Genomic DNA, 57069 nt, shown 5'->3' on the forward strand with positions numbered 1-57069 from the left:
GTCCGTCGACGTCGGCAGCGTCCAGGCTACCGACCGGTGTGCCGGTTCCATGCCCATAATTCCTGGGGCACGCCGCCGCCTCCCGTGCTGCGTACCGACTGTACGGTATTGCTGTCTGCGGAACATCAATCGAGGTCAGGGAGGTTCGTTGTACACCAGGTGGGTCGGTGCGCTGCTGTCGGCGCTGGGACTGGTCTTCGTGCTGGGCGGCTGCGGTACGCAGGCGGGCGGCACGGATCGGATCGGGGTGAAGGCGATGGTGATCACCATGTTCGATCCCGAGGCCGAGCCGTGGGTGAAGCAGCGGCAGTGGTCGCACGAGATCCCGGTGCCCGGGGTGCGAAGGCCGGTGCGGTGCAACGACTCCGGTCTGTGCATGATGGTGACGGATATGGGCAAGACCAATGCGGCGCTGTCCACCTCGGCCGTATTGGCCTCGCCGCGATTGGATTTCGACAACGCGTACTTCATCACCGCCGGTATCGCGGGCACACCCCCGGAGGCGGGCACCCTCGGCTTCGCGGCCTGGGCGCGCTGGGTGGTCGACGTCGATCTCGGACATCACGTACTGCCGCAGGACGATCCGGGCGTGCCCGACGGCTATCTAGGCATGCCGAAGGCGGGTACCGAGGTCTACGAGCTGGACCAGCGCCTGGTCGACGCGGTCTATCGCAACACCAAGGACGTCACACTGGCCGACAGCCCCGCCGCCGCCCAGGCGCGCGCCGCCTTCCCGGGGCAGGAGGGGCAGAAACCGGTTGTCACCCAATGCGATACGGCCACCGGTGACAATTTCTGGTCCGGCGCGGCGTCGTCGGCGCAGGCCGCCGCGATCGTGCGCACGCAGACCGACGGCCGGGCCCGCTACTGCACCTCCCAGATGGAGGACAATGCCACCGCGGCCGCCCTGGCCCGCGCGGGCAAGCTGAACCGCTACGTAAGTCTGCGCACCGCAAGCAATTTCGATCGCCCCCGTCCGGGGCAGTCGGTGACCGAACTGCTGACCGCCATCGATACGGGCGCGGAGAATCCGGGCTTCCCGCTGGCCGTCGACAACGCCTACCGGGTCGCCTCAGCGGCGGCGGACTATCTGATGGCCCATCCGAATCTCGACTGAACTACTCGATGACCGGCAGCGGAAGCGTATCGCCCGCTGCCGGTCTCGGCAGATCGGAGCGGTGCAGCCGCAGCGTGGGCACCTCGTCGGTGGGAATGGGCAGGGTGGGCAGCGGATCCTCGTGGATCGGGCGCACCTTCACCGGCAGCCGGTAGAACGCGCGGGCGTTGTCCTCCAGGACCTTGTACATATCGGTGCCGACCACATCGGCGATGAGTTCGATATCGGAGTCCTGGAAGGGCCGCCCCGCGCGGGTGCCGGGCAGATCGGAGCCGAACATCAGCGCGTCCGGATTGACCGTGTGAATGCGCCGCAGCGCCGCGGGCACATCCATCGCCACCCGGCCGAAGCCGGACGCTTTCACCCGCGCGCCCCGATCGACCAGGTCGAGCAGATACGGCAGACAGTCGTCGGACATGCCCATGTGATCGATCGACAGCGTCGGCAGTTTCGAGATCACCGGCTCCAGCGAGCCCAGCATGGAACCGTCGATGTAGAGCTCCACATGCCAGCCCACCAGGTCGTAGGCCCGCAGCGCCTGCATGGTCAGCGCCACGATATCCCCGGCGGCCCGCTTGAGGTTGAATCGCAGCGCCCGCACGCCCGCCCGGTCCAGTTCGAGGATCTGTGCGTCGGTGGCGTCCGGATGCAGGTCGACCACCCCCACCCAGCCCGGCCCGAGCTGGGCCAGGGCCGCGGTCAGGAAGCTGGCATCGGTGCCCTGGAACGACCCACTGACCACCGCGCCACCGTCGACGTCGAAGCGTGCCATCCGCTTTCGGTAATCGGCGACGGTGAACGGTGCGGGCAGGTAGCCGTCGTTCTCGATCAGCGGGAAGCGCGGATCGATGATGTGGACATGGGCATCGAACACGTGATCAGCATGCCTCGGAATGGATGGGCGATCACACCTTGTGCGGTTCGCTGGCGCGCAGCATGTCCTCGCGCTCGACGACCTTCACCCGCTCGCGGCCCTGCGGCTCGCCCAGGGAGCGCTCGTGCGCGTCCAGGCGGTACCACCCGGCCCAGGTGGTGAACGGAATGCCCTTGTCCTCCAGCCACTTGGTGACCGACTCCGGATCCGGGTCCGCGGCCGGGGCGAAGTTCGGGGCGTCGTCGAGCAGGCAGGCGATGGTCTCGTTGGCGTCGCCCTTGGTGTGGCCGATCAGGCCGACCGGACCGCGCTTGATCCAGCCGGTGACGTAGGTGGCGGGCAGGTAGCGCGCCGCGCCGTCGGCGTCCTCGTCGACCAGCACGCGACCGGCCTCGTTCGGTACGGTGCCCGCCTGCTCGTCGAAGGGGAGCTGCGGAATGTTCTGCGACAGGTAGCCCACGGCCCGGTACACCGACTGCACCTCCCAGTCGGTGAACTTGCCGGTCGGCTTGCAGTTGCCGGTGCCGTCGAGCTGGGTGCGCTCGGTGCGCAGGCCGACGACCTTGCCGTTCTCATCGCCGATCACCTCGGCGGGGGCCTCGAAGAAGTGCAGGAACAGCTTGTGCGGGCGGTCGCCCACATCGCGGATCGCCCACTGCTCGAGGGTGTTGCAGACCATGTCGACCTGCTTGGAATGCCGCCGGGCCGCCTCGGAGCCCTCGTCGTAGTCGATGTCGGAGGGATCGACGATGACCTCGATCGTGGGCGAGTGGTCCAGCTCGCGCAGCTCCAGGGGGGTGAACTTGGCCTGTGCCGGGCCGCGGCGACCGAACACGTGCACCTCGAGCGCCTTGTTCTGCTTCAGGCCCTCGTAGACGTTCGGCGGAATCTCGGTGGGCAGCAGTTCGTCACCGGTCTTGGCCAGCACGCGCGCCACATCCAGCGCCACATTGCCAACGCCGAGCACCGCGACCTTCTCCGCGTCCAGCGGCCAGTTGCGCGGTACGTCCGGATGGCCGTCGTACCAGGACACGAAGTCCGCCGCGCCGTAGGAGCCGTCCAGATCGATACCGGGGATGCGCAGCTCGCGGTCGGCGTTGGCGCCGGTGGAGAAGATCACGGCGTCGTAGAAGCGGCGCAGCTCCTCGAGGGTGATGTCCGAACCGTAGTCGATATTGCCGAGCAGGCGGACCTGCGGCTTGTCGAGCACCTTGTGCAGCGCGGTGATGATGCCCTTGATGCGCGGGTGATCGGGCGCGACGCCGTAGCGGATCAGGCCGAAGGGGGCGGGCATCCGCTCGTACAGGTCGATGCTGACCTCGGCGTCGGACTTCATCAACGCGTCGGCGGCGTAGATTCCGGCCGGTCCGGCGCCCACGATCGCGATGCGCAATGGGCGGGTCGCTGCACTGGTTTCGGTCATTCTTACGCGCACCCTCTGGTCGAGAACTCTGTCGTCATGTCTTAGCCGTCTTTCTTAGCTTAGGCTAAGTTGACGTGCGAGCCGGGATCTGGCCCGGATTGTCGTCATCCCGCGATGCTGCCTTGTTGCTCCGATGGGATGCGGTCCGCCCGGCCGAGGCCGGAGTTCCTGAAATTCTATCGGTGGCAGCTACGGCCGATATTCCCGGTCCGGGCCGGGAAATTCGAGTGTGATTCGAAACGCTATCGATGACCAGCGATGATATCCGCATGAGCGATGCGGACGAACCGACCCCGATCGACCAGCGCGAGCCCACGCGGTCCCTGGTGCCGTTCATCGCGGCCGCGGTGGTGGCGTTGCTGTTGGTCGGCGGCGTGGTGCTGCTGGGCGTGCTGCGCCCGGCTGAGAACAATGTCACAGACTCCGATCGGGTGGCGGTGGCCGTGCGCAATTTCGCCACCGCCCAGGCGGATTCGGACGCCAAGCGGCGGGCGACCACCGCCTGTCCCGAATTCGACGCGGTCCGGTCCCCGCTCGGGCCCGACGCCCTCGGCAAGCAGGTCGAGATCGAGAACATCCGCGATACCACCGTGGACGGCGGTCGCGCCCGGGCCACGGTGACCAGCAAGATCGACGGACGCGAGCGGACCGCGACCTGGAATCTCACCAAGTCGGACGAGCGATGGCTGGTCTGCAATTGACACGCGGGCCGTTGACCAGGCACTCTCATCCCAGGTCATGAGTACCAGCGCCAAGCCCCGGCTCGCTGGTCGGCAACCCTCCTCCGCGGTGGGGTGCTCCGGGTGACGACCTGGCCACGCGCCGAAGACGGCGCGGCAAGTGCGGATTCGCGAGGAGGTTCATCGAATGGACGACAACAACTGCTGCTGCTGTGAGGCACGGTCATGAGCTACGCGGGCGACATCACCCCCCAGCAGGCCTGGGAACTGTTGCGGGACAACCCGGATGCGGTGCTGATCGACGTGCGCACCGAGGCCGAATGGCGGTTCGTCGGGGTGCCCGACACCGAGGAGCTCGGTCGGCCCACCGCCTTCATCGAGTGGGTCGACAGCAGCGGGCAGCCGAATGCGAACTTCGACGAGCAGCTGGAGCAGATCCTGGCGCACCGACCCACCGGCAGTGACGCGCCGGTGATCTTCCTGTGCCGCTCCGGCCAGCGCTCGATCGGGGCGGCCAAGGCCGCCACGGCGGCCGGGTACAGCCCGTCCTACAACGTGCTCGAGGGCTTCGAGGGCCCGCTGGACGCGAACGGACATCGCGGCGGCGCGGGCTGGCGCGCCCACGGCCTACCGTGGCGGCAGTCGTGATCACCGGCGGCGCGTTCGACAAGCCCCTGCCCGAGGGCGTGGGCCCGGCCACCATCGGCGTGCGCGGCGGGCTGCGGCGCTCCGGATTCGAGGAGACCGCCGAGGCGCTGTATCTGTCCTCCGGCTTCGTCTACGAGAGCGCCGAGGCGGCCGAGGCCGCGTTCACCGGCGATATCGAGCACTTCGTGTACTCGCGCTACGGCAATCCGACGGTCGCCATGTTCGAGGAGCGGATGCGGCTGATCGAGGGCGCCGAGGCGTGTTTCGCGACCGCCAGCGGTATGGCGGCGGTCTTCGTCGCGCTCGGCGCGCTGCTGGGCAAGGGCGATCGGCTGGTGGCGGCGCGCAGCCTGTTCGGCTCCTGCTTCGTGGTGTGCAACGAGATCCTGCCGCGCTGGGGCGTGGAGACCGTCTTCGTCGACGGCGAGGACCTCGACCAGTGGGAGCGGGCGCTGTCGCGGCCGACCACGGCCGTATTCTTCGAGACCCCGTCCAATCCGATGCAGACCCTGGTCGACGTGCGTCGGGTGTCCGAACTCGCGCACGCCGCGGGCGCGAAGGTGGTGCTGGACAACGTCTTCGCCACCCCGCTGCTGCAGCGCAGCCTGGATCTCGGCGCGGATGTGGTGGTGTATTCGGGCACCAAGCACATCGACGGCCAGGGGCGGGTGCTCGGCGGTGCGATCCTGGGGCCGCACGACTACATCGACGGCCCGGTGAAAACCCTGATGCGCCATACCGGTCCGGCGCTGAGCCCGTTCAATGCGTGGACCCTGCTCAAGGGGTTGGAGACCATGCCGCTGCGGGTGCGCCATTCGGTGCGGGCCGCGCTCGAGATCGCCGAATTCCTGGAGCGGCATCCGTCGGTCGCGTGGGTGAAATACCCGTTCCTGTCGTCACATCCGCAGCACACGCTGGCCCGCGAGCAGATGTCGGGCGGGGGCACGGTGGTCACCTTCGAACTCGCGGCCGGGGGCGGGTCCGAGGGCGACAGCACAGCGGCCAAGAAGCGGGCCTTCGAGGTGCTCAACCGGCTGCGCATCATCGATATCTCCAACAACCTCGGCGACGCCAAGACCCTGATCACCCATCCGGCCACCACCACACACCGGGCCATGGGGCCGGAAGGCCGTGCGGCCGTGGGGATCACCGACGGCGTCGTGCGCGTCTCGGTCGGCCTGGAGGATGTCGAAGATCTGCTCGGAGATCTGGATCAGGCCCTGAGCTGATCCCGGCGAAAAGCGTGCCGGGATAGCAAATTATTGACAGCATCCTGTCAAATATGACAGGATGCTGTCATGATGAAAACCGTGCACATGGCCGTCTACGACACCTTCTCCGACTGGGAGGTCGGCCATGCGACCGCGCATATCAACCGGCCGCTGTGGCAGCGCGAGCCCGGGACCTGGCAGGTGCGGACGGTCGGCCCGAGCGCCGCGCCGGTCACCTCGGCCGGGGGCATGCGGGTCGTGCCCGATGTGGCGCTCGATCGGCTCTCACCCGCCGACAGCGCGATGCTGATCCTGCCGGGCGCGGATACCTGGGGCGGCGCGGAGACGGCCGCCTTCGCCCGCAAGGCGCGGGAATTCCTCGCCGCGGGGGTGCCGGTGGCCGCGATCTGCGGCGCCACCTTCGGCCTGGCGCTCGCGGGCCTGCTCGACGATCGGCCGCATACCAGCAACGATCCGGAGTTCCTTGCCGCGAGCGGATATTCGGGCCGCGCGCACTACCGCACCGAACCCACCGTCACCGATGGCGACCTGATCACGGCCACCGGCACCCGGCCGGTGGAATTCGCGCAGGCGATCTTCGCGCGGCTGGGCCTGTACGAGCCGCACATCCTCGACGCCTGGCACGCGCTCTACGGCGGCAACGATCCGCAGGGCTTCTACACCCTCGCCGCCTACGAGCAGCAGCGCGCGGAGGTCGCGGCACGGTGACCCACTCGGAGCAGGAGCTGTTCAGCGCGGCCGCGATCACCTCCTTCCGGCTCAACGGCCAATTCCTCGGCATCGCGGAGGAATTGGCCCGCCCGGCCGGGCTCACTGCGGCCTGGTGGCAGGTGCTCGGTGCGGTACTGCCCGAGCCGCTGCCGGTGGCCGGGATCGCCCGCGCCATGGGCATCACCCGGCAGAGCGTGCAGCGCATCGCGGATCTGCTGGTGGACAAGGGTTTGGCGGAATACCGGCCGAATCCCGCGCATCGCCGCGCCAAACTGGTCGCGATCACCGCCGACGGCCGGGCGGCCGTCGCGCGGATCACGCCCCAGCACGCGGCGCTGTCGAAACGCCTGGCGGCCGAACTGGGTACGGCCGAATTCGCGCGCGTCGTCGACGCGCTGACCACCCTGTCCGCGGCGCTGGACCGGCTGGAATCCGAATAGCTCAGGCCGCGAACGGATTCGAGGTGCGGCCCACCAGATCGGCCACCGAATCGATCACCAGCGTCGGCCGGTACGGATACTTCTCCACCGACGCGCGCGTGGAGATGCCCGAGGTGACCAGGATGGTCCGCATCCCGGCCTCGAGCCCGGAGATGACGTCGGTATCCATCCGGTCGCCGATCATGACCGTGGACTGCGAATGCGCGCCGATGCGTCGCAGCGCCGAACGCATCATCAGCGGATTCGGCTTGCCCACGTAGTAGGGGTCCTTACCGGTGGCCCGGGTGATCAGGGCCGCCACCGAACCGGTCGCGGGCAGCAGGCCCTCGCGCGAGGGCCCGGTCGGGTCCGGATTGGTCGCGATGAAATTGGCGCCGCGGTCGACCAGGCGGATCGCGGTGGTGATCGCCTCGAACGAATAGGTGCGCGTCTCGCCCAGGACCACATAGTCCGGATCGCTGTCGGTGAGCACGTACCCGATCTCGTGCAGGGCCGTGGTGAGCCCGGACTCGCCGACCACATACGCCGTGCCGCCCGGCTTCTGATCGTTGAGGAAGGTCGCCGTCGCCAGCGCGGAGGTCCAGATCGACTCCGGCGGAATGTCCAGGCCGGTGTGGCGCAGCCGGGCCTGCAGATCGCGCGGGGTGCGGATGGAGTTGTTGGTGAGCACCAGGAACGGGATGTCATTGGACTGGAGTTCGGCCAAGAACTTGTCCGCACCGGGCACCAGATGGTCCTCGTGCACCAGCACCCCGTCCATATCGGTTAAGTAGGACAGGATCGGTTCCTCGTCGGCAGTCACACAGCCAATTGTGGGCTATCGGGCGGACGAGGGTGGACTTCTCGGGTATATGCGACGATTCCCACAGCGGCCTAGGGTCGAAGGCGGTCGCGAGTCCCTTCGGCCGGATCCGGTGAAATAGTTGGTTGCCGCCCGGCGCTGCATTCGGTCGAACGGGAAACGCGGATCCCATCAGCGACAGTGAACAGGAGTGGCGCAAGTGAGTGAACTCAAGCTCGGGTACAAGGCGTCGGCGGAGCAGTTCGGACCTCGCGAACTCGTCGAGCTCGGGGTCCTGGTCGAGGAGCACGGGCTCGACAGCGCCTCGGTCAGCGACCACTTCCAGCCCTGGCGGCACAAGGGCGGGCACGCCCCGTTCTCGCTGGCCTGGATGACCGCGGTCGGCGAGCGCACCAAGCGCATCCAGCTGGGCACCTCGGTGCTGACCCCGACCTTCCGCTACAACCCGGCCGTGATCGCCCAGGCCTTCGCGACCATGGGCCTGCTCTATCCGGGCCGGATCATGCTCGGCGTGGGCACCGGTGAGGCGCTCAACGAGATCGCGACCGGGTACCAGGGCGAATGGCCCGAGTTCAAGGAGCGCTTCGCCCGGCTGCGCGAGGCCGTGGATCTGATCCGCCAGCTGTGGACCGGTGACCGGGTCGACTTCCACGGGCAGTACTACAACACCGTCGGTGCCTCCATCTACGACGTTCCCAAGGGCGGCGTTCCGATCTACGTCGCCGCGGGCGGTCCGCTGGTGGCCAAGTACGCGGGCCGGGCGGGTGACGGTTTCATCTGCACCTCGGGCAAGGGGATGGAGCTCTACACCGACAAGCTCATGCCCGCGGTGCGGGAGGGCGCCGACAAGGCCGGGCGCTCGGTGGACGATATCGATCGGATGATCGAGATCAAGATCTCCTACGACACCGATCCCGAACTGGCGCTGGAGAATACGCGCTTCTGGGCGCCGCTGTCGCTGACCCCGGAGCAGAAGCACTCCATCACCGATCCGATCGAGATGGAGGCCGCCGCCGACGCCCTGCCGATCGAGCAGATCGCCAAGCGCTGGATCGTCGCCAGCGATCCGGACGAGGCCGTCGCCCAGATCAAGCCGTATGTGGACGCCGGGCTCAACCACCTGGTCTTCCACGCCCCGGGCCATGATCAGCGCCGGTTCCTGGACCTGTTCCAGCGCGATCTCGCGCCGCGGCTGCGGGCGCTCTAGTTCGAGCCGTCGAGCTCCGACACCGACCGCACGTCACGGGTGGCGCAGCCGGACGGTGCCGGGGCCCCGGCGTCCAGGCGCTGGGCGAGCCAGCCGATCGCGGCGGGTCGGCCCGCATCGCCGATCGAGGTGTGGTCGGCCGTGAGATCGCGGACGTAGTCCACCGAAGTTCCCGCGGCGCAGTATTTCTCGGCCAGGGCGTCGGTCGAGCCGACCGAGATGATCTCGTCGTGCACGTCCTGATAGAGGAATATCGGCGCGGTCGGCGCGTGGCCGCCCAGTGAGACCCGCCGCAGCACATCCGATACCGGTGGTAGCGCGAGGAATTGGTCGAGAGGCAGATCCAGATAGCGCTGCCAATCGGTGAACATGAACCGGAAGTTGTTGGCGATCACGCATTGTGCGCGCACGGTGTCGAGTGCGGCCAGGCCCTCCGGCGACATGTGCGCGCGCACCGCGTCGCCGAATTCCGGATAGGCGGTGGCCAGCGACGCGAACAGATCGCCGCCCAGCCCGGCCGAGACCGTGCCGTTGCTCTTGCGAATCGAATCGCTGGGCGCGGGGACCGGGGTGCCGATCGACGCCCCGGCCAGATTCAGCTCCGGGGCGTAGCGCGGCTGCACCTCGGCCGCCCAGCCGGTGGCCAGGCCGCCGCCGGAGTTGCCGTACAGCCCGACCCGGGTGTGCGCGTTCAGGCCCAGCGGGCCGAAGTGTTCCGCGGCGCGAATGCCGTCGAGAATCAGGTAGCCGGGCTCGTCGGCGACGGCGAAATGCCCGCGGCGGCCCTCGAAATCGGCGATCGAGACCGCCCAGCCGCGCTGTAGCAGTTCCGCGATATCGGGGCGCTGCATGGTGGCCGCATTGATCGGCAGATCGGGGAGTTCGAGCTGATACGAGGTCACGCAGTCGGGTGCGGAGCTGTTCTCGTAGGCCTGGAACGCCGCCAGCGGGCGATCCTCCCGGGCGCCCGCGGGCAGCAGCACGGTGGTCACGGTGGCGTCCGGGCGGCCGTCGAGGTCGGTGGTCCGATAGAGCAATTGCCAGGCGGTCGCCGCAACGGAGATGCCCAGCTGCACGGGCCGCGAGCGCAAAACCGTGCCCGGGGTGGTGTCCGCGAAATCGGCGGGCGGATCGTAGAACGGATCCGAGCGCGGGGGCGGTGGCAGCAGGTCGGCGTGTGCGGGCGCGGCCACGCCGAGGCCGGTCAGGGCCGCGACGACCGCCGCGGCGACGGCACCGAGGCGGCGGGTGCGCCGGCGTGCGACTGTGGACAAGACCGCTCTCCCATTCGGCAGATAATTCCGAATGGAAACTCTAATGGACGACGCCGCGGGCCTTGCTCAGGTGTTGCCGACGCAACACCCGCGGGCCGTCGCTGTGCTCAGGCGCGGGTCAGCGCGAAGATCCGCAGATCCCGGCCGGTGCGATCGCGATAGGCGGCATACGCCGCGGTGGTCTCCACGAACCGGGCGAAGATCTCCTCCTTGTGCGCCGGATCCTCGACCAGCCGGGCGCGCACCGGGATTCGCTCGCCCGCGATGGCCACCTCGCCCTCCGGGTGGGCCAGGAGATTCGCCGTCCAGGCCGGGTGGTGGGCCTGTCCGAAATTGCTGCCGATCACATACAGCACGTCGCCGTCGTGCACGAACAGCAGCGGCGAGGTGCGCGGGCGACCGGATTTGCGGCCGATGGTGGTGAGCAGGACGACCGGGGCGCCGATCGGGCCGAGCACGGTGTATCGGCCCGCGGTGCGCTCGAGCACCTTCCGATCCAGCGGGGTGAGTTTGCGGACGACGAACGAGCCGGGCTTGGTCGCCGCGAAGCGGCTGGCCAGGCGCGAGAACAGGCTCGTGCGTGAACCCCATTGGCGATACGGGAACGGTGCTGTCATAGCGAGCATCCTAGAAATTCACAGGGCGGACTTCACTTTCGCGGTGAACGCGTGGGGCCGCGGTGCTTCTGGTTCGTAACTGGTATCGCCGCTACGGCGCGGCGGTGAGCGGGCCGATGCTCCGATGACGCAGAACCATGTCCGAAACGCTCGACACGGCGGAAGGCGGGCGTCGGATGTGATTTCCGGAAAGTTGCCGTCCGGACGGTCGGCGCGAGCCGTGACCGTCATTAAGCTCGTGCGCATGGCCGAACCCGCACCGTCCACCGTCTACATCGCCTCCCTCGAGGGGGATACCGGCAAGTCGACGGTCGCGCTGGGCATGCTGCATCTGCTGTCGGCGACCACACCCCGGGTGGGGGTGTTCCGGCCGATCACCCGCTCGGGCAGCGGCAGCGACTACATCCTGGAGTTGCTGCTCGAGCACTGCACCGCCGATATCGACTACGACCAGGCCGTCGGGGTCACCTACGAGCAGGTGCACGCCGATCCGGACGCGGCGATCAGCGATATCGTGATGCGCTTCCACGACGTGGCCAAGGTCTGCGACGCCGTGGTCATCGTGGGCAGCGACTACACCGATGTGGCCAGCCCCAGCGAGCTGCGCTTCAACGCCCGCATCGCGGTGAACCTGGGCGCCCCGGTGCTGCTGGTGCTGCGTGGCGCGGGGCGCTCACCGGTCGAGATCGTGCAGGTCGCCGAGCTGTGTGAGAGCGAGCTGGCGGCCGAACACGCCAAGGCCATGGCGATCGTCGTCAACCGCTGCGATCCGGACGCCCTCGACGACGTGGCCAAGGCGATGCAGCGGATCGGCGCGCCGTCCTGGACGCTGCCCGAGGTGCCGCTGCTGACCGCGCCCACGATGCACGAGCTCTGCGAGGCCATGCACGGCGAGCTGTATTCCGGCGATCCGGAGCTCATGCAGCGCGAGGCGCTGTCGGTGATGGTCGGCGGCATGACCGCCGAGCACATCCTGGAGCGGCTCACCGACGGCGTGGCCGTCATCGTCCCCGCCGACCGCTCCGATGCGCTGCTCGCACTGGTGAACGCCCATGAGGCCGAGGGCTTTCCGTCGCTGTCGGGCATCATCATGAATGGCGGCCTGCGGCCCGATCCGGCGATCGCGCGCCTGATCGAGGGTCTCAAGCCGAAACTGCCCATCCTGACCACCGACCTGGGCACCTTCGACACCGCCAATGCCGCCGCCCGCACCCGGGGCCGGGTGTCGCTGTCGAGTATTCGCAAGGTCGACACCGCGCTGGCGCTGATGGAGCAGCGGGTCGACGGGCGCAAGCTGTTGGAGCTCATCGAGGTTCCGGTGCAGTCGGTGGTGACGCCGCAGATGTTCGAATACCGGCTGGTGGAGCGGGCGCGGGCGAACCGGCGGCGGATCGTGCTGCCGGAGGGCGACGACGACCGCATCCTGCGCGCGGCCGGGCGGGTGCTGCAGCGCAAGATCGCCGATCTGACCATCCTCGGCGACGAGGCGACGGTACGCGGGCGCGCCGCGGAGCTCGGCCTGGACATCGATGCCGCGCAGGTGCTCGATCCGCGCACCTCCGAACTGCGCGGGATGTTCGCCGAGACCTATGCCCAGCTGCGCAGGCACAAGGGTATGACGGTGGAGCGGGCGCGCGAATTCATGGCCGACATCTCGTATTTCGGCACCATGATGGTCTACGAGGGCATTGCCGACGGCATGGTGTCCGGCGCGGCGCACACCACCGCCCACACCATCCGCCCGGCGCTCGAGATCATCAAGACCGAGCCCGGCGTCTCGACGGTGTCCAGCGTCTTCCTCATGTGCCTGGCCGACCGGGTGCTGGCCTACGGTGACTGTGCGGTGGTGCCGGATCCGACGGCCGAACAGCTGGCCGATATCGCGATCTCCTCCGCGCGCACGGCCGCGCAGTTCGGCATCGAGCCGCGGGTGGCGATGCTGTCGTATTCCACCGGCGAGTCCGGCAGCGGCGCCGATGTCGACAAGGTCCGCGCGGCAACCAAATTCGTGCACGAACGCGCCCCCGAGCTGCTGGTCGAGGGCCCGATCCAGTACGACGCGGCGATCGAGCCCTCGGTGGCCAGCGCCAAACTGCCGAATTCGCAGGTGGCCGGGCGCGCGACGGTTTTCGTGTTCCCGGACCTCAATACGGGCAACAACACCTACAAGGCGGTCCAGCGCAGCGCGGGCGCGGTGGCCATCGGGCCGGTGCTGCAGGGTCTGCGCAAGCCCGTCAACGACCTGTCCCGCGGGGCGCTGGTCGCCGACATCGTCAATACCGTGGCCATCACCGCGATTCAGGCGCAGGGGGAGTGAGCAATGCGGGTCCTGGTCATCAACTCCGGCTCGTCGTCCATCAAATATCAACTGCTGGACCCGGTTTCGGGCGCGGTGGCGGCCTCGGGGCAGGTGTCGCGGATCGGTGAGCCGGTCGCCGACGGCACGGCCACGGTCGAACATCGCGGCGACGGCCACACCCTCGAACACCACGGCGCGATCGCCGATCACGCCGAGGGCCTGCGGGTGGTCTTCGACCTGTTCGCCCGCGACGGTCACGATCTGGCGGGCGAGGGTCTGGCCGCGGTCGGGCATCGGGTGGTGCACGGCGGCGAGGTGTTCTACCGGCCCACGCTCATCACCGACGAGGTGGTGCGGGCCATCGACGAACTGTCCGCGCTCGCGCCGCTGCACAATCCGGCCAATGTGACCGGCATTCGTTCGGCCCGCGAGCTGCTGCCCGACGTGCCGCAGGTGGCGGTGTTCGATACGGCGTTCTTCCACGGCCTGCCCGACGCGGCCAAGACCTACGCCATCGATGCGAAGGTGGCCGCGCAGCACGGCATCCGGCGCTACGGCTTCCACGGCACCTCGCACGAGTACGTGTCCGAACAGGTCGCGCGACTGCTCGGGCGCGATGGCGCGGAGCTGAATCAGATTGTGCTGCACCTGGGCAACGGGGCCTCGGCCTCGGCGATCCGGGGCGGCCGGGCGATCGACACCAGCATGGGGCTCACCCCGCTGGAGGGGTTGGTGATGGGCACCCGCTCCGGCGATATCGATCCCGGCATCATCGGGCATCTGGCTCGGACCGCGGGCCTGGGCATCGACGGCATCGACGAACTGCTGAATCGCAACTCCGGCATCAAGGGCCTGTCCGGGGTCAACGACTTCCGGGAGCTGTTCGAGCTCATCGAATCCGGCGACGCGGCGGCGCGCCTGGCCTATGACGTCTACGTGCACCGGCTGCGCCGCTACCTCGGCGCGTATCTGGTCGAACTCGGCCGGGTGGACGCGATCACCTTCACCGCCGGTGTCGGGGAGAACAACGCCCAGGTCCGCGCCGACGCCCTGGCCGGACTCGGCCGCTTCGGCATCGTCGTGGACCCGGTCCGCAACACCGCGAAAGACCGCTCCCCGCGCCACATCTCACCCCCGGATACCGAGGTCGCGGTCCTCGTGGTCCCCACCAACGAGGAACTGGCGATCGCCCGCGCCGCCGCCCGCCTGGTCTCCTGACCACCCCACCCAGCCGCACCCCGTCCCGCCCTTCGCACCCCCTACGGGCGACCGTAGAGGGTGCGAACCGCGAGAAGGGGTGCGGCTGCGCCCGTGCCCTGCGCGTGCGGCTGCCTCGCGGTTGTGCCGCACCGTCTTTGGTGGGGTGATCGAGGGTCAGAACCAGGTCTTGGCGCGGATGGAATTGGCCAGGTCGACCAGGGCGTAGCGGTGGGTGCGGCCGGGGGCCGAGCGGGCCAGGGTGCGCAGGGCGGCCTCGGCGCCGGTGCGGAGGTCGCGTTCGGTGAAGGGTTCGCCGAACAGGGTGGCGCCGGGGAGTTTCGGGGTGTGGCCCGCCTGGAGCCAGGACAGGGCCGCGCCGAGGACCAGGACACGCATTTGGGGCGCACGGTGTTCGCCGGGCGGGAGGGTTTGGACGCGGGCGGCGGCGATGTGCAGGGTGGATTCCTCGAGGTCGGCGACCGGGACCGCGGTGAGCAGCAGCAGCACCGCGGTCATGCGGGCCTCGGTGTAGTGGCGGGAGGCGGCGGGTACCTCGTCCAGGGCCCGCACCGCCTCGGTGATGCGCCCGGCCGCGGCGAGCTGGCGGGCCAGGCCGAAGGCCGCGCTCACCACGCCGCGGTCGGTGCGCCAGACCGTCCCGTAGAACTTCTCCGCATAGGCGCGCCACTGCTCCGGGTCGGGCGAATCCCAGTGCTGCAGGATCAGTTCCGCGGTGGCCGCGAGCGCCAGCTTGGGGGCGATCTCGCCCGGCAGCGCGCACAGCACCTCGTCGAAATGGCCGAAGGCCCGCTCGAAATCCTGCTCGAGCAGGGCGGCCAGCCCGAGATACCAGTCCACCCGCCAATCGGTTTCGTCGAGGCGCACCAGCAGCTCCCGCGCGGCGGCGGGCTGGTCGACGTCCAGATGGATGCGGACCTCGGCGAAGGTGGCCTCGATGGCGAAGGTTTCGGGTATCTCACCCGGTTCGGCCGCGGCCCGCTGCCGGGCCAGGCGCACCGCGTCCAGGGCATGCGCCGGTTCCGGATGCGCCGTCCCGGCCAGCAGCGCCGCCGCGGGATCGGCCGGATCGACCAGCGGAACCGGAAGTGCCGCGGCCACATCGCGGGCGCTGAGGTTACGACTGCGGGCCCGGCCGTCGGCGTAGGCGTCGGTCTGAGCGACCAGTTCCGCGGTGCCGAAACTGGTGCGGGTCGGGCTGAACAGCGTGGACAGCTGCGGATGTTCGGTGCCGGTGTCGGCGGCCAGGATCTCGCGCAGCACCCCGGCGAGCTGGGTGGCCATCACCCGCGCGGACGGGAAGCGGCGCTCCGGATCCGGATCGGTCGCGCGCAGCAGCAGCCGGTGCAGGAACTCGTGGCGTTCCAGGACGGGTTCGGTGGCGGGGTCCGGGATGCCGTCGAGGTAGCGGCCCTTCTCCATCGGCATGTTCAGCGTCAGCACGGCCAGGGTGCGGCCGACCGAGTAGACGTCGGTGGCCACGGTCGGGCCGGTCCGCGCGATCTCGGGAGCCTGAAATCCCCTGGTGCCGTAGAGGTTTCCGTAGGATTCGAAAACCGTCACCGCGCCGAGGTCGATCAGTTTCACCTGATCCTCGGTCACCATGATGTTGTCGGGCTTGAGATCGTTGTAGGCCAGCTCCTGCGAATGCAGATACTCCAGCGCCGGAAGCACCTCGAGAATGTAGGCGATGGCCTCGGGCACCGGCATCCGCTCGGGCTTGGTGTAGGTGTCGAGCATGCCGCGCAGCGACCGCCCGCCCACGTACTCCATGACGATGTAGCCGATCGGAACCCCTTCGGGGCTGGGATGTTCCACGAAGTTGTGGATCTTCACGATGCTCGGATGCGCGAGCTCGGCCAGATACTGCCGCTCGGCCACCGCCACCGCCTGCGCCTCGGCGTCACCGCCGTGCAGCAGCCCCTTCAGCACCACCCAGCGGTCGCTGACATTGCGATCGATGGCCAGATAGATCCAGCCCAATCCGCCGTGCGCGATGCAGCCCTGGATCTCGTACTGTCCGGCGACCATATCGCCGGGCCGCAGATAGGGCCGGAAATCATAGGTGGCCCCGCAGGTTTCGCAGGTGCCGACGGTGCTCGCCGGATGGGCGGCGGTGGCCCGCCCCACCGGTTTGCCGCAGCGCCAGCAGTAGCGGCGTTTCTCGGCGACCACCGGATCGTCCAGCAGGGCCGTGCGCGGATCCACCGGTGGCACCTCGGGAATCGGCACCAGCCCGGCCCCGAGCCGCCGGGTCGGTCGCGTGCGGGAGGTGCGCCCGCTGCGGCTCGACGGCCGGGTCGCCACCTGGGTCTGCGCCTGGGTCGATTCGTCCGGAGCGGTCATGGGCGATCAGTCCCGATAACTGGGTTGGGGCGGCCCGGCGGACGGCCCGAGGACCGCGAGCAGCCAGCGCTGATAGATGCGATTCCAGGTGCCGTCGGAGCGGATGCGCTCGAGCGTCGCGTTGACGAAGCGGACCATATCGTCGTTGCCCTTGGGGATGCCGACCCCGTACGGCTCGTCGCTGAGGTTGTCGCCGACGATCTCGGTGTAGTTCGGATCCTGGATGGCCAGGCCCGCCAGCAGCGCGTCATCGGTGCTGATCGCGTCGACCTGACGCTGCTGCAGCACGACAAGGCAGTCCGCCCAGGCGGGCACGGTCAAGATCGCCGCCCCCGGCTGTTTGCGGCGAATCAGATTCAGCGACGTGGTGCCCGCGGCCACACACACCCGCTTGCCCGCGAGATCGGCCAGGCCGGTGATGCCCGAGTTCCGCACCGCCAGCACCCGCTGGTGGGACAGGAAGTACGGGCTGGAGAACTCCACCCGCTGGCGGCGATCGCAGGTGATGGTCATGGTCTTGACCACCACGTCGACGGTCCGATCCTGCAGCGCCCGCTCGCGTTCGGCGGAGCTGAGCATTCGGTACTCCACCCGCTCCCGATCGCCGAACAGGTCGGCGGCGATCTCCTTGGCGATGTCGACGTCGAATCCGGCCAGGGTGCCGCTGATCGGATCGCGGAAGCTGAACAGATTGCTGCCCGGATCGAGTCCGACCAGCAGGCGCCCGCGCGCCCGGATGGCGTCGATCGCCGGGCCCTGGGTGATCCCGGCTGGGCGCAGGCTCGCGGTGGCGTCGGGGCACTGCGGGTCGGTCTCGGGCGGCAGCGGCGAATCGGTGCGCGCCGGAGCGGCTTTCGCGGGCAGCGGGGGCTCGGTATAGCTGGCCGGGCGGTTCGCCCGGGGTGCGGGCGGCTCCCCGCCACAGGCCCCGGCCAGCAGCGCGGTCGCCGTCAGGACCACGGCCAGGGCGTGGCGCGCGCTCATCGGTACTCCCGCAGCCGCGGCCACAGGCCCGCCAGCACGAACACCGCGGCCAGCAGCGACAGCACGAGCGCGCCGGGGGCCAGCACGTCCAGCGCGCGGGCGGCCTCGGAGACATTGGCGCGCAGCGTGTGCCGGGTCTTGGCGATGCCGTCGGCCAGGGCGGTGTCCAGCGCGTCCACCGAGGCCGTGGCCTCACCCGCGCCCGGCCCGATGGCCACCGCGCCCGCGCCCAGGAAGTCGCCGCGGCCCAGCGTGTCGTTCATCCGCCGATGCGCCTCCCGCCAGCGATCCAGCGCGCCGCGCGCGGTGGCGACATCCTCCGCGCCCGGTGCGTGGCCGGGATAGTCGGTGAGCAGTCTGGTCAGCTTGGCGGTGGAGGCGTCGTAGGTGTGGTCGTAGTCGCCGCTGGCGTCGCGGCGGACCAGCTTCAGCGTTTCGGCCGTGCGGGCCTGCTGGACCAGGATCCGGCCCTCGGTGAGGTCGGCGGTCGGCACGCTGCCGTCGTCGCGGCCCCGCATGGTCGACAGCGCCGACAGCGATCCGGCGATCACGGTCCAGCTCAGCAGCGCCAGCAGGGTGGCCGAGGCCAGCAGCAGCCCGGGGTTGAGCATTCGATGCCAGCGCCGCGCCAGATACAGCTGCGCGACAACCAGCGCGCTCAGCGCGACGATCGGCAGCACGATGGCCGCCCAGGGCGGGCGCACGTGCGAGCGCTGGGTGTCCAGGATCGCGGCGGAGCGGTTCTCCTGCAGCTCCCGCGCGGTGGGCAGCAGGCGGGTCTGCATCAGATTCGACGCCTCGCTGAGATAGGCCGCACCCACCGGATGACCCTCGCGATTGTTGGCCCGGGCCGTCTCGACCAGCCCGGCGTAGACCGGCAGCCCGGTGGCGATGCGGCTGCGCAGTCGCCCGTCCGGATCGGCCGCGCCGGTGCTCGAGGACTGGGTCACCAGTTCGGCCGAGGCTTCGCCGAGCGCCTGGTCGTAGCGGTCGCGCAGCTGTTTGGGCTCGAGGCCGCCGGAGATGAAGGCGGTGCCCGCGGCGGCGTCGGCCACCGACAGCGAGGTGTAGAGGTGCTGGGCCGAATTGGCGTCCGGCTCGGACTGATTCAACAGATGATCCAGGGCCTCCTGGCGGCTGCCGACCGCCGAGGCTGTCACCGCACCCGCGATCGCGCACAAACCCACCAACAGCAATCCGATGGCAATCAGGCGGGCGGGGGAGGAACGGACGAATGCCCGCAGGTCGGTGGCGTCGAGCTGGCGGCGCACGGCGGCGGCAGCGGCCCGTGGCGACAGCTCCTCCAGCCGGGGTTGCCCGGTCCGGGCCATATCCACCTCCCTGCGTTCACCGGCCTGTGCCGTGGGGACTGAGCTTATTGTGGTCGTACCGACGCCGTTTCGGGTGTCACCCACGTAATAGGTCGGCGCTGTGGTGTCCGGCGTCGGGGTGTCGGTGGCAAGGCGTGAATGGGACGAGGGCAGCATGCGCGGTGACGGAGACGGCTTCGTGGTGAATCCGGACGGTTCCCGGAACTGGGGTCTGTTCGGGGCCGCCGGATTGTTGCTGCGCGCACCGCGGGCCGGGGGCGGCGCACTGGTGCTGCTGCAGCACCGCGCGACCTGGAGCCATCAGGGCGGTACCTGGGCGTTACCCGGCGGCGCCCGCGACAGCCACGAGACCAGCGTGCACGCGGCCGTGCGCGAGGCCGAGGAGGAGACCGGCATCGAGCCCGCCGCGGTGCGGGTGCGCGGCACCCGGGTGACCGCCGCCACGCCCAGTGGCTGGACCTATACGACCGTGGTGGCCGATGCCGCCGAACCCCTGCCCACCAGTGCGAACGCGGAGAGCGCCGAACTGGCCTGGGTGCCCGAGGAGGAGGTCGGCGACCGCCCGCTGCATCCGGCCTTCGCCGCGGCCTGGCCGTCGCTGCGGGCGCGCAGCGCGCGGATCAGCCTGACCGGGCGCGACGATGCCGATGCGGTGGCCGCGGCGTTGCCGCGCACCGTCGACCTGGCCGAGCGTGGGTTCGTCTGGCTGCATGCCAACGGCGGGGGCGGGCGCATCGCGCGGATCGCCGAGTCGTCGGACGAACCGGTGGATTTGGCCGGAAATGTATTGCTGCTCACTCTCGAACAGGTGTTGTCTTGACCCATGACCGCACGCGAGGTGCCGACCTACTGCAGGATCTGTGAACCACTCTGCGGGCTGATCGCCACGGTCGAGAACGATCGGGTGGTCCGGCTGCGCCCGGATCGGCAGCATCCGCTGTCGCAGGGCTTCGCCTGTCCGAAGGGCATCGCGTTCACCGAGGTGCAGAACGATCCGGACCGCGTGCTGTACCCGCTGCGCCGCATCGCGAACGGCGGTTTCGAACGGGTCACGTGGGAGGTCGCGCTCGACGAGATCGGCGCGCGGCTGCGGGCGATCCTCGGCGAGCACGGGCGCGAGAGCCTGGGCTGGTACTTCGGCAATCCGTCGACCTTCTCGTATTCACATACGCTGTGGTTGCTCGGATTTCAGCTGGCGGCCGGGCTGCGGCATGTGTATTCGGCGGGCTCACAGGATGTGAACAACCGGTTCGTGGCCAGCGAATTGCTCTACGGTTCGCTGACCAGCGTGCCGGTGCCGGATCTGGACCGCACCGATTTCCTGCTGATGATCGGCGCGAATCCCGTTGTGTCGCACGGCAGCGTGGTCAGCGCTCCGCGCATCCGCGACCGGCTCACCGGCATCACCAAGCGCGGTGGCCGGGTGGTGGTCGTCGATCCGCGGCGCACCGAGACCGCGCGGCTGTTCGACCATGTCGGGGTGCGCCCGGACACCGATGCGTGGCTGCTGGCCGCGCTGCTGCAGGTGATCTTCGCCGAACGGCTCGAGGACGCCGCGGCGCTGCGCGATCAGGCCGCCGGTGTGGCCGAATTGCGTTCGGCCGTCGCCCGATTCACCCCCGAGCTCACGGCCCCGGTGACCGGTGTGGATCCCGATGTCGTGCGCGCGCTGGCCCGCGATCTGGCCGCGGCGCGCCGTGCGGCCGTGTACGGGCGGACCGGAACCTGTCTGGGCCGCCATGCCACGCTCGTGGCATTCCTGATCGACGCGCTGGCGGTCGTCACCGGGAATCTGGACCGACCCGGCGGTTCGGTGTTCGGCCGGGAGCTGGCGGCGGTCTCGCAGCTCAATGCGCGGTTGCGGCTGCTCGGCTACGACCAGAAGCGTTCGCGCGTCGGGGATTTCCCGGATGTGCTCGGCACCTTCCCGGCCACGATCATGGCCAAGGAGATCACCACGCCCGGTCCGGGGCGGCTGCGGGCGCTGTTCACCTCGGCGGGCAATCCGGTGCTGTCGGTGCCCAACGGCGACGAACTGTCCGCCGCGCTGCGGCAACTGGACCTGTTCGTCTCGATCGATCTGTATCTGAACGACACCAACCGCACCGCCGACTACGTACTGCCCGCGACCACCTTCCTGGAGCGCGACGACGCCCCGCTGCCGTTCACCGGGCTCGCCCCCATCCCGTACGCGCAGTACACCGAGCCGGTGGTGCGGCCCTACGGCGAGGCCCGGCAGGAATGGGAGATCATCGACGCGATCGCGAGCCGAATCGGGGTGCAGCCCTTCGCCTTCGGCCCCGCCCGGCCGGGCGGGCGGGCACTGAGCGCGCTGCGGCGGCGACTGCCCGGCGGCGGCGCCGGACTGCGGGTGCGGCCGCGGCTGCTGCTCGACCTCGCGCTGCGCACCGGACCCTACGGTGACCTGTTCGGCCTGCGCCGCGGCGGCCTGAGCCTGGCCGAATTGCGCCGGCATCCACATGGATTGGTGCTCGGCGAGCACGTCCGGACCGGTGTGCTCCGGCATGTGGTACGCCACCGCGACCGTCGCGTCCGGTTGGCCCCGCCGCAGATCCTCGCCGAATTGCACGCGCTGGCCGACACACCCACCGACCCCGGATATCCGCTGCGGATCATCGGCATGCGCGAACTCAAATCGCACAACTCCTGGATGCACAACGCCGAATCGCTCATCGCCCGCCGCGAACACGCCGCCCGCCTGCACCCCAAGGACGCCGCGCTCGCGGGTATCGCCGACGGCGACCGCTGCCGCATCACCTCGGCCCACGGTTCCATCGAGGTGACCGCCCGCCTGACCGAGGACCTCACCGAAGGCACGATCGCGGTCCCGCACGGTTGGGGCCACCGCGGCGGCTGGCGGCGAGCGACCGCCGCGGGCGGGGTCAACGTCAATCTGCTGATGTCCAGCGAGATCACCGACGTCGAGCGCCTGGCGGGCATGGCCCACCTCAACGGCGTGCCGGTCCGCGTGGAGGCGGTCACCACCGAACAGATCTAGTCGGCGGGCGTCGGCTCGTCCTGATACGCCTGCGCCTGCAGGGTGTAGAACTCGCGGTAGATGCCGTCGCGGGCCATCAGCTCGGCGTGGCTGCCGCGTTCGGCGACCCGGCCGCGGTCGAGCACGAAGATTCGGTCGGCATAGCGGACGGTGGCCAGGCGGTGGGTGATCATCACGACGGTGCGCTGGGCAGCATGTCGGCGAATCGTTTCGAAGATGGCGTGCTCGGTCCGCGCGTCCAGGGCCGCGGTGGGTTCGTCGCAGATGAGCAGCGGGGCATCGCGATAGAGCCCGCGGGCCACCGCGATCCGTTGCCACTGCCCACCGGAGAGTTCGACACCGCCCCGATACGTCGGGTCGAGCAGGGTGTCGGCGCCGCCGGGCAGTCCGGCGAAGACCTCGTCGGCGCCGGACGCACCGATTGCCGCATCGAATCCGGACCGTTCCTCCGGATGGTTGTGGCGGCCGATGGTGACGTTCTGCCGCGCCGAGAACGGCCAGTGCGTGAAATTCTGGGCTATCACGGCGATCCGGTCGCGCAGCGACACCAGATCGATCTCGGTCAGCGGCACACCGCCGTACGTGACGGACCCGCTGTCCGGCCGGTAGAGGCCGCTGAGAATCTTGGCCAGAGTCGTCTTCCCCGAGCCGTTCTCGCCGACGATGGCGATGATCTCGCCCGGCTCGATATCGATGCTGAGGCCGTTCAGTGCGGGACGGTCCGAATTCGGGTAGGTGAACGTGACATCGCGCACGACGATCCGGTCCACATCCGCGGGGGCGGGCGTGCCGCCACGACGTTCCTGACGCTGTTCGGCATGGCCGCAGAATTCGAGGTAGTCCTGAAAGAACAGCGCGTTCTCATAACTCCAGTTCATGGAGTCCACCAGTTCCCGCAGGGCGGACATGGCGGTGCGAATCGCGACGACCGCGGTGCCCGCCACCGCCAGCGGCATCGCCGCCGCGAACAGCAGCGCGCCGAGCGCGATATAGACCACCGCGATACCGACCCCCGCGAGCGCGTCGCCGAGGGCGCGGGCCTGGGACTGTCTGCGCTCGAGCCGCAGGGCGCGCTGCTGCACCAGGGCGGCCAGCCGGTCGAATTCGCCGAGCAGGAACGACCGCATCGTGTAGGCGCGGATCTCGGCGGCCGGGGTGCGCTTGGCCATCAGATCGGACAGGGTTTCCATCCGCCGCTCGGCGCCGCTGCTCGCCGCGTACACCTCGTAGCTCATCCGCGCCGCCCGGACCGCCGCCCACCAGGTGGGGACGAGCGCGAGCAGCAACAGCGGCACCAGCATCGGATGCAGCACACCCAGGACACCGGCGACCACGATCAGGCCGAGGCTGCCGGACAGCAGCCGCAGCACCCCCTCGAGCAGCGCCGAGACCGTGATGGGCGCGCGCTCGCGGATGCGGTGCAGGGTGTTCTGGAAGACATCGTCGTCGAAGGCCGCCAGCTCGACATTGGTGGTCAGGCGCAGCAGGTTGGTGTCGATGCTGCGGCGCAGCTGCGGGGTGAGCCGGGAACGGGTCCAGACCGCGGCCTCGCGCAGCGCGCCGCGCACGACCAGCATCACCGCCACGAGCAGCAGCGCGGGTGCGGCCGCGCGGACCCGGTCGGGGGTTGGCCCGGCCTGCAGCAGATGATCGAGGATCGATGTCGTCGCCACCAGGCCGATCGCCGTGCCGATCTCGGCGACGAGCGTGCACAGCACCAGGGCGGCGGTATCGAGCGGGCTGACCTGCCAGCACTGCCGAAGGACCCGGCCGAAGGTGGCCGGCAGCCGCCGGGCCATGGTCCAGAAGCCGGTCGCGGCCACGGTTTCGTCGTAGGCGGCCCACGGGTCCGAGCTCTTATCGATCGCCTCGACCGAGTCCGCAAGGTTCGGCGTGGCCGAATGCTCGGTCATGCCCCCATCATTGCCAAAGCGAATGATCAGTTCGAGGCATTTTCCAGCAGCCGCTGCTTCAACGCCCGCGCGGCGGCCTCCGGATCGCGGGCCTCGGTGATGGCGCGCACGACCACCACCCGGTCGGCCCCGGCCGCCAGCACCTCGTCCAGGCGCTCGGCATCGATCCCGCCGATGGCGAACCACGGCCGGGTCGGATGCGAATCGGCGGTCGAGCGGACCAGTTCCAGGCCCGCGGCCGTGCGGCCGGGCTTGGTCGGGGTGGTCCAGACCGGGCCGGTGCAGAAGTAGTCGATGTGGTCATCGATGGCCGCGAGCCCGGCCTGGGCGCGGTTGTGGGTGGACCGGCCGATCACCACATCCGGGCCCACGATCTTGCGGGCGTACCAGGGCGGCAGGTCGTTCTGGCCCAGATGCAGCACGTCGGCGCCCGCGGCCAGCGCGATATCGGCGCGATCGTTGACCGCGACCAGGGCGCCGTGGCGGCGGGCGGCCGCCTTCAGTTCGGCGAGCGCGCCCAGTTCGGCCTTGGCCTCGAGCGGCCCGAACTTCGCCTCGCCCGGCGAACCCTTGTCGCGCAGCTGGATGATGTCGACCCCGCCCGCCAGGGCCGCCTCGGCGAACTTGGCCAGGTCGCGCTTGTCGCGGCGGGCGTCGGTGCACAGGTAGAGCCGGGCCGTGGCCAGGCGTTCCCGGGGTGCGAGGGGACGGTGGGGGTGGGACGGTTGCACGCCCTCGACCGTAACCGCGCTACCGTGGGTAGGCGAAACGAATACGAGCATCCCCGTAGCGAAGGCGGCCGCGCGGGGGAATTCCCGGCATACGGGATCGATCGAGGTGGAAGGTAATGCGGACGCTGGCCGTCGTGGGTGGGGGCGTGATCGGAATGTCGGTGGCATGGCGTGCCGCCGAATCGGGGTGGGCCGTCACCATTTTCGATCCGGAACCGGGGGCGGGGGCGTCCTGGGTGGCGGGCGGCATGCTCGCGCCGCTGTCGGAGGGCTGGCCCGGCGAGGAGGCCGCGCTGGACTTCGGGGCCGCGTCACTGGCCCGCTGGCCGGAATTCGGGCGGCGGTTGCGCGCCGCGACCGGAATCTCCGTCTTCGTCGCCGACCGGACGCTGACCGTCGCCTCGGATGCGGCCGACGCCGCCGACCTGCGCACGATCGCCGAATTCGCCGGTACGCACGGCTACGATCTGCGGCTGCTCGACCGCGCCGAAGTGCGTGCGGCCGAACCGGATCTGGCCCGCACCGTCCGCGCCGCACTGTTCTCGCCCACCGAATCCGCCGTGGACAACCGCCTACTGGTACGGGCCCTGCGCCGCTGCTGTGCACACAGCGGGGTGGATTTCCGCGCCGAATCCGTGGCGAGTCTCGACGATCTGGACCAGGACCGAATCGTGCTCGCCGCCGGTGCCGCCTCGGCGCGGCTGTGGCCGGAGCTGCCGGTGCGTCCGGTGAAGGGCGAGATCCTGCGCCTGCGCCACCGCGCCGGCGCCACGCCACCCCCGCGGCACGTCGTCCGCGCCCGCGTGCACGGCCGCCCGGTGTATCTGGTCCCGCGCGGCGACGGCATCGTCGTCGGCGCAACGCAATACGAGGCGGGCTTCGACACGGCCGTCACCGTCGCGGGCGTGCGCGATCTGATCGCCGACGCCGAGGCGATCCTGCCCGCCGTCGGCGAATACGAACTCGCCGAGGCCAGCGCGGGTTCGCGCCCGGGCACCCCCGACAACCTGCCGCTCATCGGCCGCCTCGGCGACCGGGTCGTCGTCGCCACCGGCCACGGCCGCAACGGCATCCTCGGCGTGCCGATCACCGTGGACGCGGTCGCGGCGCTGCTCGACGGCGACACCCTGGCCGAGGCGAAAGCGGCCGATCCCCAACGTTTCTCAACAGGAGGTAAGCGATGACGGCGATCCCCGTCGGAATCACCGTGAACGGCCAGGACCACGAGTTCGCCGAGCCGCCCACCGTCCGCGAGGTGCTGGCGCGGCTGAACCTGCCCTGCCAGGGTGTGGCCGTGGCCGTGGACGGCGCGGTTTTCCCGAAGTCGCGCTGGGACGAAACCGTCGAGCGCGGTTGGGAGATCGAGGTTTTGACGGCGGTGCAGGGTGGCTAGTGCGATGGAACCGCTGCGGATCGCGGATCGGAAGTTCGATTCGCGGCTGATCATGGGCACGGGCGGCGCGGACAATCTGGCCGTACTGGAGGAGGCGCTGGTCGCCTCGGGTACCGAGCTCACCACCGTCGCCATGCGCCGGGTCGACGCCGCGGGCGGCACCGGCGTGCTGGACCTGCTGAAGCGGCTCGACATCGCCCCGCTGCCCAATACCGCCGGCTGCCGCACCGCCGCCGAGGCCGTGCTGACCGCCCGGCTGGCTCGCGAGGCGCTCGACACCGACTGGGTGAAGCTGGAGGTCGTCGCCGACGAGCGCACGCTGCTGCCCGACGCCATCGAACTGGTCAGCGCCGCAGAGCAATTGGTCGACGACGGCTTCACCGTCCTGCCCTACACCACCGACGATCCCGCGCTGGCCAAGCGGCTCGAGGACGTCGGCTGCGCGGCCGTGATGCCGCTCGGTTCGCCCATCGGCACCGGCCTGGGCATCGGCAATCCGCACAATATCGAGATGATCGTCGCGGCCGCGAACGTCCCGGTCATCCTCGACGCGGGCATCGGCACCGCCAGCGACGCGGCACTGGCCATGGAGCTGGGCTGCGCCGCGGTACTACTGGCCACGGCCGTGACCCGCGCCCGCCGCCCGGCGGTGATGGCCGCCGCCATGGCCGCGGCCGTGGAGGCGGGCTATCTGGCCCGCCAGGCCGGGCGCATCCCCAAGCGGTTCTGGGCGCAGGCGTCCTCCCCGGCCCGCTGAGGTCGAGCGTGCTGGATGCCTGGGCAATTTCCGGCAACCCGTCCCGACGCGCACCCGAATCCGGGGCATCCCCTGATCAGGGGATGCTGGGGGACCGGTTCGGGGTCGCGATCATCCCTGAGGATGATCGGAAACGCGACCTCTGAGCGATAGTGTGACGGCCGAACTCGAGGAAGACTGGGGCGCATGATCGAAGTGAAGGGGCTGACCAAGCGGTTCGGCGCGACCGTCGCGGTCGACGACCTGTCGTTCTCGGTCGAGCCCGGCCAGGTGACGGGGTTCCTCGGACCCAACGGCGCCGGCAAGTCGACCACGATGCGGATGATCCTCGGCCTGGATCAGCCGACCTCGGGCCAGGCGCTCATCGGCGGCGTGCCGTATCAGCAGCTCGATCATCCGCTGCGAGTGGTCGGCGCGCTGCTCGACGCGAAATGGGTGCACCCCAACCGCTCGGCGCGCGCGCATCTGCGCTGGCTCGCGGCGGCCAACGATCTCCCGGCCGATCGGGTCGACGAGGTGCTGCGACTGGTCGGCCTCACCGAGGTCGCCGACAAGAAGGCCGGCGGCTTCTCGCTCGGCATGTCGCAGCGGCTCGGCCTGGCCGGTGCGCTGCTCGGCGATCCGCCGGTATTGCTGTTCGACGAGCCGGTCAACGGCCTGGACCCGGAGGGCATCCTGTGGATCCGCCGGTTCATGCAGCGGCTGGCCGCCGAGGGCCGCACCGTGCTGGTCTCGAGCCATCTGCTCTCGGAGATGGCGCAGACGGCCGATCATCTGATCGTCATCGGCCGCGGCAAACTCATCGCTGACACCAGCACCAAGGACTTCATCGAGCGCGCGTCGGAGGCGACCGTGCGCGTGCGCAGCCCGCAGCTGGACGAGTTGCGCAGCCTGCTCACCTCCAATGGCATGACCGTGCGTGAGGACGAGGGCCCCGCGCTGGTCGTGGTCGGCGAGACCAGCGATGCGGTCGGCAAGCTGGCGGGCGCGAACAAGATCACCCTGTACGAGCTGGCGCCACAGCGGGCCTCGCTCGAGGAGGCGTTCATGGCAATGACCGGCGGCGCCGTGCAGTACCACGGCGAAGGGATCGAACAGGTGATGGGAGGTGCGCTCTGATGGGCGTGTTGACGGCCGAGCGCATCAAGCTCACCTCGGTCAAGTCCCCGCTGTGGTGCACCGCGCTGACCGCGGCGTTCGCCCTCGGGATCGCGGCGCTGTTCAGCCTGCTGGTGAACGTCGGCGTCAACGAGTACAACAAGGAGCTCGCCAGCGGGCATCCGACGATGGCCGAGCCGCCGTATCCGGACAACGGGATCGCGGCCCTGGGCATCACCGGCGCCTCGCAGGGCATTCCGGGCTTCGGCTACATCATGATCATGATCCTGGCCGCGCTCGCGATCACCAGTGAGTACCGGTTCGGGACGATCAAGGCCACGTTCATGGCGGTGCCCAACCGCACCCAGGTGCTGCTGGCCAAGGCGGGCCTGATCGCGGTGGCCGGGGCGGTGCTCTCGGCGGTGCTGACCTTCCTGAGCTTCTTCATCTTCAAGGCGATCGTGTCCACCCAGGGCGCGCAGAAGCTCTCCCTGACCAATGGCGACCTGCGCATCTTCTATGCCGTGCCGATCTTCATCGCGCTGGTGGTGTTCCTGGCGGTCGGCGTGGGCGCCCTGATCCGGCAATCGGCTGGCGCGCTGACGCTGCTGATCGTCTGGCCGGTGCTGATCGAGCCCATCGTCGGTGCCTTCGGCAAGGTCGGCCGCAATATCCAGGTGCTGCTGCCCTTCCAGAACGCGGGACGTTTCCTCGGTACCGCGGGAGGTGACGGATTGCCCTGGCACTGGGGACCGTGGGGTGGTTTGCTGTACTTCCTGGCCTTCGTCGCGATCGTGTTCGGCGCCGCGATCTTCGTGGTGAACAAGCGCGACGCATAATCCAACCTGCCCGAGCTCGGGGCGTACTTCCCTCGCCGCCCCGGGGATGGGAGAGCGACCCTGTCGGGGGGTCGCTGCACCCGGGCCGCGCCGGTCACTGCCCGTCCGGCGCGGCCGCCACCGGCCCGATGCGAAGCCCGCATCGGGCCGGTGTCGTATGTAGCGGAAACATTGGGTTAATTGCGAGCAGCGCCACTTCCGTCCGGAAGCTATAGATGATTAGCATCGAGCTCAGCAAACGACGCGCTATCTATCGGCGGACCCATCGACGTGTTCGCTCCGCTCGATGGAAGAGGTGGCACGTGACGATCATCGGTACCTTCAACGCCGAGGAGTGGCTGAGCTACGCTCGGGACGTGAGCGAAAGACCCTCCGGGGACGCCGAAAACGCGCGTCGCGCGGCCGGTGCGGACGGTTCGAAGCCCGAGGCCCGACAAGGCGACGGCGGGGGCGGCGAACCCGACCCCGAAGTGGTCATTCCGCTCACCCCGGCGGACGAGGTTCCCGTCCGGCGTCCGGTGCCCCGGTTGCGCCCGGGACAGCTGTCGGCGCTGATGTCGGGGACCAATCAGCGCCGCGATCTCATCGGCGCGATCCGCAAAGCCCGGCAGAATCTGCCCGGCGATCCCGCCTTCGGCGATCCGCTCTCGCTGTCCGGTCCGGGCGGCCCGCGGGCGGTGGCCCGTGCGGCGGACAAGCTGGTCGGCGATGCGCCCAGCGCCGCCAAGGAAATCGGTCTCGGCGCGCTGCAGGTCTGGCAGGCCATGCTGGAGCGGGTCGGCCGCGGTAAGGGCACCCATCAGATGACGGTGATGTTCACCGATCTGGTGGCCTTCTCCAGCTGGTCGCTGTCGGCCGGGGACGAGGCGACCCTGGACCTGCTGCGCCGGGTGGCCCGAGCCATCGAGCCGCCGATCGTCGAGCGCGGCGGGCAGGTCGTCAAGCGCATGGGCGACGGCGTGATGGCCGTCTTCGCCTCCCCCGATCGCGCCGTCCAGGCCGCGGTGACCGCCAAGCGCAACCTCGGCGGTGTCGAGGTGCACGGCTACCGGCCGCAGATGCGGCTGGGCCTGCACACCGGCAGCCCGCGCGAATTCGGCGGCGACTGGCTCGGCGTGGACGTGACCATCGCGGCTCGCGTCATGGAGGCGGGTGGCAACGGCAATATGATGCTGTCGGAGTCGACGCTGCAGGCACTGGGCCCGGAGACGTTGGGGGAGTTGGGCTATGCGGCCCGTCCGTACCGCCGCAGCTTCTTCGCGGCCCCGCTCAGCGGTGTGCCCGAGGATCTGCGCATCTATCGGCTCGACGGCGAATGAGGGCCTAACCCCACCAGGCGAACGCGCCCACCGCGGCGAGGCTCGCGCACACCCCCAGCGCGACCGCGAGCACGCGGTTGTTCTTCCAGGTGCTGATGGCCCCGCCGACGAGGAATCCGGCCAGCGCCAGCAGGAAGATCACGATCACCGAGTTGGACACGGGCCCCATCATGCCCTGCCGCGCCCTGCGCGCGTCCTCCGACCTCGCGCAGCACTGTTGAACTGCGCAAACGCTAATTAACAAGCACGCAGGCTTGATTTTTTCCGGCCCCGATGTGACCCTGTAACCGATGCGGCGAGGGTGCCGCGCGGACGTTGGAGGAGGGTCGCTCCATGGCGGGTCTGGCCGCCGATCCGGAGGTCATCCGGATCGGCAACTGCTCCGGGTTCTACGGCGACCGGGCGAGCGCGATGCGGGAGATGCTCTCCGACGGGCAGCTCGATGTGCTCACCGGGGACTATCTCGCCGAACTCACCATGCTGATCCTCGGCCGGGACCGGATGAAGGATCCGAACCTCGGCTATGCCAAAACCTTCGTCCGTCAGCTGGAGGACTGTCTCGGGCTGGCCCTCGAGCGGGGCGTGCGCATCGTGGCGAATGCGGGCGGGCTCAATCCGGCCGGTCTGGCGCAGCGCGTCCGCGAGCTCGCCCACAAGCTCGGCCTGCCCGCCCGGGTCGCACATGTCGAGGGCGACGATCTGCTGGCCCGCGCCGCCGAGCTCGGGCTGGGCTCCCCGCTGACCGCCAATGCCTATCTCGGTGCGTGGGGCATCGCCGCATGCCTGAGCGCCGGGGCGGATGTGGTGGTGACCGGCCGGGTCACCGACGCCGCCCTGGTGGTCGGCCCGGCCGCGGCCCATTTCGGCTGGGGTCGAACCGATTTCGACGCTCTGGCCGGTGCGGTGGTGGCGGGCCATGTGATCGAATGCGGCACCCAGGCCACCGGTGGCAATTTCGCGTTCTTCACCGAACTCGAGGATCTGGACCGGCCCGGCTTCCCGATCGCCGAGGTGCGTCGCGACGGCAGCAGCGTCATCACCAAACATACGGGCACCGGCGGCGCGGTCACCGTGGACACGGTCGCGGCGCAGCTGATGTACGAGGTCCAGGGCGCCCGCTACGCCGGACCGGATGTGACGACCCGGCTCGACAGCGTCCGGCTCACCCAGCAGGGGCCGGATCGCGTTCTCGTCGAGGGCGTCGCGGGCGAGGCCCCGCCGCCGACGCTGAAGGTCTCGCTGAACACCCTGGGCGGCTTCCGCAACGAGATGACCTTCGTGCTGACCGGCCTGGAGATCGAGGCGAAGGCCCGGCTGGCGCAGCGGCAACTGGAACGCTGGCTGCCGGTGCGCCCGGCCGAGCTGGACTGGACGCTCGCGCGCCTGGACCGCCCCGACGCCGATACCGAGGAGCGGGCCAGCGCGCTGCTGCGCTGCGTGGTGCGCGATCCGGACCCGAACAAGGTGGGCCGCGCCTTCTCCAATGTGGCGGTCGAACTCGCCCTGGCCAGCTACCCGGGGTTCACCCTGACCTCCCCGCCCGGAAACGGTTCGCCCTACGGCGTTTTCACCCCGGGCTATGTCGACGCCGCCGCGGTCACCCAGACGGCGGTGCTGCCCGACGGGACGCGGGTCGACATCGAATCCTCCTCGGAGAAAATCGAATTGGTCGAGGTCGCCCAGCCGGACCTCCCGGACCCCCTGCCGCGCGGTGAAACCCGCCGCGCCCCGCTCGGCACGATCGTCCTCGCCCGCAGCGGCGACAAGGGCGGCAATGCCAATATCGGCGTCTGGGTGCGCACCGACGCGCAGTGGCGCTGGCTGGCCCACGCCCTCACCGTCGACGCATTGCGCCTGCTGCTACCGGAAACCGCCGAGCTGACCATCACTCGGCACGTACTGCCGAATCTGCGCGCCCTCAATTTCGTCGTCGAGGGCCTGCTCGGCCAGGGCGTCGCCTATCAGGCCCGCTTCGATCCACAGGCCAAGGGGCTCGGCGAATGGCTGCGCTCCCGTCACGTCGACATCCCCGTGGAGCTGCTATGACCTATGTGAATCCCTGGCAGACGCCCGAGCGGCGCGAATTGCGCGCCACCGTGCGCGGTTTCGCCGAACGCGAGGTGCTCCCGTATCTGGACGACTGGGAGCGCGCCGGGGAGATCCCGCGCGAACTGCACAAGAAGGCCGGTGCGCTCGGCCTGCTGGGCATCCAGTTTCCCGAGGACGTCGGCGGCGCGGGCGGTGACGGCATCGACGCCGCCATCGTGTGCGAGGAAATGCATTACGCGGGCTGCTCGGGCGGGCTGTTCGCCTCGCTGTTCACCTGCGGTATCGCGGTGCCGCACATCGTCGCCTCGGGCAATCGCGAGCACATCGAGCGCTGGGTGCGCCCGACGCTGGCGGGGGAGAGGATCGGTTCACTGGCCATCACCGAGCCGGGCGGTGGCTCCGATGTCGGCCATCTGACCACCAGTGCGGTTCGCGACGGCGACCACTACATCGTCAATGGCGCCAAGACCTTCATCACCTCGGGCGTGCGCGCCGATTTCGTGGTCACCGCGGTGCGCACCGGCGGTTCCGGCGCGGCCGGGGTGTCGCTGCTGGTGGTGGAGAAGGGTACGCCCGGGTTCACGGTCAGCCGCAAGCTGGAGAAGATGGGCTGGCTGGCCTCCGACACCGCCGAACTGTCGTATGTGGATGTGCGCGTGCCGGTTGCGAACCTGGTCGGCCCGGAGAACTCCGGCTTCGCCCAGATCGCCCAGGCCTTCGTGAGCGAACGGGTGGGCCTGGCGGCGCAGGCCTACGGGCATGCGCAGCGCTGCCTGGACCTGACCCTGCGGTGGTGCCGCGACCGGGAGACCTTCGGCCGTCCGCTCATCAGCCGCCAGGCGGTGCAGAACACGCTGTCGGAGATGGCGCGGCGCATCGATGTCGCCCGCGTCTACACCCGTCACATCGTGGAGCGGGCCGCCGCCGGGGACACCGATCTGATCGCCGAGGTGTGCTTCGCCAAGAACACCGCCGTCGAAACCGCCGAATGGGTTGCGCACCAGGCGGTTCAGCTGTTCGGCGGCCTGGGCTACATGCGCGAGTCCGAGGTCGAGCGGCACTACCGCGACGTGCGCATCCTGGGCATCGGCGGCGGCACCACCGAGATCCTGACCAGCCTCGCGGCCAAGCGATTGGGGTTCCAGTCTTGAGTGTTTTACGGACAGCCGTGGATCCGGCCTCGGCGGACTACCGGGCCGCCGCCGATGCCATGCTCGACAAGCTGACCGAGGTCCAGGCCGAATACGCCAAGAACATCGCGGGCGGCGGCCCGGACAAGCTGGCGCGGCATCGCAAGCGCGGCAAACTCACCGCGCGCGAGCGCATCGAACTGCTCATCGACGAGGATTCGCCGTTCCTGGAGCTGGCCCCGCTGGCGGCCTGGGGCAGCGAATTCCACGTCGGCGCGAGCGTGATCGCGGGCATCGGCATCGTCGAGGGCGTCGAATGCATGATCGTCGCGCCGGACCCGACCGTGCGCGGCGGCACGTCCAACCCGTGGACGCTGCGCAAGAACCTGCGCATGAACGATATCGCCATGGAGAACCGGCTGCCGGTGATCGGCCTGGTGGAGTCGGGCGGCGCGGATCTGCCGACGCAGAAGGAGGTCTTCGTCCCCGGCGGCCGGATGTTCCGCGATCTGACCCGGCTGTCGGCGGCCGGAATCCCCACCATCGCACTGGTTTTCGGCAATTCCACCGCGGGCGGCGCCTACATCCCGGGCATGTCCGACTACACGGTCATGATCAAGGAGCGCTCCAAGGTGTTCCTGGGCGGCCCGCCGTTGGTGAAGATGGCCACCGGCGAGGAGTCCGACGACGAATCGCTGGGCGGCGCGGAGATGCACGCGCGGGTCTCGGGTCTGGCGGATTACCTGGCCGTGGACGAGGCCGACGCGATCCGCCTGGGCCGCTCGATCGTCAAGCGCCTGAACTGGCGCAAGCAGGGCCCGACCCCGCGCCCGGCCAGCGAGGTGATCGAGCCGCGGTACGACCAGGAGGAACTGCTCGGCATCGTGCCGACCGACCTCAAGATTCCCTTCGATCCGCGCGAGGTCATCGCCCGCGTGGTGGACGGCTCCGATTTCGACGAATTCAAACCGCTCTACGGCGCCAGCCTGGTCACCGGCTGGGCGGAGCTGCACGGCTATCCGGTCGGCATCCTCGCCAACGCCCGGGGCGTGCTGTTCTCCGAGGAGGCGCAGAAGGCCGCGCAGTTCATCCAGCTGGCCAACCAGTCGAATACGCCACTGCTGTTCCTGCACAACACGACCGGCTATATGGTCGGCAAGGAGTACGAGCAGAAGGGCATCATCAAGCACGGCGCGATGATGATCAACGCGGTCTCCAATTCGAAGGTGCCGCACATCTCGGTGCTCATGGGCGCCTCCTACGGCGCGGGCCACTACGGCATGTGTGGGCGCGCCTACGATCCCCGCTTCGTCTTCGCCTGGCCCAGTGCGAAATCCGCGGTGATGGGCGGTGCGCAGCTGGCGGGTGTCATCTCCATTGTCGGCCGGGCCGCCGCCGAGGCGAAGGGCCTGCCGTTCGACGCGGAGGCCGACGCGAATATGCGCGCCATGATCGAGGCGCAGATCGAGGCCGAGTCGCTGCCCATGTTCATGTCGGGCCGCCTCTACGACGACGGCGTGATCGACCCTCGCGATACCCGCACGGTATTGGGAATGGCGCTGTCGGCCATCCACAATGCCCCGATCCAGGGCGCCGAGGGCTTCGGCGTCTTCCGAATGTGAGGGCGGCATGCACATGAGCACGGTCCTGGTCGCCAATCGCGGCGAGATCGCGCGTCGGGTCTTCGCCACCTGCCGTCGGATGGGTCTGGGCACGGTCGCGGTGTACTCCGATGCCGACGCCGCCGCGCCGCATGTGGCCGAGGCGGATGCGGCGATCCGCCTGCCGGGCATCACCCCCGGCGAGACCTATCTGCGCGGCGATCTGATCATCGAGGCCGCGCTGGCGGCCGGTGCGGATGCCATCCACCCGGGTTATGGATTCCTCTCGGAGAACACCGATTTCGCGCGCTCGGTCGTCGCCGCCGGGCTGACGTGGATCGGCCCGCCGGTCACCGCCATCGAGCAGATGGGCTCCAAGGTGGAGGCCAAGAAGATGATGGACGCGGCCGGGGTGCCGGTGCTGGCCGAACTGAACCCGGCCGAGGTCACCGCGGATATGCTGCCGGTGCTGATCAAGGCGTCGGCGGGCGGCGGCGGCCGCGGCATGCGGGTGGTCCGCTCCCTCGACGAACTACCGGATCAGCTGGAAGCCGCCCGGCGCGAGGCGGAATCGGCCTTCGGCGATCCGACCGTATTCTGCGAGCGCTATCTCGAGACCGGCCGCCATATCGAGGTGCAGGTGATGGCCGATACCCACGGCACGGTGTGGGCGGTCGGCGAGCGCGAGTGCTCGATTCAGCGACGGCATCAGAAGGTGGTCGAGGAGGCACCCTCGCCGCTGGTGGAGCGGATCGACGGCATGCGCGGGTCGGGCCCCCAGGCGGCAGCGGAGCGTAACCACGCGGGGCCCCCGCGCATGCCCGATGGACGCAGCATGCGCGAGCGGCTGTTCGAGGCGGCCCGGCTGGCGGCGGCCGCCATCGGTTACGAAGGCGCGGGCACGGTCGAGTTCCTCGCCGACGACAGGGGCGAGTTCTATTTCCTGGAGATGAACACCCGCCTGCAGGTGGAACATCCGGTCACCGAGAACACCACCGGGCTGGATCTGGTCCGGTTGCAGCTGCAGGTCGCCCAGGGTCGGCGGCTGCCCGCGAATCCGCCCGCGCCGCACGGATATTCGATCGAGGTCCGGCTCTATGCCGAGGATCCGGCGCACGACTGGCAGCCGCAGAGTGGCACCGTGCATCGGCTCGATATCGGCCTCGGTGCGGACGAATTCGAGGTGCTCGACCGCCCCGGCATTCGGCTGGACTCCGGTGTCGTGGACGGCTCGGTCGTCGGCGTCCACTACGACCCCATGCTGGCCAAGGTCATCTCCTACGGCGACACCCGCGACGAGGCGGCACGCCTGCTGGCGACCGCATTGCGGCGGGCCCGGATCCACGGCCTGGTCACCAACCGGGACCTGCTGGTCCGGGTGCTCGAACATCCGGCGTTCCTGGCCGGAGACACCGATACCGCCTTCTTCGAGCGCCATGGCCTGGAAAACCTCTCCGCCCCACTGATTTCCGCGGCCGACGAGCAGCTGTCGCTGGTCGCGGCCGCCCTGGCCGATGCCGAGTACAACCGTTCGCGGGCCCGGGTATGCGCGGGCCTGCCGTCGGGCTGGCGCAATCTGCCCTCGCAGCCGCAGTCGAAGTCCTACGAGAGCCGCACCTCCGGCAAACACGAGATCCGCTACCGGCTCACTCGCGCCGGGCTCGAGGTCGAGGGCCTGGACGGGCTCGAATTGATCGAGGCGACACCGATTTCGGTGACCCTGCGGGTGCCCGGTGACCGCGGCGCCGTGCGGCGGCGGTTCGAGGTGGCGCGCTACGGAGATCTGGTGGCGATCGATTCCCCACTGGGTCCGGTGACGGTGCGCCGCCTGCCGCGCTTCGCCGATCCCACCGAGCACATCGCCGAGGGCTCGCTGCTGGCGCCCATGCCCGGCGCGGTGATCCGGCTCGGGGCGGGGGTCGGCGAGCGGGTCGCCAAGGGCCAGCCGATTCTGTGGCTCGAGGCCATGAAGATGGAGCACACCATCGTCGCCCCCGGCGACGGCGTGCTCGCCGAACTGAATGTCGTTGCGGGCCAACAGGTCGAGGTCGGCGCGGTCCTGGCCGTCGTCCAGGCCGACGAGAACACCCAGGAGTGAGGGTCATGAGCTTCATCGAAACCGACGAACAGAAGCAGTTGCGGTCCGCGGTCGCCAAACTCGCCGCCAAGTACAACTTTCGCGACTACGTCGCCCCCAAGGCGCGCGCCAATCAGCCCCTGGCCGAATTGTGGGACGAGGCGGGCAAACTCGGCTTCCTGGGGGTGAATCTGCCCGAGGAATACGGCGGCGGTGGCGCGGGCATCTACGAGCTGGCGCTGGTGCAGGAGGAACTGTCCGCCCAGGGCTGCGGGCTGCTGCTGATGGTGGTGTCCCCGGCCATCTGCGGCACCATCCTGACCAAGTACGGCACCGACGAGCAGAAGCGATACTGGTTGACCCGGCTGGCCGACGGTTCGTCGAAGATGGTCTTCGGCATCACCGAACCCGATGCCGGATCGAACTCCCACCACATCACCACGACCGCCCGCCGCGACGGCGGTGACTGGATCCTCAACGGCCGCAAGATCTTCATCTCCGGCGTCGACCAGGCCGAGGCCGTGCTGATCGTCTCGCGCACCGAGGACGCCAAGACGGGCAAGCTGAAGCCCGCGCTGTTCATCGTGCCGACCGACGCCCCGGGCTTCGAGAAGACCCGCCAGGAGATGGACATCATCGAGCCGGACAGCCAGTACACGCTGTTCCTCGACGATGTGCGGCTGCCCGCCGACGCACTGGTCGGCCAGGAGGACGCGGCGCTGGCGCAGCTGTTCGCGGGCCTGAATCCCGAGCGCATCATGGGTGCGGCCATGGCCGTCGGCATGGGCCGCTACGCCATCGACCGGGCCGTCGAATACGCCCGGGAGCGGCAGGTGTGGAAGACGCCCATCGGCGCGCACCAGGGCATCGCGCATCCGCTGGCGCAGGTGAAGATCGAGCTCGAACTGTCGAAGCTGATGATGCAGAAGGCGGCCGTGCTCTACGACTCCGGCGACGACTTCGGGGCCGCCGAGGCCGCCAATATGGCCAAGTACGCCGCGGCCGAGGCCAGCATCAAGGCACTCGATCAGGCGATTCAGACCCACGGCGGTTCGGGCCTCACCCGCGATGTGGGTCTGGCGGGCATGCTCGCCGCCGCGCGCATCGGCCGGATCGCACCGGTCAGCCGGGAGATGGTGCTCAACTTCGTGGCCCAGCACTCCCTCGGGCTGCCCAAGTCGTACTGAGGAGCCGCTATGACCGAGGCGCCCTACGTCCGCTACGAGGTGCGGGACGGATTCGCGGTCCTGACCCTGGATTCGCCGCACAATCGAAACGCGCTGTCGTCCAGGCTCGTTCAGGAACTGCTGGCCGGGCTGGAGCGGGCCGGTGCGGACGGGCAGGTGCGCGGCGTGGTGCTCACCCATACCGGCAACACCTTCTGCGCGGGTGCGGATCTGAAGGAGGCGCTGGATGCCGATCCGGCGGCCGCCGCGGATATCCGCACCCGGTGGATGGTGTCGGTACTGCGTACCATCCTGGAATTGCCGAAACCCGTGGTGGCGCAGGTGAACGGCAATGTGCGCGCGGGCGGGATGGGCATCGTGGCGGCCTGTGATCTCGCGGTGGCCGGACCGGAAGCGAGCTTCGCGTTGACCGAGGCGCGAATCGGATTGGCCCCGTTCATCATCTCGCTCACCCTGTTGCCGCGGATGAGCCCGCGCGCGGCGGCCCGTTACTTCCAGACCGGGGAGACCTTCGACGCCGCCGAGGCGCAGCGGGCCGGATTGATCACGGTGGCCGCCGAGGATCCGGCCGCGGAGGTGGCGCGGCTGGGTGCGCGGTTGCGGCTCGGTTCGCCGCAGGGACTCGCCGAGAGCAAGCGGCTGGTGAACGCCGCCCTGCTTGCCGAATTCGATCGATCCGCCGACGACCTGGCCAAACGGTCCGGCAGTTACTTCGGCACCCCGGAGGTGATCGAGGGTATGACGGCCTTCTTCCAGCGCCGCCCGCCGAACTGGGCACAATAGGCGATCATGGCTACCCCGCACGAACCCAAGCAGGACCGCAGCCGGGCCACCCGGCAGCGGCTGCTCGAGGCGACCATCGACTGCCTGGCCGAGATGGGCTGGGCGGCCGCGACCGTGGCCGTGGTCGCCGAGCGGGCCGGGGTCTCGCGCGGGGCGGCGCAGCATCACTTCCCGACCCGGGAGGATCTGATCACCGCCGCACTCGAGTACATGTTCGACACCCGGATGGCCCAGGCCAAGGCCGAGGCGACGGCCATGAACGGGATCGCGGAGGGCGTCGGGCGCACCGAGGCCGTGGTCGCCGGGCTCGTCGAGTCCTACACCAGCCCCCTGTTCAAGGCGGCGTTGCAGGTGTGGACCCATGCCGCGGCCGATCCGGCGCTGCGTGAGCGCATCGTCCCGCTCGAGGCCCGCTTCGGTCGTACGTCGCATCGGATGGCCGTCGAGGCCCTGGGCGTGGACGACTCCGATCCCGTGGCCCATCACCTGGTCCAGGCCACCCTCGACCTCGCGCGCGGGCTCGGCCTGGCCGACGTGCTGACCGACGACTCCGCCCGGCGCAAGGAGATCGTGCAGCAGTGGTCGGCCACCCTGCATGCCGCGCTCACCGGGAAGTGAGCTGGATTACCGGATTTGGCCGGGGCGGATGCGGCGGTTAAGCTAGCGGAGCTTCGTTCTGGTCCCGTCGTCTAGCGGCCTAGGACGCCGCCCTCTCAAGGCGGTAGCGCGGGTTCAAATCCCGTCGGGACTACTCTTCGGCCCCGCCCATTTCGGGCGGGTTCACCAGCCGAATATCTCGGCCAGCTCGATGGATTCGTCATCCCAGCGTTCCTCGATGGCCCGGCGTTCGGATTCCGGCAGGTCTTCCGACCATCCCATCCGACGCCAGAACTCCTCCCGATGTTCGTCGCTGAGTGGGCGGGGCTTGTCCATGATGCACTCGGATCGCTCGGCGATTACTCGAGGGTAGGCCCCGGCCCCGCCGTTCGGGCCCGCTTCCACCGAACGAATCCCGTCGCCGAAACGGTTGCCGCTCAGCGCCGTTTGGCTCAGGTCGTGCGCCGCTGCGTCAGGTCGTACACGGTCACCCCGTCCACCACCCGCGGCGTGAAGTACTCGCGCACCCACTCGGTGATCTGCGTGGCATAGGAGGTGTCCCGCCGCTCCTCGCGCCCATGCTCACCGCCCACGATGAAGTAGTGAATCCGACCCTCGGCCACATACCGATAGAACTGTTCGGGTGTGGGCGACGGATCGTGACCGCTGAAGCCGCCGATCGGCATCACCGGCAACTGGGTCGCCAGCTGATATCCGGACGCGGTCATGGAACCGACGGTCGCCGCGGCCCAGGTGTACGCCCCGCCGTTCTCCGCCAGCAACCGCACCACCTGCGCACTGGTCCGACTGTCGAAGAACCCGGGCCCCGCCCCCGGCGGATGACACCGCTGTGCGGTCCCACCGGCGGGGGGCTGGCCGGAGCCGGGGCCGCGATCATCCTGTGGCCCAGCGGCGCTGGATCCGGAAACCGGTTCGCTCGTGGGGGATTGGCACGGTGGCGATTGTCCCGGGTCGTCGAAACCCGGCCCGAAATGCATCGGCACCTTCGGCCCGGCCATCGGGATCGGTCCGGTGTGCGGGATCGCGAGGGTTTCCACGGTGTAGGTCAGCGGACCCGCCAGGCAGACCGCGACCGCGGTCAGCGCGATGGCCGGCCGCCCGCGGCGCGACGCCGGAAGCGGCAGGGCGATCGTGACCGCGATACCGGCGATCAGCACGACCCAGCGCAGCCAGGGCAGGAAAGAGGCGGTGCGCGACAGCAACAGCCATGCGGTGGCCACGGTGAGGCCGACCGCCACCGCGGTCGTGAGCCGCACCCACCGGCGTTCTCGATTGCGCCACAGCATGATCGAGCCGAAGCCGATCAGCGCGGCCAGTGCCGGGGACAGGGCGACCGTGTAGTACTGGTGGAAGATCCCCCGCATGAAGCTGAACACCAGTCCGGTCACCACCAGCCAGCCGCCCCACAGCAGGTATGCGGCTCGCCGCCGATCGGTGCGGGTTGCCCTGCCGCACAGGATGATTCCGGCGATCAGCAGCACCAGCGCGGCCGGGAGCAGCCAGGCGATCTGACCGCCGACGGCCGATTGGAACAGCCGCGTGATGCCCGCGCCCTCGGAGAAGGGGCCGCCGCCGCGGTGCCCGCCCGGACCGCCGCCGTTGAACTCCTCGCCGTTGAGTCGGCCCAGGCCGTTGTAGCCCAGCGTGAGCTCGAGGATCGAGTTATGGGGTGAGCCACCGAAATACGGCCGCGCATCGGTCGGCCACAGCTCCGCGATCAGTACCCACCAGCCCGCGCCGACCAGCACACCCACCCCGGCGGCGAGCAACTGCGCGATCCGCACCCCCAGGCGGGGCGGCCCGGCGATCAGGTAGGTCAGCGCCAGCGCGGGGACGACCAGCATCACCTGCAACTGCTTGGCGAGGAAGCCGAAACCGACGAACAGTCCGCACAGCACCAGCCAGCAGGTGCGACCGTCCTCGACCGCCCGCGTCAGCGCCCACGCGGCGGCGACCATCAGCAGCACCAGCAGCGCGTCCGGATTGTCGAATCGGAACATCAGCGCCGCAACGGGAGTCAGGGCCAGCGTGAGCCCGGCGAGCAGCCCGGCCGTACCACCGAACGTGCGCCGCACCGTCGCCCACAGCAGCGCGACCGCGCCGACGCCCATCAGCACCTGTGGGATCAGCAAACTCCAGCTGCTCAGCCCGAAGAGCCGGATCGACAGGGCCATCGGCCACAGTGCGGCCGGTGTCTTGTCGACGGTGATCGAGTTACCGCCATCGGAGGATCCGAACAGGAACGCCTGCCATGACACCGAACCGGCCTGCGCCGCGGCGGCATAGAACGTATTGGCCCAGCCGTTGGCGCTCAGATTGCACAGATACGCGATCGCCGTGCCGACCAGCAACACCGCCAGCGCGATGTACTCCCGGCGCGTTCCCGCCGTCGGCGAGGGCGGCTCGGCCGCCGGCGCGGACGGGCCGAGTACCGCGGTGGTCATCGCGCGATATCCGAATCGACCGCATTGCGGAACACCCAGCGCAGCCCCACGAAGCGGGTGAGCGTGGCGACCAGATTCGCGGCCACCAGCACGAACAGCTCCCAGTGCACCGCGGCGTCGGATCCGGCCCAGTGATGCAGCGCGAACAGCGACCCACTGGTGAGCAGCCACGCGAAGGCGAAGATCAGCAGGCCCTGGAAGTGCTGCGAGACCACCCGGGTCGAGCCGCGCACGCCGAAGGTGAAGGCCCGGTTGGCCGCGGTATTGGCGATCGCGGTGAGCAGCAGCGCGGCGAAGTTCGCGAGCTGCGCGCCGATGACGCCCTGCAGCAGCACATACAGCAGCAGGTAGGCCAGCGTGGAGATCACGCCGATGATGCCGAACCGCACCAACTGCCCGACCATCCCCAGCGGTACCCCGTCGACCAGGGGTTCGCGTCCCACGGCCGCGCGCAGCTCGTTGACCGGCAGCGCACCCGTGGCCAGGCCCTTGCCCACCCGCCACACGCCGAGCAGATCCTTGCGCGCGGTGTCGACGATGTCGACGCGGCTGTCCGGATCGTCGATCCAGTCCACCGGCACCTCGTGGATGCGCAGCCCGGCGCGCTCGGCGATCACCAGCAGTTCGGTGTCGAAGAACCACTCGCCGTCCTGCACCAGCGGCAGGATGCGGCGGGCGACCTCGGTGCGCATGGCCTTGAAGCCGCACTGGGCGTCGGAGAAGCGGGCCTGCAGCGACGCCTTGAGAATCAGGTTGTAGCAGCGGGAGATGAACTCGCGCTTGGGCCCGCGCACCACCCGCGACGACTTCGCCAGCCGGGTGCCGATCGCCAGATCGGAATGCCCGCTGACCAGCGGCGCGATCAGCGGCAGCAGTGCGTTCAGATCCGTGGACAGATCCACGTCCATATAGGCGACGACCTGCGCGTCGGAGGCCTCCCACACCGCGCGCAGGGCGCGCCCGCGCCCCTTGCGGTCCAGATGGATCACGCGCACCCCGTCGAGCTCCTCGGCGAGGCCGTGGGCCACCTGCAGGGTGGTGTCGGTGGAGGCGTTGTCGGCGATGGTTATTCGCGCCGAGAAGGGGAAGCCCTCGCCGAGAAAGGCGTGCAGTCGGCGCACACACCCCGCGAGGTCGCGCTCCTCGTTGTAGACCGGAATCACCACATCCAGCACCGGGGTGCGCACCGCATCACGGATGGGTACTGCCTCAATGGCCGTCACTGTCTCGGACATGCAATCTAACCTCGGTGATCAGCCTTGGGCACCGCTGCGGTCGAGCTGGGAGGTTCCTGGGAGAGGGCTCTCGAGACCTTCCATTCGGAACTTTTCCGTGCACCGAGGCTAGCAACCTGCTGGCGATCCTGCTATCCGAGCGGCCGGTACTGTTACCGACTCAACTCCGATCTTGGAGCTTCAACTCCGCTCGCCGAACTCCAGCACGACCAACGGAATCGGTCGATCGATCTTGGCCTGGAAATCGGCCAGCAGCGGATTGTTGGCCAGCACCCAATCGGCGAATTCGCGGTACTCCTCGCCCTCGAGCACCCGGCCGCGGCCGGTGTAGGTCTTACCGCCCAGCTCCACCCTGATGGCCGGATTCGCCTTGATGTTGTGCCACCATGCCGGGTACTTGTCCTCCACGAACGAGCTGACGTAGACGGTGTCGCCGCGATAGAGGTGGCCCAGCGGAACCGTATGCTCGCGGCCGCTCTTCGCGCCCGTGGTGGTGAGCAGCAACAGGTCCGCGCCCTCGTAGGCGCCGCCCACCTTGCCGTCGTTGGCGCGGAATTCGGCGATCACATCGTCGTTCCAGTGCGCGATGTCGGTTTCGGAGAAGTCCTGGTTCCAGGGCGCCGCGGGATCGTCGTAAGAGGTGATTTCGGGTCGATCCCCGTGTGCCGCAGTCGATTCGCTCATGACTGCAGTATGCCTGGGGGTGCCGACAAAAACCTCAGTCTCGCAGTCGCCACAGCGGCGATACCGGGCCGTGGCCCGCGCCGAGATCGTAGGCGGCCCGCAGGCATCGGGTGGTCCACTCCTTGGCGAAGGCGATCGCCTCGGGGACCTGGTAGCCGTGGGCCAGCGCGCAGGCCGTGGCCGCGGCGAGGGTGTCGCCGCCGCCGTGGTCGTTGCCGGTGCGGATGCGCGGCGCGGACAGTTCGTGGAAATGCTCGCCGTCGTAGAGGATGTCGGTGCTGAACTCCGAGGACCGCAGGTGGCCACCCTTGACGATCGCCCAGCGCGGGCCCAGGGCCAGTAGCGCCTCGGCGGCGGTGCGGGCGGTGCGATCGTCGGTGACCTCGATTCCGGTCAGCAGCCGCACCTCGTCCAGATTCGGGGTGACGACCGTCGCCAGCGGAATCAGTGTGTGCCGCAACGCATCCAGCGCCGAGGCGTGCAGCAGCGGATCGCCGTGCATGGAGGCCGCGACCGGATCGACCACCAGCGGGACGGCGCCGTCGCGGCCGATGCCCACCTCGCCGCAGACCTGTGCGACCGCCTCGATGATGGCCGTGGAGGCCAGCATGCCGGTCTTGGCCGCGCCGATTCCGATGTCGCCCACCACGACTCGCACCTGATCGGCCACGGTCTGCGCCGGAATCTCGTGAAAACCGCTGACCCCCACCGAGTTCTGCACGGTCACCGCTGCCACGGCGACGCAGGCATGCACGCCCAGCAGGGCCATGGTGCGGGAATCGGCCTGGATTCCCGCACCGCCGCCGGAATCGGTTCCGGCAATGGTGAGGACGCGGACCGGGGTCTGGCCGTCGGTGGGCAGCGGCAACAGTTTCACGAGATGAAGCCTACTATTCTGTAACAGAACGGATCATTCCGTTCAGGTGCTATTGTGGATGGATGCCGAAGACAGCCGACACTCCCGCCCGCAAGGGACTCCCCGGGCGCAAGGCCCAGGCCGCCCGCAACGACGGGATCATTCTCGCGGCCGCCCGCGAGGTCTTCCTCGCCGATCCGGGTGCGCCCATCGCCGCGGTGGCCGAACGGGCGGGGGTGGGGATCAGCGCCCTGTATCGCCGCTATGCGTCCAAGGAGGCGTTGCTGCGCACGCTGTGCTACGACGGACTGTGCCGCTACAACGTGGAAGCCGAGGCGGCGCTGGAAAATTCGGACGATTGGCAGGTGCTGGCCGACTTTCTGCGCCGGGTGGTGGACGCGGATGTGCACTCGTTGACGGTGCGGCTGGCCGGAACCTTCACTCCCGACGAGAGCTTCGTGCCCCAGGTGCGCCGGTCCGGGGAGCTGAACGAGGAGATCATCCGCCGCGCCCGCGCCTCGGGTCGGTTGCGCGCCGGGGTCACCCCGCACGACCTCGGCCTGATCCTCGAGGCCTGCGCGGCCATCGCCCTTCCCGACCAGGCCCGCACCGCCGAGCTGCGCAGGCGGATGCTGACCGTGCTGATCGACGGACTGACCGTCGCGGGCGAGCTGCCGGGCCCTCCACCGGCCCCGAACGAATTCGCGCAGCGCTGGCAGCCGCGCGACCGATGAATTACGCACGACCGCCCCGTCGATACCGGTAACCGAAGGAGCCGTCATGAACTGGACATTGGAAGTGGTGATCGTCCCGGTCGCCGACGTCGATCGGGCCAAGGCCTTCTATCACGAGAAACTCGGCTTCGCCGTCGACCACGACACCTCGTTCGGCGAGGGCATGCGGATCGTCCAGCTCACCCCGCCCGGATCGGGCTGCTCGATCGTGATCGGCACGGGCGCGGTCCCGAAGATGGAGCCGGGCTCGCTGAAGGGTTTGCAACTGGTGGTCCCCGATATCCGCCGCGCCCACACCGAACTGGTCGAGCGTGGCGTCGAGGTCACCGACGTCCAGGTGATCGGTGCGAACCCGCGCCCGGTCCCCGATCCCCTCGACAATGTCGGCTTCGTCTTCTTCGACGATCCCGACGGTAACAGCTGGGCCGTACAGCAGATCTCCAGCCGCGCTTGATTTCTCTCGTTGCCCCGCCCGCTCTCTCGTTGCCCCGGACGGAGCCCGGGGCAAGGCGGTACCCCGGGCTCCGCCCAGGGGCAACGAGAGACGCACGGCGAGAACGGAAGTCCGCTACGACACGACCGGCAGATACACCTTCCCGCCGGCCTCGGTGAACTCGGCCGACTTCTCGGCCATCCCGGCCTCGAACGCCTGCTCCTCGGACAGGCCCTGCTTGGCCGCGTACTCCCGCACATCCGCGGAGATGCGCATGGAGCAGAACTTCGGCCCGCACATCGAGCAGAAGTGCGCGGTCTTGGCCGGTTCGGCGGGCAGCGTCTCGTCGTGGTACTCCCGGGCGGTGTCCGGATCCAACGACAGCGCGAACTGGTCGCGCCAGCGGAATTCGAAACGCGCCTTGGACAGTGCGTCGTCGCGCTCCTGGGCGCGCGGGTGGCCCTTGGCCAGATCCGCGGCGTGCGCGGCGATCTTGTAGGTGATCACCCCGGTCTTCACATCGTCGCGGTTGGGCAGGCCCAGATGCTCCTTCGGCGTGACGTAGCACAGCATGGCCGTGCCCGCCTGGGCGATGATCGCCGCACCGATCGCGGAGGTGATGTGGTCGTAGGCCGGGGCGATATCGGTGGCGAGCGGGCCCAGGGTGTAGAACGGCGCCTCCTCGCACAGCTCCTCCTCGAGCCGCACGTTCTCCACGATCTTGTGCATGGGCACATGCCCCGGACCCTCGATCATCACCTGCACGCCATGGGATTTCGCGATTTTCGTCAGCTCACCCAGCGTACGCAGCTCGGCGAACTGCGCCTCGTCATTGGCATCGGCGATCGAACCCGGCCGCAGGCCGTCGCCCAGGGAGAAGGTGATGTCGTAGCGCGCCAGGATCTCGCACAGCTCGGCGAAGTTGGTGTACAGGAACGACTCCTGATGATGCGCCAAACACCAAGCGGCCATGATGGATCCGCCGCGCGAGACGATGCCGGTGACCCGCTTGGCCGTCAGCGGCACGTACCGCAGCAGCACGCCCGCGTGCACGGTCATATAGTCCACACCCTGCTCGGCCTGCTCGATCACGGTGTCGCGGTAGATCTCCCAGGTGAGCTTGGTGGGATCGCCGCCCACCTTCTCCAGCGCCTGATAGATCGGCACGGTGCCGACCGGCACCGGCGAGTTGCGCAGAATCCACTCGCGGGTCTCGTGGATGTTCTTGCCGGTGGACAGGTCCATGATGGTGTCGGCGCCCCAGCGGGTGGCCCACACCATCTTCTCCACCTCCTCGGCGATCGAGGAGGTGACGGCCGAATTGCCGATGTTCGCATTGATCTTCACCGCGAACTTCTTGCCGATGATCATCGGCTCGGATTCCGGATGGTTGTGATTGGCGGGGATGACCGCGCGCCCCGCGGCCACCTCGTCCCGCACGAATTCGGGTGAAACCCCTTCGCGCGCGGCGATGAAGCGCATCTCGGTGGTGACGATACCCTGCCGTGCCCAGGCCAGCTGGGTGCGCGGGCCCGGCACCTCCGGTTTGGTCCAGCCGTCGCGCAGCTTGGGCAGGCCCGCCTCCACATCAATGGTCGCTGTGGCATCGGTGTACGGACCCGAGGTGTCGTAGACGTCGAAGTGCTCGCCGTTGGTCAGGTTGATCCGTCGCACCGGGATGCGCAGCGTCGTGCCCTCGGCGTCGACCTGCTCGTAGTGCTTCACACTGCCCTCGATGGGGCCTGTGGTGACGGCGTCGACCGTGCTCGAGGCATGCGTCGGTGACATTCGTGAATCCTCCCTACGCCGGCATTACCCGGTCAGGTTCGAACGGTCGACGGCCCTGATCCGCCCGAATGGGCTAGCCGTCCTCTCAGCCCGCTGGTGCGAGCCCCCGTTGGTCGATGTGCGGTTGTGCTACCCGGCCGAGGGTACCTGCGGCCTCGACCGGGGCGCCAGGGGACCGTCAGGTTGACCGAAATCCGCCGAAAACGGACATTTCGATAGGTTGACCAGCGCTTTCGATAGGTCCCACGAATGAGAGCGGCGTTCAGTTCTCCCTGGGGCCGATCGGCCAGCCGAGTGCCCCGGCCATCGCGTTCAGGTTGATGATCGTCTGCTGGACGAAGGCATCGGGACTGGCGAACATCGAGACGACATTGTCGGTGCGGCAACCGATCTGGTCGGGGGCATTGGGTGCGAGCCTGCCCTTGATCCAGCCGAATGCCTCACCCATGCCCAGCGTGGTCAGGGTCAGATGTTCGCTGAGGTGATCGCGCTTGTAGATCACCGAGCTGCCGCCGTCGCACCACTGCTTCACCATCCGGTCGTTGGACCACACCGGCACGGCCTCGTCGAAGACGCCCTGGTACACGAACATCGGGGCGGTCGGCGGATTGTGGCCGAGCACCAGGCTGTCGAACACCTCCTTGATCTCCGGCAGCGCGAGATACTGCGCGATCGGAATCGTCAGCAGTCGTTGATAATCCACGAACATCGCGGTCAAGGCGTTGCGGGACAGGCACTGCCGGTTCGTGCGGTCCATCAGTGCCCGCCCCTCCGGGGTCAGGTACTTGTTGGTGGTCTCGGCGAACTTGGGGTACGCATTGCTCAGCGACGCGATGCCGATGGCGATCAGGCTGGAGAACATCGAGCCGTTCACATGCAGCAGCGACTGCACATCGGAGGTCGGCGCGCCCAGCGCGACACCCTTGATGTTCAGCTCCGGCGCATAGCTCGGCTGCATCTCCGCGGCCCAGCCGCTGCCCATCCCGCCGCCGGAGTAGCCCCACAGCGCGACCGGCGTATTCGCCCCGTCCAGGCCGAGCGGCTCGAACCGCTGCGCCGCGCGCACGCTGTCCAAAACCATGTAGCCGGGTTCCCTGGCCACCGCCAGATGTCCGTTGACGCCCTCGTAGTCCGGAATCGCGACCGCATAACCCTCGCTCATGGCCGCGGCCAACCCGAGGTATTCGCTGTTGGAGTGGATGCCCTCGAGTCCGGCCAGCCCGGTGCCCTGCTGCAGCACGTACGACGGCGCGCACTGCGGGGCCGCGCTGTCGTAATAGAACTGGGCCGACAGCAGCGGCCGATGCCGGGCGGGGTTGGCGCCCATGGGCATCGCCACCGTGGTGACCGCCGCCGTCGGGATCCCGTTCAGATCGGTGGTGCGGTACAGCAGCTGCCAGGACTTCACCCGCACCGGCAGGATGGTCGCGACCGCGAGCTGCACCGGCCGCGAGCGCAGGATCGTGCCGGGTTCGGTGGCCTCGAAGCCCTCCGGCGGTTTGTAGAACGGATCCACTTGCGGCGCAAGGGGTTGGGCTTGTGCGGGTGCCGGGGCGGAGTTGCCCAGCAGCAGGGCGGCGGCGAGGGTCATCGCCGTCGTGAGCGCCACCGCGGGCCATCGGCGGCCGCGGCGATCCCCATTGATCACAGACACGTCCTGTCCTTCCCTCCATCAGGTGTGACAGGAATTACAACATGCCTTCCAATTCGCAACAAGAGTTCTTTTTACAGGTCGCCCTACTATCGTCGGGGTATGACCCGCAGCAACCCCGCCGCGCAGCCCGCTCCGTCCCCGGCGCGGCGCCGGATTCGCGGCCTCGACGCCGAGGAGCGCAGCGCCCAACGTCGTCGCCAGCTCCTGGACGCCGCTACCGAACTGTTTGCCCGCCAGGGTTTCTCGGGCACCTCGATCGAACAGATCTGCCAGCACGCCTACGTCGGCACGAAGGGCTTCTACGACCACTTCGACAGCAAGGAAGCCTGCTATATCGCGCTGCTGGAGCAGATCACCGCGCAGTTTCAGCAACGGGTGCTCGCGGTGGCGGTCGAATCGGCGCAGTTGGACTGGCCGCAGCGGGCGGCGGCCGTGATCACGGCGTGGGTGCACGCCCTCGCCGACGATCCGCGCCTGGCGAAGGTGACCTTCGGCGAGGCAGGCGGCATCTCACCGACCGTCGAGCGGCAGCGGCGCAGCAACCGGCGGTGGGCGGCGGCCTTCCTGGACGGGCAGTGGTCGGGAGAACCGGATGCCGATCCGGGCGTGCAGCGGCAGCGCATCGCCCTGGCGCTGGCGACCATCGGCGGCATGTTCGAGCTGGTCACCGACTGGCTGCATCATCACGACGACGGCGGCTCACCGGATGCGGCCGAAACGCTGATCGAGGACCTCGTGCACTTCTTCACCACCGTCGACTCCGGTCGCCGGGCCGCCGCGCCGTAGCGCGGCGGCCCCGCGCCTCAGCGCGCGGGCAGGATCCGTCCCCGGACCTCGCCCAGGCCGATGCGCCCGCCGCCGGGTCCGGGCGCGGTGGCGCTGATCGCCACCTCGTCGCCGTCTTCCAGGAAGGTGCGCTTGGTCCCGCCGACATCGATGGGTTCGCTTCCGCCCCAGGACAATTCCATGAACGAGCCGCGCTGCTCGCGCTCCGGGCCGGAGATGGTGCCGGAGGCGTACAGATCGCCCGGCTGGGTCGAGGCGCCGTTCACCGTCATATGCGCGAGCATCTGCGCGGGCGACCAGTACATCCGGCGATAGGGCGGGCTCGCGACCAGCTCGCCGTTCCAGTGCACCGCGAGATCCAGGTCCAGGCCCCAGGATTCGCGCTCGCGCAGATACGGCAGCGGTTCGGGTTCCTGGCCGGGCAGCGGCACCCGGGCCTGCTCGAGGGCGGCCAGGGGGGTCACCCACGCCGACATCGAGGTGGCGAACGACTTGCCCAGGAACGGTCCCAGCGGCTGATACTCCCAGCCCTGGATATCGCGCGCCGACCAGTCGTTGACCAGCGCGACGCCGAAGACGTGCGCGGCGAAATCGTCGACCGGAATCGGGCGGCCGAGCTCGGAGCCGACGCCGACCACGAAGCCGAGCTCCGCCTCGATGTCCAGTCGCTGCGACGGGCCGAATTCCGGTGTGCCCGAAGGGGTCCGACGCTGTCCCCGCGGCCGGACGATCTCGGTGCCGGAGACCACGACGGTGCCCGCCCGGCCGTGATAGCCCACGGGCAGATGCCGCCAGTTCGGCAGCAGCGGTTCGCCGTCCGGGCGCAGCAGGCGGCCGAGGTTGGTGGCGTGGTCGATGCTGGCGTAGAAGTCGACGTAGTCGCCGATCGCCACGGGCAGCCGCAACCGCACCGCGTCCACCGCATGCGCCGCGGCGGTGGGGATGTCGCCGCCGAGCCGCTCCCGAACGCGGTCGCGCACCTCGCGCCAGCGGGCGGGCCCCTGGGCCAGGAAGGCGTTGAGGGTGGGCCGGGCGAAGGTCGAATCGTCCAGCAGCACGGCCAGATCCACGACCGAGTCACCGAATCGCACGCCCACCCGGAACTCGCCGCCGCCCTCGGGGGCGAACACGCCGTAGGGCAGATTGTCGAGGCCGAACAGGGCATCGCCCGCCACCTCGATACGCAGCGTGCCGGTCATTGGTTCTCCTCCCCGGCCTTCGGCCCGCGGCCGGACCAGGTCCACGCGTAATTGGGATCTTCGCAGGCCAGCGCGCCCTCGCCGAGGCCGAGCGGTCGGAAGGTGTCGACCATGACCGCCAGTTCGTCGAAGAACTCCGCCCCGATGCTGCGCTCGTAGGCGCCCGGCTGGGGGCCGTGCGCATAGCCGCCGGGATGCACCGAGACCGAGCCCTGCGCGATGCCGGAACCCTTGCGCGCCTCGTAGTTTCCACCGCAGTAGAACATGATCTCGTCGGAGTCGACGTTGGAGTGGTAGTAGGGCACCGGAATCGACAGCGGGTGATAGTCCACCTTGCGGGGCACGAAGTTGCAGATCACGAAGTTGGTGCCCTCGAAGGCCTGATGGGCCGGCGGCGGCTGATGCACCCGGCCGGTGATCGGCTCGAAGTTCTCGATATTGAAGGTGTAGGGGTACAGGCAGCCGTCCCAGCCGACCACATCGAACGGGTGGGTGGCGTAGATCAGCCGGGTGCCGACGATCTCCCGGCCGGGCCGGTGCTTGACCAGCACCTCGACCTCGGTGCCCTCCTCGAGGCGCAATTCGGTGGGGCCGTGCAGATCTCGCTCGCAGTAGGGCGAATGTTCCAGGAACTGGCCATATTTGGATAGATAACGCTTCGGCGGGGCGATATGCCCGGTGGCCTCGATGACATAGGCCCGCAGTGGTTCGTCGTCGGCCGGACGCCAGCGGTGCGTGGTGGCACGCGGTAGCAGGACCTGGTCGCCCCGGCGGACCGGCAGCGAACCGAAGACCGTGTCCACCGTGCCGGCACCGGATTCGATGTAGACGAGCTCGTCACCGATGGCATTGCGATACAGCGGCGATTCCCGGCGCGCCACGACATAGGAGATGCGCACATCGTCGTTGCCCAGGACGAGGCGGCGGCCGGTGACCACATCGGTCTGCGCCGGTGTCTCGCCGGGGAACAGCTCGGGCAGGCGCAGATGCCGGTGCCGCAGCGGATGATTCGGAACGATCGCCTGATTCGGCGGCTGCCACGGCGTCGAATCCACGATCGCCGGTGGCAGTGCCCGGTGATACAGCAGCGAGGAGTCGCTGGAGAAGCCCTCCTCGCCCATCAACTCCTCGTAGTACAGCCGCCCCTGCTCATCGCGATGTTGGGTGTGCCGCTTCGGGGGCACCGACCCCAGTTGCCGATAGAACGCCATGCCCGCTCTCCCGCCAGGTTGCTGGTCGGATAGTAGATTTTTTCTCATCCTAGCTATCCGAATTGTCCCGTCGAGGGCTCTTTCGGCGTTCCGATCGGATTGTTCATCGGGTATTTGGTGTGAGCGGTGCTCAGTGATTGCGTTTCCGGCATGCGATCGGCCGGAATCCGGCGCGATTGCAGTCCGGAAACCGGCCGGATTGAGTACCAGTCGCGCCAAATCAGGCGCTGCGCAGCGCCCGGTAGACGGCCGCACCCACGAAGGCCCCCAAATCCTCTGGGCTCCAATCGCCTTCACCGGACAGCAGCGTGCGCACGGCCCCCTCGCCCGCGGAGACCCACAGCTCGACCAGGGCGGGCAGCTTGCGGTCGGCGTCGGCGGTATCCCAGGCGCGCAGCGTCGGGCGCAGGCGGCGGGTGCAGCGCTCGATGGCGAAGCGGCGGCCGCGTCCGAACGAATGCGCCACGGCCGGATCGGGATTGCCGTACAACAGCTTCCAGGTGTCGGGGCGGGCCGCGACGGTTTCCAGCAACGCCCGGAAGCCCTCGACGAACACCTCCTCGTCGGCCTCCACGCGCCGCCGCGGCAGCGCGTCCATGATGCCGTCGAGCAGATAGCCCTCCTCGCGCCGGATCAGCGCGTCGATGAGTTCGACGCGGTCGGCGTAGCAGGCGTAGACCACGGGGCGGGTGACGTTCATGCGCTCGGCGACGGCGGCGATGGTGACGGCCGCGATGCCGTCCTCGACCGCGATCCGCAGCGCGATGTCGAGCACCTGCGGGCGGCGGCGTTCGGGTCCGAGATGCTGAGCGCGCTGACGCGGTCGCACGGCCGATCTCGAACCCATGATCACCAACATATCAGCGCCGCCGAGGGGTGTCCGCCGGCATCCGGCTAACTTCTGGCACTCGATCGCCTCGGCCGAGCCGCGCAACGTTTGGCCTGTTGCGCCCGGTTTGTACGAGGTACAAACTGGTGGCCTGGCGTTTCGGAGCCTACGGTTGCGTAACCGAACGGCCGTACGGCAACCTCCAGGTACAACATCAACCCCAGCGTGTGCGGTCAGGCCTGGAGGCGGCAGCCTGCGTAACCATGGAAGGCTCCGCACGCGCTGCAGTAGACACAGCCGAGGAGGCCCTTCCGTGTCGCACTACAAGGCGAACCTTCGTGATATCGAGTTCAACTTGTTCGAAGTGCTGGGAATCGGGGCGCAGCTGGACGCGGGCAACTACGGCGATCTGGACACCGAGACCGCTCGGGGCATTCTGACCGAGGTGCTGCGGCTGGCCGAGGGCCCGGTGGCCGATTCGTTCGTCGACGCCGATCGCAACCCCATTCGGTTCGACGCGGCCAATCACGAGGTCGTCGTGCCGGAACTGCTGTCCAAGACGGTGGCCGCGGTCAACGAGGCGGGCTGGTCCGCGCTGGGCATGCCAGAGGCGATGGGCGGGGTGAACTCGCCGTCCCCGCTGTCCTGGGCGACACAGGAAATGCTTGTGGCGGCGAACAATTCGGCCGCCTTCTTCAATATGGGCCCGCTCATGCACCATGTGCTGTTCGTCGAGGGCACCGAGGAGCAGCAGCGCTGGGCCCAGCACGCCTGGGAAAACCGCTGGGGCGGAACGATGGTGCTCACCGAGCCGGACGCCGGTTCCGATGTGGGCATGGGCCGCACCAAGGCGGTCCAGCAGCCCGACGGCACCTGGCATATCGAGGGCGTCAAGCGCTTCATCTCCGGCGGTGACGTGGGCGCGACGGCCGACAACATCTTCCACCTCACCCTGGCCCGGCCGGAGGGCGCGGGCCCGGGCACCAAGGGCCTGTCGCTGTTCGTGGTGCCGAAGTACCTGTTCGACCGGGAGACAATGGAACTCGGCGAGCGCAACGGCGTGCTGGTGACCAACCTCGAGCACAAGATGGGCATCAAGTCCTCGCCCACCTGCGAATTGACCTATGGCGGCGAGAAGCCCGCCATCGGATATCTGGTCGGCGAGGTGCACAACGGCATCGCGCAGATGTTCAAGGTGATCGAGCACGCCCGCATGATGGTGGGCGTGCTGTCGGCGGGCACGCTGTCCACCGGTTATCTGAATGCCTTGGAGTACGCCAAGACTCGCGTCCAGGGCGCGGATCTGACCCAGAACGCCGACAAGACCGCCCCGCGCGTCACCATCACCCACCACCCCGACATCCGCCGCAGCCTGGCGCTGCAGAAGGCGTATTCGGAGGGTCTGCGGGCGCTGTATCTGACGTGTGCGGCCTATCAGAGCCCCGATATCGCCGAGGCCAACTTCGGCGCGGATCCGGAACTGGCCGCGCGGGTGAACGATCTGCTGCTGCCGATCGTGAAGGGTGTCGGTTCGGAGCGGGCCTACGAGGTGCTGACCGAGACCCTGCAGACCTTCGGTGGTTCGGGCTATCTGCAGGACTATCCGATCGAGCAGTACATCCGGGACGTGAAGATCGACTCGCTGTACGAGGGCACCACGGCCATCCAGGCGCAGGACTTCTTCTTCCGCAAGATCGTTCGCGACAAGGGCGTGGCGCTCGGCCATCTGGCCGGGCTGATCCAGAAGTTCGTCGATGCCGACGAGGGGCAGCTCAAGACCGAGCGGGCGCTGCTGGCGACCGCGCTGGCCGATGTGCAGGCGATGGCGGCCGCGCTCACCGGTTATCTGGTCGCCTCCCAGCAGACCCCGGCCGAGATCTACAAGGTCGGCCTGGGCTCGGTCCGATTCCTGCACGCCGCGGGCGATCTCGTGATCGGCTGGCGGCTGCTGGAGCAGGCCACGATCGCGCTCGCCGCGCTGGAGGGGCAGCCGTCGGAGAAGGACCGGCTGTTCTACACCGGCAAGGTCGCGGTGGCGTCCTGGTTCGCCAAGAACCAGTTGCCGCTGCTGACCAGCGTGCGTTCGGTGCTGGAGAACCTGGATCTCGACATCATGAATCTGGACGAAGCGGCGTTCTGACGCCCGTTTTCCGCCAATGACGGGAAGGCCGCCCGAATAGGGGTACAACTACCGCATGGTCTTCCCGGTGGATTTCGGCTGGCTGCAGGCGCTGATCGCCGTACTCTTCGTGATCGGCGTCGTGCTGGTCCTGACCGCGCTGCTGAAGGCGCGCAAGGTCGGCTGGCACGCGCTGATCGGGCGCGGCACCAGCGCGCTGGCGGTGCTGCTGGTGGCGGTGGTGATCCTCTGGATCACCACCCTGCTGCAGAGCTTCCTCGGCCTGACCGGCGAGGTGAAGGCCGCTCACCTGGTCGCCAAACCCGTTGCCAACGACCCGCATACGCTCATGGTCGAGCTGACCCTGTTCGGCGACGAGGAGCACCCCGAACAGCGCGCCACCTATCAGGTCGAGGGCGATATGTGGGTCCTGCAGGCCAACATCGTCGAACTCGAACCCTGGGTGAACGCCCTGGGCTTCCACTCCGGCTACAAGGTGACCCGCCTCTACGGCCAACGCCTCGACGGGGTCGCCGTGAAACAGAACCAAATCTTCCTCAACGGCAGCGACCAGGACTTCTTCGAAGACATGCGCGACCAGACCTGGTACACCAAGCCCTTCGTCCGTTCCGCCTACGGCAACGCGGTCATCGCCGTCCCCGGCTCCTACGACGTCTTCATCTCCCGCGACGCCATCAAAACCCGCCCGGCCTAGGGCGTCGGTCGGTACACGACGAGTGGGATAGTCTCGGCGTATTGGTCGCCAGGAGAGGAGCGAAAGCGATGGCTTTTCCTGCGCAGCGGCTCTTGACCATTGCGGATTTCGCCGCGCTCGAGGAGGACGAGCGCGGCCGGTGGGAGCTCGTGGAGGGGAATCTGATGGTGGCACCATCGCCCACGCCGCAGCACAGCAATGCCGCGGGCGAGCTATATATGCAGCTCAGGCCTCAGCTTCCGCAAGGTGTCAAGCTTCTGCTGGACGTCGACCTCGATCTGCAGCTGGCCCCCGACGGGGGAGCCGGGCACGGCGCGCAGGCCCGATCTGTTCGTTGTCGAGAAGTCCGAGTATGACCGGGTGGGCCGTGAAGGTGGAATCCTCCGTGCCCCTGGTGATCGAGATCGTGTCCAGGGGTTCGCGACGGACGGATTATGTGATCAAGCGCGGTGATTACGCGGACGCGGGTATTCCGCACTACTGGATCGTGGACCTCAGCGATCCGGTCAGTTTGCTGGCCTGCCATCTCGCGGGCGAGATGGGATATGTGGACAACGGCGAACACGCCGAAACGTTCACTACCACAGCGCCGTTCCCGGTCACGATCGACCTCGCCGCCTTGCGCTGAGCGGCCGACCGCCAGGCTCGGGAATCGGCCTCAGTCG

At 69.0% G+C, this 57069-nt stretch carries 53 protein-coding genes, 1 tRNA gene and 2 riboswitches (1 of these 56 running past the window's edge); of the genes, 32 read left to right on the forward strand and 22 right to left on the reverse strand.

Annotated elements, in window-relative coordinates:
• The first annotated feature begins 148 nt into the window (after positions 1–148).
• Positions 149–1117 carry a purine nucleoside permease gene (locus tag NDR87_RS28035; RefSeq protein ID WP_251916357.1) on the forward strand — a complete coding sequence of 323 codons (969 nt, stop codon included), beginning with the start codon at positions 149–151 and terminating at the stop codon, positions 1115–1117.
• A gap of 1 nt (position 1118) precedes the next feature.
• On the opposite strand, the gene NDR87_RS28040 is transcribed toward NDR87_RS28035, so the two are convergent.
• Both NDR87_RS28040 and NDR87_RS28045 read right to left on the reverse strand, forming a co-directional pair.
• Positions 1119–1991, reverse strand: coding sequence for an amidohydrolase (locus tag NDR87_RS28040; RefSeq protein WP_251916359.1), 873 nt, complete (start codon positions 1989–1991; stop codon positions 1119–1121).
• A gap of 31 nt (positions 1992–2022) precedes the next feature.
• A complete protein-coding gene (locus NDR87_RS28045) occupies positions 2023–3414 on the reverse strand; it encodes an FAD-dependent oxidoreductase (RefSeq protein WP_251916361.1) in 1392 nt (463 codons plus the stop codon).
• A 269-nt stretch (positions 3415–3683) separates the two neighbouring features.
• Between NDR87_RS28045 and NDR87_RS28050 the strand changes: the two genes are divergently transcribed.
• From NDR87_RS28050 to NDR87_RS28070, 5 genes are all read left to right on the forward strand, one after another.
• A complete protein-coding gene (locus tag NDR87_RS28050) occupies positions 3684–4115 on the forward strand; it encodes a hypothetical protein (RefSeq protein ID WP_251916363.1) in 432 nt (143 codons plus the stop codon).
• Between the two features lie 33 nt (positions 4116–4148).
• Positions 4149–4263: riboswitch (SAM riboswitch) on the forward strand.
• 56 nt (positions 4264–4319) lie between these two features.
• The gene (locus NDR87_RS28055) at positions 4320–4742 is read left to right on the forward strand and encodes a rhodanese-like domain-containing protein (protein ID WP_251916365.1); all 423 of its coding nucleotides are present in this window, start codon (positions 4320–4322) and stop codon (positions 4740–4742) included.
• Positions 4739–5971 carry an O-succinylhomoserine sulfhydrylase gene (locus NDR87_RS28060; RefSeq protein WP_251916367.1) on the forward strand — a complete coding sequence of 411 codons (1233 nt, stop codon included), beginning with the start codon at positions 4739–4741 and terminating at the stop codon, positions 5969–5971. Before NDR87_RS28055 ends, NDR87_RS28060 begins: the two co-directional genes overlap by 4 nt.
• Before the next feature lie 69 nt (positions 5972–6040).
• Positions 6041–6682 carry a type 1 glutamine amidotransferase family protein gene (locus NDR87_RS28065; protein WP_251916369.1) on the forward strand — a complete coding sequence of 214 codons (642 nt, stop codon included), beginning with the start codon at positions 6041–6043 and terminating at the stop codon, positions 6680–6682.
• Positions 6679–7125, forward strand: a complete 447-nt coding sequence (locus NDR87_RS28070) for a MarR family transcriptional regulator (RefSeq protein ID WP_251916371.1) — start codon at positions 6679–6681, stop codon at positions 7123–7125. The genes NDR87_RS28065 and NDR87_RS28070 overlap by 4 nt, the downstream gene beginning before the upstream one ends.
• Before the next feature lies 1 nt (position 7126).
• Here NDR87_RS28070 and NDR87_RS28075 read toward each other — a convergent pair whose 3' ends face one another.
• Positions 7127–7885, reverse strand: coding sequence for an HAD-IIA family hydrolase (locus NDR87_RS28075; protein WP_251916538.1), 759 nt, complete (start codon positions 7883–7885; stop codon positions 7127–7129).
• 241 nt (positions 7886–8126) lie between these two features.
• On the opposite strand from NDR87_RS28075, the gene fgd reads away from it, so the two are divergent.
• A complete protein-coding gene (gene fgd / locus NDR87_RS28080) occupies positions 8127–9134 on the forward strand; it encodes a glucose-6-phosphate dehydrogenase (coenzyme-F420) (RefSeq protein WP_251916373.1) in 1008 nt (335 codons plus the stop codon).
• Here the strand turns inward: fgd and NDR87_RS28085 are convergent.
• Entirely contained in the window at positions 9131–10408 is a 1278-nt protein-coding gene (locus tag NDR87_RS28085) for a lipase family protein (RefSeq protein ID WP_251916375.1), read from the reverse strand. The genes fgd and NDR87_RS28085 overlap by 4 nt on opposite strands.
• A 107-nt stretch (positions 10409–10515) precedes the next feature.
• A complete protein-coding gene (locus NDR87_RS28090; RefSeq protein WP_251916377.1) occupies positions 10516–11025 on the reverse strand; it encodes a nitroreductase/quinone reductase family protein in 510 nt (169 codons plus the stop codon).
• A gap of 244 nt (positions 11026–11269) precedes the next feature.
• On the opposite strand from NDR87_RS28090, the gene pta reads away from it, so the two are divergent.
• Both pta and NDR87_RS28100 read left to right on the forward strand, forming a co-directional pair.
• A complete protein-coding gene (gene pta / locus NDR87_RS28095; protein ID WP_251916379.1) occupies positions 11270–13342 on the forward strand; it encodes a phosphate acetyltransferase in 2073 nt (690 codons plus the stop codon).
• Between the two features lie 3 nt (positions 13343–13345).
• Positions 13346–14542: an acetate kinase gene (locus NDR87_RS28100; RefSeq protein ID WP_251916381.1), complete on the forward strand. Its 1197-nt coding sequence runs from the start codon at positions 13346–13348 to the stop codon at positions 14540–14542.
• Between the two features lie 156 nt (positions 14543–14698).
• Here the strand turns inward: NDR87_RS28100 and NDR87_RS28105 are convergent, their stop codons facing one another.
• Genes NDR87_RS28105 through NDR87_RS28115 form a run of 3 tightly spaced genes read right to left on the reverse strand, consistent with a single transcriptional unit; the run spans position 14699 to position 19203 of the window.
• On the reverse strand, positions 14699–16888 hold the full coding sequence (locus NDR87_RS28105; RefSeq protein WP_251916383.1) for a serine/threonine-protein kinase: 2190 nt from the start codon (positions 16886–16888) through the stop codon (positions 14699–14701).
• Between the two features lie 6 nt (positions 16889–16894).
• Positions 16895–17872 (reverse strand): glutamate ABC transporter substrate-binding protein, encoded by a 978-nt coding sequence (locus tag NDR87_RS28110; RefSeq protein WP_251916386.1) that lies wholly within the window; start codon positions 17870–17872, stop codon positions 16895–16897.
• Positions 17869–19203: a hypothetical protein gene (locus tag NDR87_RS28115; protein WP_251916388.1), complete on the reverse strand. Its 1335-nt coding sequence runs from the start codon at positions 19201–19203 to the stop codon at positions 17869–17871. The genes NDR87_RS28110 and NDR87_RS28115 overlap by 4 nt, the downstream gene beginning before the upstream one ends.
• Positions 19204–19357: 154 nt before the next feature.
• Here NDR87_RS28115 and NDR87_RS28120 point away from each other — a divergent pair, with 154 nt between their 5' ends.
• Together NDR87_RS28120 and NDR87_RS28125 are read left to right on the forward strand one after the other, a co-directional pair.
• Entirely contained in the window at positions 19358–20023 is a 666-nt protein-coding gene (locus NDR87_RS28120) for an NUDIX domain-containing protein (protein ID WP_251916540.1), read from the forward strand.
• A gap of 3 nt (positions 20024–20026) precedes the next feature.
• Positions 20027–22222, forward strand: a complete 2196-nt coding sequence (locus tag NDR87_RS28125) for a molybdopterin-dependent oxidoreductase (protein WP_251916390.1) — start codon at positions 20027–20029, stop codon at positions 22220–22222.
• Here the strand turns inward: NDR87_RS28125 and NDR87_RS28130 are convergent.
• Both NDR87_RS28130 and thiE read right to left on the reverse strand, forming a co-directional pair.
• Positions 22219–24135: an ABC transporter ATP-binding protein gene (locus NDR87_RS28130; RefSeq protein WP_251916392.1), complete on the reverse strand. Its 1917-nt coding sequence runs from the start codon at positions 24133–24135 to the stop codon at positions 22219–22221. The two genes, NDR87_RS28125 and NDR87_RS28130, sit on opposite strands and share 4 nt — an antisense overlap.
• 26 nt (positions 24136–24161) lie before the next feature.
• Positions 24162–24866: a thiamine phosphate synthase gene (gene thiE, locus NDR87_RS28135; protein ID WP_251916394.1), complete on the reverse strand. Its 705-nt coding sequence runs from the start codon at positions 24864–24866 to the stop codon at positions 24162–24164.
• Positions 24867–24982: 116 nt separating this feature from the next.
• Here thiE and thiO point away from each other — a divergent pair, with 116 nt between their 5' ends.
• The 6 genes from thiO (at position 24983) to NDR87_RS28165 (ending at position 30272) form a co-directional block, all read left to right on the forward strand.
• On the forward strand, positions 24983–26050 hold the full coding sequence (thiO, locus tag NDR87_RS28140; protein WP_251916396.1) for a glycine oxidase ThiO: 1068 nt from the start codon (positions 24983–24985) through the stop codon (positions 26048–26050).
• Positions 26047–26259 (forward strand): sulfur carrier protein ThiS, encoded by a 213-nt coding sequence (gene thiS, locus NDR87_RS28145; RefSeq protein ID WP_251916398.1) that lies wholly within the window; start codon positions 26047–26049, stop codon positions 26257–26259. The genes thiO and thiS overlap by 4 nt, the downstream gene beginning before the upstream one ends.
• A gap of 4 nt (positions 26260–26263) precedes the next feature.
• Entirely contained in the window at positions 26264–27016 is a 753-nt protein-coding gene (locus NDR87_RS28150; protein WP_251916400.1) for a thiazole synthase, read from the forward strand.
• 186 nt (positions 27017–27202) lie between these two features.
• Positions 27203–28135, forward strand: a complete 933-nt coding sequence (locus tag NDR87_RS28155; protein ID WP_251916402.1) for an ABC transporter ATP-binding protein — start codon at positions 27203–27205, stop codon at positions 28133–28135.
• The gene (locus NDR87_RS28160; RefSeq protein WP_251916404.1) at positions 28135–28953 is read left to right on the forward strand and encodes an ABC transporter permease; all 819 of its coding nucleotides are present in this window, start codon (positions 28135–28137) and stop codon (positions 28951–28953) included. The genes NDR87_RS28155 and NDR87_RS28160 overlap by 1 nt, the downstream gene beginning before the upstream one ends.
• Positions 28954–29507: 554 nt before the next feature.
• The gene (locus NDR87_RS28165; RefSeq protein ID WP_251916542.1) at positions 29508–30272 is read left to right on the forward strand and encodes an adenylate/guanylate cyclase domain-containing protein; all 765 of its coding nucleotides are present in this window, start codon (positions 29508–29510) and stop codon (positions 30270–30272) included.
• A 4-nt stretch (positions 30273–30276) separates the two neighbouring features.
• Here the strand turns inward: NDR87_RS28165 and NDR87_RS28170 are convergent, their stop codons facing one another.
• Positions 30277–30432, reverse strand: a complete 156-nt coding sequence (locus NDR87_RS28170) for a hypothetical protein (protein ID WP_251916549.1) — start codon at positions 30430–30432, stop codon at positions 30277–30279.
• Between the two features lie 173 nt (positions 30433–30605).
• Here NDR87_RS28170 and NDR87_RS28175 point away from each other — a divergent pair, with 173 nt between their 5' ends.
• The 8 genes from NDR87_RS28175 to NDR87_RS28210 all read left to right on the forward strand — a co-directional run bounded on the left by NDR87_RS28175 (position 30606) and on the right by NDR87_RS28210 (position 39850).
• Positions 30606–32318: an acyclic terpene utilization AtuA family protein gene (locus tag NDR87_RS28175; RefSeq protein ID WP_251916406.1), complete on the forward strand. Its 1713-nt coding sequence runs from the start codon at positions 30606–30608 to the stop codon at positions 32316–32318.
• Positions 32319–32323: 5 nt separating this feature from the next.
• Complete coding sequence (locus NDR87_RS28180; protein ID WP_251916544.1) at positions 32324–33472, forward strand: acyl-CoA dehydrogenase family protein; 1149 nt, start codon at positions 32324–32326, stop codon at positions 33470–33472.
• Positions 33469–35073, forward strand: coding sequence for an acyl-CoA carboxylase subunit beta (locus tag NDR87_RS28185; RefSeq protein WP_251916408.1), 1605 nt, complete (start codon positions 33469–33471; stop codon positions 35071–35073). Before NDR87_RS28180 ends, NDR87_RS28185 begins: the two co-directional genes overlap by 4 nt.
• 7 nt (positions 35074–35080) lie before the next feature.
• Entirely contained in the window at positions 35081–37150 is a 2070-nt protein-coding gene (locus NDR87_RS28190) for a biotin carboxylase N-terminal domain-containing protein (RefSeq protein ID WP_251916410.1), read from the forward strand.
• 5 nt (positions 37151–37155) lie between these two features.
• Positions 37156–38316 carry an acyl-CoA dehydrogenase family protein gene (locus tag NDR87_RS28195; RefSeq protein ID WP_251916412.1) on the forward strand — a complete coding sequence of 387 codons (1161 nt, stop codon included), beginning with the start codon at positions 37156–37158 and terminating at the stop codon, positions 38314–38316.
• Between the two features lie 9 nt (positions 38317–38325).
• Entirely contained in the window at positions 38326–39099 is a 774-nt protein-coding gene (locus NDR87_RS28200) for an enoyl-CoA hydratase family protein (RefSeq protein ID WP_251916414.1), read from the forward strand.
• 6 nt (positions 39100–39105) lie between these two features.
• A complete protein-coding gene (locus tag NDR87_RS28205; RefSeq protein ID WP_251916416.1) occupies positions 39106–39717 on the forward strand; it encodes a TetR/AcrR family transcriptional regulator in 612 nt (203 codons plus the stop codon).
• Positions 39718–39777: 60 nt separating this feature from the next.
• A tRNA-Glu gene (locus NDR87_RS28210) sits at positions 39778–39850 on the forward strand.
• Positions 39851–39879: 29 nt separating this feature from the next.
• On the opposite strand, the gene NDR87_RS28215 is transcribed toward NDR87_RS28210, so the two are convergent.
• From NDR87_RS28215 to thiD, 5 genes are all read right to left on the reverse strand, one after another.
• Positions 39880–40032: a hypothetical protein gene (locus NDR87_RS28215; protein ID WP_251916417.1), complete on the reverse strand. Its 153-nt coding sequence runs from the start codon at positions 40030–40032 to the stop codon at positions 39880–39882.
• 116 nt (positions 40033–40148) lie between these two features.
• Entirely contained in the window at positions 40149–42161 is a 2013-nt protein-coding gene (locus NDR87_RS28220; protein WP_251916420.1) for a glycosyltransferase family 39 protein, read from the reverse strand.
• On the reverse strand, positions 42158–43396 hold the full coding sequence (locus tag NDR87_RS28225; protein WP_251916422.1) for a bifunctional glycosyltransferase family 2/GtrA family protein: 1239 nt from the start codon (positions 43394–43396) through the stop codon (positions 42158–42160). The genes NDR87_RS28220 and NDR87_RS28225 overlap by 4 nt, the downstream gene beginning before the upstream one ends.
• A gap of 180 nt (positions 43397–43576) precedes the next feature.
• Positions 43577–44080: a nitroreductase/quinone reductase family protein gene (locus NDR87_RS28230; protein ID WP_251916424.1), complete on the reverse strand. Its 504-nt coding sequence runs from the start codon at positions 44078–44080 to the stop codon at positions 43577–43579.
• A 34-nt stretch (positions 44081–44114) separates the two neighbouring features.
• Positions 44115–44957 carry a bifunctional hydroxymethylpyrimidine kinase/phosphomethylpyrimidine kinase gene (gene thiD, locus NDR87_RS28235; RefSeq protein ID WP_251916426.1) on the reverse strand — a complete coding sequence of 281 codons (843 nt, stop codon included), beginning with the start codon at positions 44955–44957 and terminating at the stop codon, positions 44115–44117.
• 62 nt (positions 44958–45019) lie between these two features.
• On the opposite strand from thiD, the gene NDR87_RS28240 reads away from it, so the two are divergent.
• A complete protein-coding gene (locus NDR87_RS28240) occupies positions 45020–45670 on the forward strand; it encodes a TetR/AcrR family transcriptional regulator (RefSeq protein WP_251916428.1) in 651 nt (216 codons plus the stop codon).
• A 46-nt stretch (positions 45671–45716) separates the two neighbouring features.
• Positions 45717–46124, forward strand: a complete 408-nt coding sequence (locus NDR87_RS28245; protein ID WP_251916430.1) for a VOC family protein — start codon at positions 45717–45719, stop codon at positions 46122–46124.
• A 114-nt stretch (positions 46125–46238) separates the two neighbouring features.
• On the opposite strand, the gene thiC is transcribed toward NDR87_RS28245, so the two are convergent.
• A complete protein-coding gene (gene thiC / locus NDR87_RS28250; protein ID WP_251916432.1) occupies positions 46239–47891 on the reverse strand; it encodes a phosphomethylpyrimidine synthase ThiC in 1653 nt (550 codons plus the stop codon).
• A riboswitch (TPP riboswitch) is annotated at positions 47885–48011 on the reverse strand. (Overlaps the previous gene by 7 nt.)
• Before the next feature lie 142 nt (positions 48012–48153).
• Positions 48154–49545 (reverse strand): lipase family protein, encoded by a 1392-nt coding sequence (locus NDR87_RS28255; protein WP_251916434.1) that lies wholly within the window; start codon positions 49543–49545, stop codon positions 48154–48156.
• 99 nt (positions 49546–49644) lie between these two features.
• Between NDR87_RS28255 and NDR87_RS28260 the strand changes: the two genes are divergently transcribed.
• Positions 49645–50331 carry a TetR/AcrR family transcriptional regulator gene (locus tag NDR87_RS28260; protein WP_251916436.1) on the forward strand — a complete coding sequence of 229 codons (687 nt, stop codon included), beginning with the start codon at positions 49645–49647 and terminating at the stop codon, positions 50329–50331.
• A gap of 17 nt (positions 50332–50348) precedes the next feature.
• On the opposite strand, the gene fahA is transcribed toward NDR87_RS28260, so the two are convergent.
• The 3 genes from fahA to NDR87_RS28275 form a co-directional block, all read right to left on the reverse strand.
• Positions 50349–51530, reverse strand: a complete 1182-nt coding sequence (gene fahA, locus NDR87_RS28265; protein ID WP_251916438.1) for a fumarylacetoacetase — start codon at positions 51528–51530, stop codon at positions 50349–50351.
• On the reverse strand, positions 51527–52741 hold the full coding sequence (locus tag NDR87_RS28270) for a homogentisate 1,2-dioxygenase (protein ID WP_251916440.1): 1215 nt from the start codon (positions 52739–52741) through the stop codon (positions 51527–51529). The genes fahA and NDR87_RS28270 overlap by 4 nt, the downstream gene beginning before the upstream one ends.
• A gap of 220 nt (positions 52742–52961) precedes the next feature.
• Positions 52962–53588, reverse strand: coding sequence for a TetR/AcrR family transcriptional regulator (locus NDR87_RS28275; RefSeq protein ID WP_251916441.1), 627 nt, complete (start codon positions 53586–53588; stop codon positions 52962–52964).
• 295 nt (positions 53589–53883) lie between these two features.
• Between NDR87_RS28275 and NDR87_RS28280 the strand changes: the two genes are divergently transcribed.
• The 4 genes from NDR87_RS28280 (at position 53884) to NDR87_RS28295 (ending at position 57032) form a co-directional block, all read left to right on the forward strand.
• The gene (locus tag NDR87_RS28280) at positions 53884–55710 is read left to right on the forward strand and encodes an acyl-CoA dehydrogenase (protein WP_251916444.1); all 1827 of its coding nucleotides are present in this window, start codon (positions 53884–53886) and stop codon (positions 55708–55710) included.
• Between the two features lie 55 nt (positions 55711–55765).
• A complete protein-coding gene (locus NDR87_RS28285) occupies positions 55766–56404 on the forward strand; it encodes a hypothetical protein (RefSeq protein ID WP_251916446.1) in 639 nt (212 codons plus the stop codon).
• Positions 56405–56472: 68 nt separating this feature from the next.
• Positions 56473–56760: a Uma2 family endonuclease gene (locus NDR87_RS28290; protein ID WP_251916448.1), complete on the forward strand. Its 288-nt coding sequence runs from the start codon at positions 56473–56475 to the stop codon at positions 56758–56760.
• A 38-nt stretch (positions 56761–56798) separates the two neighbouring features.
• Positions 56799–57032: a Uma2 family endonuclease gene (locus NDR87_RS28295; protein ID WP_251916450.1), complete on the forward strand. Its 234-nt coding sequence runs from the start codon at positions 56799–56801 to the stop codon at positions 57030–57032.
• Between the two features lie 30 nt (positions 57033–57062).
• On the opposite strand, the gene NDR87_RS28300 is transcribed toward NDR87_RS28295, so the two are convergent.
• Positions 57063–57069 carry the final stretch of an exodeoxyribonuclease III gene (locus NDR87_RS28300; RefSeq protein ID WP_251916453.1) on the reverse strand. It continues 809 nt past the right edge of the window, so 7 of the gene's 816 nt are visible here — the last part of the coding sequence; its start codon lies off the right edge, out of view; its stop codon occupies positions 57063–57065.

Source organism: Nocardia sp. CDC159 (assembly GCF_023740735.1).
Lineage (GTDB): Bacteria > Actinomycetota > Actinomycetes > Mycobacteriales > Mycobacteriaceae > Nocardia > Nocardia pulmonis.

Coding starts and splice junctions, on each gene's coding strand:
- NDR87_RS28165 (WP_251916542.1), top strand. CDS start 29,508: ATGTCGGGGACCAATCAGCGCCGCGATCTCATCGGCGCGATCCGCAAA.
- NDR87_RS28115 (WP_251916388.1), bottom strand. CDS start 19,203: ATGGCCCGGACCGGGCAACCCCGGCTGGAGGAGCTGTCGCCACGGGCC.
- NDR87_RS28105 (WP_251916383.1), bottom strand. CDS start 16,888: ATGACCGCTCCGGACGAATCGACCCAGGCGCAGACCCAGGTGGCGACC.
- NDR87_RS28090 (WP_251916377.1), bottom strand. CDS start 11,025: ATGACAGCACCGTTCCCGTATCGCCAATGGGGTTCACGCACGAGCCTG.
- NDR87_RS28150 (WP_251916400.1), top strand. CDS start 26,264: ATGGAACCGCTGCGGATCGCGGATCGGAAGTTCGATTCGCGGCTGATC.
- NDR87_RS28275 (WP_251916441.1), bottom strand. CDS start 53,588: ATGGGTTCGAGATCGGCCGTGCGACCGCGTCAGCGCGCTCAGCATCTC.
- NDR87_RS28220 (WP_251916420.1), bottom strand. CDS start 42,161: ATGACCACCGCGGTACTCGGCCCGTCCGCGCCGGCGGCCGAGCCGCCC.
- fahA (WP_251916438.1), bottom strand. CDS start 51,530: ATGACCGGCACGCTGCGTATCGAGGTGGCGGGCGATGCCCTGTTCGGC.
- NDR87_RS28200 (WP_251916414.1), top strand. CDS start 38,326: ATGACCGAGGCGCCCTACGTCCGCTACGAGGTGCGGGACGGATTCGCG.
- NDR87_RS28175 (WP_251916406.1), top strand. CDS start 30,606: ATGGCGGGTCTGGCCGCCGATCCGGAGGTCATCCGGATCGGCAACTGC.
- NDR87_RS28055 (WP_251916365.1), top strand. CDS start 4,320: ATGAGCTACGCGGGCGACATCACCCCCCAGCAGGCCTGGGAACTGTTG.
- pta (WP_251916379.1), top strand. CDS start 11,270: ATGGCCGAACCCGCACCGTCCACCGTCTACATCGCCTCCCTCGAGGGG.
- thiS (WP_251916398.1), top strand. CDS start 26,047: ATGACGGCGATCCCCGTCGGAATCACCGTGAACGGCCAGGACCACGAG.
- NDR87_RS28075 (WP_251916538.1), bottom strand. CDS start 7,885: ATGGACGGGGTGCTGGTGCACGAGGACCATCTGGTGCCCGGTGCGGAC.
- thiO (WP_251916396.1), top strand. CDS start 24,983: ATGCGGACGCTGGCCGTCGTGGGTGGGGGCGTGATCGGAATGTCGGTG.
- NDR87_RS28130 (WP_251916392.1), bottom strand. CDS start 24,135: ATGACCGAGCATTCGGCCACGCCGAACCTTGCGGACTCGGTCGAGGCG.
- NDR87_RS28285 (WP_251916446.1), top strand. CDS start 55,766: ATGGTCTTCCCGGTGGATTTCGGCTGGCTGCAGGCGCTGATCGCCGTA.
- NDR87_RS28160 (WP_251916404.1), top strand. CDS start 28,135: ATGGGCGTGTTGACGGCCGAGCGCATCAAGCTCACCTCGGTCAAGTCC.
- NDR87_RS28290 (WP_251916448.1), top strand. CDS start 56,473: ATGGCTTTTCCTGCGCAGCGGCTCTTGACCATTGCGGATTTCGCCGCG.
- NDR87_RS28215 (WP_251916417.1), bottom strand. CDS start 40,032: ATGGACAAGCCCCGCCCACTCAGCGACGAACATCGGGAGGAGTTCTGG.
- NDR87_RS28240 (WP_251916428.1), top strand. CDS start 45,020: ATGCCGAAGACAGCCGACACTCCCGCCCGCAAGGGACTCCCCGGGCGC.
- NDR87_RS28050 (WP_251916363.1), top strand. CDS start 3,684: ATGAGCGATGCGGACGAACCGACCCCGATCGACCAGCGCGAGCCCACG.
- NDR87_RS28110 (WP_251916386.1), bottom strand. CDS start 17,872: ATGAGCGCGCGCCACGCCCTGGCCGTGGTCCTGACGGCGACCGCGCTG.
- thiC (WP_251916432.1), bottom strand. CDS start 47,891: ATGTCACCGACGCATGCCTCGAGCACGGTCGACGCCGTCACCACAGGC.
- NDR87_RS28100 (WP_251916381.1), top strand. CDS start 13,346: ATGCGGGTCCTGGTCATCAACTCCGGCTCGTCGTCCATCAAATATCAA.
- NDR87_RS28120 (WP_251916540.1), top strand. CDS start 19,358: ATGCGCGGTGACGGAGACGGCTTCGTGGTGAATCCGGACGGTTCCCGG.
- NDR87_RS28065 (WP_251916369.1), top strand. CDS start 6,041: ATGATGAAAACCGTGCACATGGCCGTCTACGACACCTTCTCCGACTGG.
- NDR87_RS28245 (WP_251916430.1), top strand. CDS start 45,717: ATGAACTGGACATTGGAAGTGGTGATCGTCCCGGTCGCCGACGTCGAT.
- NDR87_RS28230 (WP_251916424.1), bottom strand. CDS start 44,080: ATGAGCGAATCGACTGCGGCACACGGGGATCGACCCGAAATCACCTCT.
- NDR87_RS28225 (WP_251916422.1), bottom strand. CDS start 43,396: ATGTCCGAGACAGTGACGGCCATTGAGGCAGTACCCATCCGTGATGCG.
- NDR87_RS28045 (WP_251916361.1), bottom strand. CDS start 3,414: ATGACCGAAACCAGTGCAGCGACCCGCCCATTGCGCATCGCGATCGTG.
- NDR87_RS28155 (WP_251916402.1), top strand. CDS start 27,203: ATGATCGAAGTGAAGGGGCTGACCAAGCGGTTCGGCGCGACCGTCGCG.
- NDR87_RS28205 (WP_251916416.1), top strand. CDS start 39,106: ATGGCTACCCCGCACGAACCCAAGCAGGACCGCAGCCGGGCCACCCGG.
- NDR87_RS28270 (WP_251916440.1), bottom strand. CDS start 52,741: ATGGCGTTCTATCGGCAACTGGGGTCGGTGCCCCCGAAGCGGCACACC.
- NDR87_RS28195 (WP_251916412.1), top strand. CDS start 37,156: ATGAGCTTCATCGAAACCGACGAACAGAAGCAGTTGCGGTCCGCGGTC.
- NDR87_RS28190 (WP_251916410.1), top strand. CDS start 35,081: ATGCACATGAGCACGGTCCTGGTCGCCAATCGCGGCGAGATCGCGCGT.
- NDR87_RS28125 (WP_251916390.1), top strand. CDS start 20,027: ATGACCGCACGCGAGGTGCCGACCTACTGCAGGATCTGTGAACCACTC.
- NDR87_RS28260 (WP_251916436.1), top strand. CDS start 49,645: ATGACCCGCAGCAACCCCGCCGCGCAGCCCGCTCCGTCCCCGGCGCGG.